This is a genomic window from Clostridium celatum, assembly GCF_021412605.1.
GTDB classification, from domain to species: domain Bacteria; phylum Bacillota; class Clostridia; order Clostridiales; family Clostridiaceae; genus Clostridium; species Clostridium celatum.
In genome coordinates this window covers 57672-115342 of sequence record NZ_JAJKGM010000006.1, presented here as the reverse complement: position 1 = coordinate 115342, position 57671 = coordinate 57672, and the positions used below count along the sequence as shown (strand labels likewise).

At 28.2% G+C, this 57671-nt stretch carries 57 protein-coding genes (2 of these 57 cut by a window edge); 7 read left to right on the top strand and 50 right to left on the bottom strand.

Annotated elements, in window-relative coordinates; genetic code table 11:
• The 6 genes from LPC13_RS04620 to LPC13_RS04595 all read right to left on the bottom strand — a co-directional run.
• On the bottom strand, nucleotides 1-787 hold the 5' portion of the coding sequence (locus LPC13_RS04620; RefSeq protein WP_005216448.1) for a glycosyltransferase. Its footprint begins 368 nt before the window's first position; 787 of the gene's 1155 nt are visible here — the first part of the coding sequence; it begins with the start codon at nucleotides 785-787; its stop codon lies beyond the left edge, outside the window.
• Between the two features lie 5 nt (nucleotides 788-792).
• Complete coding sequence (locus LPC13_RS04615) at nucleotides 793-2067, bottom strand: glycosyltransferase (RefSeq protein WP_005216447.1); 1275 nt, start codon at nucleotides 2065-2067, stop codon at nucleotides 793-795.
• Nucleotides 2068-2082: 15 nt separating this feature from the next.
• Nucleotides 2083-2832: a WecB/TagA/CpsF family glycosyltransferase gene (locus LPC13_RS04610; protein ID WP_005216446.1), complete on the bottom strand. Its 750-nt coding sequence runs from the start codon at nucleotides 2830-2832 to the stop codon at nucleotides 2083-2085.
• A 21-nt stretch (nucleotides 2833-2853) separates the two neighbouring features.
• A complete protein-coding gene (locus LPC13_RS04605; protein ID WP_005216445.1) occupies nucleotides 2854-3942 on the bottom strand; it encodes a tetratricopeptide repeat protein in 1089 nt (362 codons plus the stop codon).
• A gap of 128 nt (nucleotides 3943-4070) precedes the next feature.
• On the bottom strand, nucleotides 4071-5798 hold the full coding sequence (locus tag LPC13_RS04600) for a phospho-sugar mutase (protein ID WP_234088632.1): 1728 nt from the start codon (nucleotides 5796-5798) through the stop codon (nucleotides 4071-4073).
• A gap of 147 nt (nucleotides 5799-5945) precedes the next feature.
• A complete protein-coding gene (locus LPC13_RS04595) occupies nucleotides 5946-6542 on the bottom strand; it encodes a 50S ribosomal protein L25 (protein WP_005216442.1) in 597 nt (198 codons plus the stop codon).
• Nucleotides 6543-7284: 742 nt separating this feature from the next.
• On the opposite strand from LPC13_RS04595, the gene glmS reads away from it, so the two are divergent.
• Nucleotides 7285-9108 carry a glutamine--fructose-6-phosphate transaminase (isomerizing) gene (gene glmS / locus LPC13_RS04590; protein ID WP_005216440.1) on the top strand — a complete coding sequence of 608 codons (1824 nt, stop codon included), beginning with the start codon at nucleotides 7285-7287 and terminating at the stop codon, nucleotides 9106-9108.
• 26 nt (nucleotides 9109-9134) lie between these two features.
• Here the strand turns inward: glmS and LPC13_RS04585 are convergent, their stop codons facing one another.
• The 3 genes from LPC13_RS04585 to LPC13_RS04575 form a co-directional block, all read right to left on the bottom strand.
• The gene (locus tag LPC13_RS04585; RefSeq protein ID WP_234088631.1) at nucleotides 9135-9356 is read right to left on the bottom strand and encodes a hypothetical protein; all 222 of its coding nucleotides are present in this window, start codon (nucleotides 9354-9356) and stop codon (nucleotides 9135-9137) included.
• Nucleotides 9357-9486: 130 nt separating this feature from the next.
• Nucleotides 9487-12738: a DEAD/DEAH box helicase gene (locus LPC13_RS04580; protein WP_005216436.1), complete on the bottom strand. Its 3252-nt coding sequence runs from the start codon at nucleotides 12736-12738 to the stop codon at nucleotides 9487-9489.
• Nucleotides 12739-13014: 276 nt separating this feature from the next.
• Nucleotides 13015-13368, bottom strand: a complete 354-nt coding sequence (locus tag LPC13_RS04575; protein WP_005216434.1) for a Spx/MgsR family RNA polymerase-binding regulatory protein — start codon at nucleotides 13366-13368, stop codon at nucleotides 13015-13017.
• Between the two features lie 167 nt (nucleotides 13369-13535).
• Between LPC13_RS04575 and LPC13_RS04570 the strand changes: the two genes are divergently transcribed.
• From LPC13_RS04570 to LPC13_RS04560, 3 genes are all read left to right on the top strand, one after another.
• Nucleotides 13536-13964, top strand: coding sequence for a hypothetical protein (locus LPC13_RS04570; protein WP_005216421.1), 429 nt, complete (start codon nucleotides 13536-13538; stop codon nucleotides 13962-13964).
• A 184-nt stretch (nucleotides 13965-14148) separates the two neighbouring features.
• The gene (locus LPC13_RS04565) at nucleotides 14149-14970 is read left to right on the top strand and encodes a J domain-containing protein (protein ID WP_005216419.1); all 822 of its coding nucleotides are present in this window, start codon (nucleotides 14149-14151) and stop codon (nucleotides 14968-14970) included.
• Nucleotides 14971-14994: 24 nt separating this feature from the next.
• Nucleotides 14995-15891, top strand: a complete 897-nt coding sequence (locus tag LPC13_RS04560; protein ID WP_234088630.1) for a DUF5685 family protein — start codon at nucleotides 14995-14997, stop codon at nucleotides 15889-15891.
• Nucleotides 15892-15954: 63 nt separating this feature from the next.
• On the opposite strand, the gene LPC13_RS04555 is transcribed toward LPC13_RS04560, so the two are convergent.
• The 28 genes from LPC13_RS04555 to LPC13_RS04420 form a co-directional block, all read right to left on the bottom strand.
• Nucleotides 15955-16743: a hypothetical protein gene (locus LPC13_RS04555; RefSeq protein ID WP_005216415.1), complete on the bottom strand. Its 789-nt coding sequence runs from the start codon at nucleotides 16741-16743 to the stop codon at nucleotides 15955-15957.
• Nucleotides 16744-16764: 21 nt separating this feature from the next.
• Complete coding sequence (locus LPC13_RS04550) at nucleotides 16765-17214, bottom strand: DUF2383 domain-containing protein (protein WP_005216414.1); 450 nt, start codon at nucleotides 17212-17214, stop codon at nucleotides 16765-16767.
• A gap of 182 nt (nucleotides 17215-17396) precedes the next feature.
• Nucleotides 17397-17672, bottom strand: a complete 276-nt coding sequence (locus LPC13_RS04545) for a hypothetical protein (RefSeq protein WP_005216413.1) — start codon at nucleotides 17670-17672, stop codon at nucleotides 17397-17399.
• A 224-nt stretch (nucleotides 17673-17896) separates the two neighbouring features.
• Nucleotides 17897-19105: an aspartate kinase gene (gene dapG / locus LPC13_RS04540; protein ID WP_040420242.1), complete on the bottom strand. Its 1209-nt coding sequence runs from the start codon at nucleotides 19103-19105 to the stop codon at nucleotides 17897-17899.
• Nucleotides 19106-19124: 19 nt separating this feature from the next.
• Nucleotides 19125-19433 carry a YlmC/YmxH family sporulation protein gene (locus LPC13_RS04535; RefSeq protein WP_005216400.1) on the bottom strand — a complete coding sequence of 103 codons (309 nt, stop codon included), beginning with the start codon at nucleotides 19431-19433 and terminating at the stop codon, nucleotides 19125-19127.
• 89 nt (nucleotides 19434-19522) lie between these two features.
• Nucleotides 19523-20827 carry a M16 family metallopeptidase gene (locus tag LPC13_RS04530; RefSeq protein ID WP_040420241.1) on the bottom strand — a complete coding sequence of 435 codons (1305 nt, stop codon included), beginning with the start codon at nucleotides 20825-20827 and terminating at the stop codon, nucleotides 19523-19525.
• 106 nt (nucleotides 20828-20933) lie between these two features.
• Nucleotides 20934-23033 (bottom strand): polyribonucleotide nucleotidyltransferase, encoded by a 2100-nt coding sequence (locus LPC13_RS04525; RefSeq protein WP_005216396.1) that lies wholly within the window; start codon nucleotides 23031-23033, stop codon nucleotides 20934-20936.
• 81 nt (nucleotides 23034-23114) lie between these two features.
• The gene (gene rpsO, locus LPC13_RS04520) at nucleotides 23115-23378 is read right to left on the bottom strand and encodes a 30S ribosomal protein S15 (RefSeq protein WP_005216394.1); all 264 of its coding nucleotides are present in this window, start codon (nucleotides 23376-23378) and stop codon (nucleotides 23115-23117) included.
• A gap of 154 nt (nucleotides 23379-23532) precedes the next feature.
• Nucleotides 23533-24471, bottom strand: a complete 939-nt coding sequence (locus tag LPC13_RS04515; RefSeq protein WP_195244441.1) for a bifunctional riboflavin kinase/FAD synthetase — start codon at nucleotides 24469-24471, stop codon at nucleotides 23533-23535.
• A gap of 10 nt (nucleotides 24472-24481) precedes the next feature.
• Nucleotides 24482-25360, bottom strand: a complete 879-nt coding sequence (gene truB / locus LPC13_RS04510; protein ID WP_005216390.1) for a tRNA pseudouridine(55) synthase TruB — start codon at nucleotides 25358-25360, stop codon at nucleotides 24482-24484.
• A gap of 3 nt (nucleotides 25361-25363) precedes the next feature.
• Nucleotides 25364-26335, bottom strand: coding sequence for a DHH family phosphoesterase (locus tag LPC13_RS04505; RefSeq protein WP_234088629.1), 972 nt, complete (start codon nucleotides 26333-26335; stop codon nucleotides 25364-25366).
• A gap of 1 nt (nucleotide 26336) precedes the next feature.
• The gene (gene rbfA, locus LPC13_RS04500; RefSeq protein ID WP_005216387.1) at nucleotides 26337-26687 is read right to left on the bottom strand and encodes a 30S ribosome-binding factor RbfA; all 351 of its coding nucleotides are present in this window, start codon (nucleotides 26685-26687) and stop codon (nucleotides 26337-26339) included.
• 12 nt (nucleotides 26688-26699) lie between these two features.
• Nucleotides 26700-28760, bottom strand: a complete 2061-nt coding sequence (gene infB, locus LPC13_RS04495; protein ID WP_234088628.1) for a translation initiation factor IF-2 — start codon at nucleotides 28758-28760, stop codon at nucleotides 26700-26702.
• Between the two features lie 15 nt (nucleotides 28761-28775).
• Nucleotides 28776-29090 (bottom strand): 50S ribosomal protein L7ae-like protein, encoded by a 315-nt coding sequence (locus tag LPC13_RS04490; RefSeq protein ID WP_005216383.1) that lies wholly within the window; start codon nucleotides 29088-29090, stop codon nucleotides 28776-28778.
• Nucleotides 29083-29349 carry an RNase P modulator RnpM gene (gene rnpM, locus LPC13_RS04485; protein ID WP_005216380.1) on the bottom strand — a complete coding sequence of 89 codons (267 nt, stop codon included), beginning with the start codon at nucleotides 29347-29349 and terminating at the stop codon, nucleotides 29083-29085. The genes LPC13_RS04490 and rnpM overlap by 8 nt, the downstream gene beginning before the upstream one ends.
• Nucleotides 29350-29362: 13 nt before the next feature.
• Nucleotides 29363-30421 carry a transcription termination factor NusA gene (gene nusA / locus LPC13_RS04480; protein ID WP_040420239.1) on the bottom strand — a complete coding sequence of 353 codons (1059 nt, stop codon included), beginning with the start codon at nucleotides 30419-30421 and terminating at the stop codon, nucleotides 29363-29365.
• A gap of 19 nt (nucleotides 30422-30440) precedes the next feature.
• A complete protein-coding gene (gene rimP, locus LPC13_RS04475; protein WP_005216376.1) occupies nucleotides 30441-30899 on the bottom strand; it encodes a ribosome maturation factor RimP in 459 nt (152 codons plus the stop codon).
• A gap of 304 nt (nucleotides 30900-31203) precedes the next feature.
• Complete coding sequence (locus tag LPC13_RS04470; RefSeq protein ID WP_005216374.1) at nucleotides 31204-32412, bottom strand: pyridoxal phosphate-dependent aminotransferase; 1209 nt, start codon at nucleotides 32410-32412, stop codon at nucleotides 31204-31206.
• Nucleotides 32413-32519: 107 nt separating this feature from the next.
• Nucleotides 32520-33968, bottom strand: a complete 1449-nt coding sequence (locus LPC13_RS04465) for a LexA family protein (protein WP_234088627.1) — start codon at nucleotides 33966-33968, stop codon at nucleotides 32520-32522.
• Between the two features lie 118 nt (nucleotides 33969-34086).
• Entirely contained in the window at nucleotides 34087-35481 is a 1395-nt protein-coding gene (gene gltA, locus LPC13_RS04460; protein WP_005216370.1) for an NADPH-dependent glutamate synthase, read from the bottom strand.
• Nucleotides 35481-36371 carry a sulfide/dihydroorotate dehydrogenase-like FAD/NAD-binding protein gene (locus LPC13_RS04455; RefSeq protein WP_040420238.1) on the bottom strand — a complete coding sequence of 297 codons (891 nt, stop codon included), beginning with the start codon at nucleotides 36369-36371 and terminating at the stop codon, nucleotides 35481-35483. The genes gltA and LPC13_RS04455 overlap by 1 nt, the downstream gene beginning before the upstream one ends.
• A gap of 152 nt (nucleotides 36372-36523) precedes the next feature.
• Nucleotides 36524-37690, bottom strand: coding sequence for an iron-containing alcohol dehydrogenase (locus LPC13_RS04450; RefSeq protein WP_005216368.1), 1167 nt, complete (start codon nucleotides 37688-37690; stop codon nucleotides 36524-36526).
• A gap of 170 nt (nucleotides 37691-37860) precedes the next feature.
• Nucleotides 37861-38823 (bottom strand): DHH family phosphoesterase, encoded by a 963-nt coding sequence (locus LPC13_RS04445; RefSeq protein WP_195244434.1) that lies wholly within the window; start codon nucleotides 38821-38823, stop codon nucleotides 37861-37863.
• A 174-nt stretch (nucleotides 38824-38997) separates the two neighbouring features.
• Nucleotides 38998-40326, bottom strand: a complete 1329-nt coding sequence (locus LPC13_RS04440) for an extracellular solute-binding protein (protein ID WP_195244433.1) — start codon at nucleotides 40324-40326, stop codon at nucleotides 38998-39000.
• Nucleotides 40327-40532: 206 nt separating this feature from the next.
• Entirely contained in the window at nucleotides 40533-41360 is an 828-nt protein-coding gene (locus LPC13_RS04435) for a carbohydrate ABC transporter permease (protein ID WP_005216361.1), read from the bottom strand.
• Between the two features lie 11 nt (nucleotides 41361-41371).
• Nucleotides 41372-42238 (bottom strand): carbohydrate ABC transporter permease, encoded by an 867-nt coding sequence (locus tag LPC13_RS04430; protein ID WP_005216359.1) that lies wholly within the window; start codon nucleotides 42236-42238, stop codon nucleotides 41372-41374.
• A complete protein-coding gene (locus tag LPC13_RS04425) occupies nucleotides 42232-43275 on the bottom strand; it encodes an ABC transporter ATP-binding protein (RefSeq protein ID WP_005216358.1) in 1044 nt (347 codons plus the stop codon). Before LPC13_RS04425 ends, LPC13_RS04430 begins: the two co-directional genes overlap by 7 nt.
• Nucleotides 43276-43531: 256 nt before the next feature.
• Nucleotides 43532-43681 carry a hypothetical protein gene (locus tag LPC13_RS04420; RefSeq protein ID WP_005216357.1) on the bottom strand — a complete coding sequence of 50 codons (150 nt, stop codon included), beginning with the start codon at nucleotides 43679-43681 and terminating at the stop codon, nucleotides 43532-43534.
• A gap of 196 nt (nucleotides 43682-43877) precedes the next feature.
• Here LPC13_RS04420 and plsY point away from each other — a divergent pair, with 196 nt between their 5' ends.
• Nucleotides 43878-44468 carry a glycerol-3-phosphate 1-O-acyltransferase PlsY gene (gene plsY / locus LPC13_RS04415; RefSeq protein WP_051040734.1) on the top strand — a complete coding sequence of 197 codons (591 nt, stop codon included), beginning with the start codon at nucleotides 43878-43880 and terminating at the stop codon, nucleotides 44466-44468.
• Between the two features lie 125 nt (nucleotides 44469-44593).
• On the top strand, nucleotides 44594-44857 hold the full coding sequence (locus LPC13_RS04410) for a DUF1294 domain-containing protein (RefSeq protein WP_005216354.1): 264 nt from the start codon (nucleotides 44594-44596) through the stop codon (nucleotides 44855-44857).
• Here the strand turns inward: LPC13_RS04410 and LPC13_RS04405 are convergent.
• The 11 genes from LPC13_RS04405 to LPC13_RS04355 all read right to left on the bottom strand — a co-directional run bounded on the left by LPC13_RS04405 (nucleotide 44854) and on the right by LPC13_RS04355 (nucleotide 54080).
• The gene (locus LPC13_RS04405) at nucleotides 44854-45648 is read right to left on the bottom strand and encodes an acetyl-CoA carboxylase carboxyltransferase subunit alpha (RefSeq protein WP_267955926.1); all 795 of its coding nucleotides are present in this window, start codon (nucleotides 45646-45648) and stop codon (nucleotides 44854-44856) included. The genes LPC13_RS04410 and LPC13_RS04405 overlap by 4 nt on opposite strands.
• A gap of 98 nt (nucleotides 45649-45746) precedes the next feature.
• Nucleotides 45747-46592 (bottom strand): acetyl-CoA carboxylase, carboxyltransferase subunit beta, encoded by an 846-nt coding sequence (gene accD, locus LPC13_RS04400; protein ID WP_005216350.1) that lies wholly within the window; start codon nucleotides 46590-46592, stop codon nucleotides 45747-45749.
• Between the two features lie 12 nt (nucleotides 46593-46604).
• Nucleotides 46605-47948: an acetyl-CoA carboxylase biotin carboxylase subunit gene (locus LPC13_RS04395; protein ID WP_005216348.1), complete on the bottom strand. Its 1344-nt coding sequence runs from the start codon at nucleotides 47946-47948 to the stop codon at nucleotides 46605-46607.
• Nucleotides 47949-47964: 16 nt separating this feature from the next.
• Nucleotides 47965-48381 carry a 3-hydroxyacyl-ACP dehydratase FabZ gene (gene fabZ / locus LPC13_RS04390; RefSeq protein ID WP_005216346.1) on the bottom strand — a complete coding sequence of 139 codons (417 nt, stop codon included), beginning with the start codon at nucleotides 48379-48381 and terminating at the stop codon, nucleotides 47965-47967.
• A gap of 14 nt (nucleotides 48382-48395) precedes the next feature.
• Nucleotides 48396-48881 carry an acetyl-CoA carboxylase biotin carboxyl carrier protein gene (gene accB, locus LPC13_RS04385; RefSeq protein WP_040420236.1) on the bottom strand — a complete coding sequence of 162 codons (486 nt, stop codon included), beginning with the start codon at nucleotides 48879-48881 and terminating at the stop codon, nucleotides 48396-48398.
• Nucleotides 48882-48883: 2 nt separating this feature from the next.
• Complete coding sequence (fabF, locus tag LPC13_RS04380; protein ID WP_040420250.1) at nucleotides 48884-50128, bottom strand: beta-ketoacyl-ACP synthase II; 1245 nt, start codon at nucleotides 50126-50128, stop codon at nucleotides 48884-48886.
• 14 nt (nucleotides 50129-50142) lie between these two features.
• Nucleotides 50143-50886: a 3-oxoacyl-[acyl-carrier-protein] reductase gene (gene fabG / locus LPC13_RS04375; protein ID WP_005216341.1), complete on the bottom strand. Its 744-nt coding sequence runs from the start codon at nucleotides 50884-50886 to the stop codon at nucleotides 50143-50145.
• Nucleotides 50880-51827 carry an ACP S-malonyltransferase gene (fabD, locus tag LPC13_RS04370; RefSeq protein ID WP_005216340.1) on the bottom strand — a complete coding sequence of 316 codons (948 nt, stop codon included), beginning with the start codon at nucleotides 51825-51827 and terminating at the stop codon, nucleotides 50880-50882. Before fabD ends, fabG begins: the two co-directional genes overlap by 7 nt.
• Nucleotides 51828-51840: 13 nt before the next feature.
• Nucleotides 51841-52767, bottom strand: a complete 927-nt coding sequence (fabK, locus tag LPC13_RS04365; RefSeq protein ID WP_040420235.1) for an enoyl-[acyl-carrier-protein] reductase FabK — start codon at nucleotides 52765-52767, stop codon at nucleotides 51841-51843.
• A gap of 16 nt (nucleotides 52768-52783) precedes the next feature.
• A complete protein-coding gene (gene acpP / locus LPC13_RS04360; RefSeq protein ID WP_005216336.1) occupies nucleotides 52784-53011 on the bottom strand; it encodes an acyl carrier protein in 228 nt (75 codons plus the stop codon).
• Nucleotides 53012-53102: 91 nt separating this feature from the next.
• The gene (locus tag LPC13_RS04355; RefSeq protein WP_005216334.1) at nucleotides 53103-54080 is read right to left on the bottom strand and encodes a beta-ketoacyl-ACP synthase III; all 978 of its coding nucleotides are present in this window, start codon (nucleotides 54078-54080) and stop codon (nucleotides 53103-53105) included.
• 236 nt (nucleotides 54081-54316) lie between these two features.
• Between LPC13_RS04355 and LPC13_RS04350 the strand changes: the two genes are divergently transcribed.
• Nucleotides 54317-55378, top strand: a complete 1062-nt coding sequence (locus LPC13_RS04350) for an NAD(P)H-dependent flavin oxidoreductase (RefSeq protein ID WP_195244429.1) — start codon at nucleotides 54317-54319, stop codon at nucleotides 55376-55378.
• Between the two features lie 58 nt (nucleotides 55379-55436).
• Here the strand turns inward: LPC13_RS04350 and htpG are convergent, their stop codons facing one another.
• Nucleotides 55437-57317 (bottom strand): molecular chaperone HtpG, encoded by a 1881-nt coding sequence (htpG, locus tag LPC13_RS04345; protein WP_005216330.1) that lies wholly within the window; start codon nucleotides 57315-57317, stop codon nucleotides 55437-55439.
• A 227-nt stretch (nucleotides 57318-57544) separates the two neighbouring features.
• Nucleotides 57545-57671: the 3' portion of a S8 family peptidase gene (locus LPC13_RS04340; RefSeq protein WP_040420234.1), read on the bottom strand. It continues 863 nt past the right edge of the window; only the last 127 of its 990 coding nucleotides appear in the window; its start codon lies off the right edge, out of view; its stop codon occupies nucleotides 57545-57547.

Here is a 57671-nt window from a genome sequence, read left to right as displayed (position 1 = left end):
GCTTTTCAATATTTTCATCTCTTGCTATAGATTTAAGCCATTCTTTTTGACTACCTTCTCCACCAATTACAAGTTTCACACTTTGATTCTTGAATTTTTTAGCAAATGCCTTAATTAAAGTATCAAACCCCTTTTCACCCTCTAAAAAAGCAAGTGAAAAAAATATAAAATCATTATCATCTTTTTTTATATTACTAATATCAAATATCGATAGGTCAACTAAATTACCTATAACTTTTATATCATTTCTATTAGTCAATTCTTTTAATTCTTCTTTCAATCCATTTCCAACAGCAATTAGCTTATCTGCACTATTATAAGATTCTACTATCCTGTTATAATAGCTATCTCTAACATAAGCTCCTCTCTTTACTGAAGAATGCTCTGTAATTATTAAAGGAATATTATATTTTTTTGCTATATAAGAAGCACTTATTCCTCCCCACAAAGATGATTGTGCATGAATAATATCAACTTTTCCTTCTTTTTTAACTATTTCACTATAAAGTTTATCCATTCTTCTATCAAAAACTTTAAACATTAAAGGATTCTTTGGAATAAAATTATAATTCTTATATCTATAAGTTCTTAAGCCTTTTTCAACATTAAAATTAATTCCTATCTTTTCATTAACCTTTCCTAGTAATGTTAATGGCCAAATTTCATTATATGCAACCGTCACCTTAATTCCTGCATCTTGAAGCTTAGTAGCCTGTTCTCTAAAAAAACTACCATGAACTTTATTTCTATTATTATCATACCAAGAAGGTATAAACATTATATGCATAATCCTTACCCCTTTAAAATTTCATTAAGCTTTTTAGAAATATGTTTCCATCTATATTCTTCTATAGGTCCATATTGCTTTCCTGAAGTTACAATACCAACCATTTTTTTAATTCCTTTTTGTATTTCTTCTTTATTGTTACTAACTACTATACATTTTTCTTTATTTAAAACAACATCTTTTATAGGATCATTTTCATCACCTAATATAACAAAGATAAGTCCATCTGCTCCAAAGTAATCATAAATTTTAGCTGGAATTTGCTTTGAATTTTTATTACCAAATAAAAGTAAAACCTCACTATTAAGCATATATCCTAAAGCCTCGTTATACGGAATCCTTGGTGAAACATTTATATTTTCTACTGATATAAGCTTATTTTTTATATCTTCATCATCAATATTTCCAAAGAATAATATATTAAGTTTTTTGAATAACTCATTATCCTTTTCTTTTATTTCATCTAAGGCATCTATAAATGGTCTTACATCTCTAAGCTTTGAAAAAATTTCACCTGCATAAACAAAATTTATTTTTTCATCACTCAACATTTTAGGATTTGAACTTATTTTAATTTCATTATATTGTTCTTCATCATATCCTCTAGTTACTATAAAAGTTTTTTCAATTGGAATATTATATGTTTGTATATAATCGTCCCTATTTGCCTTAGTTACAAAAATAAACCTGTCACTAAGTTCTACTATTTTCTTTTCATAGCCTTCTTCAAATTTCCTTCTAAATTTACTTATATTTTCTCTTGTTGAGTCCTTAAGCCAAGGATCACTCCAATATGTAACCCAGGGAATATTCTTAAACTCTTCTTTTATTTTCAATGCACAAATATGACTTGAAGGTGGTTCATGCATTGAAAATATAACATCAAATTTTTCTTTTTTAGTTAATTCAATACCGTATCTAGCTGCATTCTTTGCCCAATTAAAATACATATCTGGAATTGCCACTAAAGACTTTCCTTTTCTTAAAGCTGTCTTTACAAAGCTTTTTTTATTGTTTCCAGCTTTTGCTATATTATTAGATTTTTTAGGCATTATCCTTTCAAAAATCTTTCCACCACTAATTATATGCATTTTAACTTTTTTATCTAACATGCTCAATATATATTCATCATAATATATTGAATTTTTAGGGAAATTTACTGTTAAAAGATGAACTTCATTTCCTTCTATTTTAGATAAGTTATTTAAATACTGTAATGTTTCTATAGATGCTGAGTTATTTATAAGAGGTGAATAGCAAGCTATAAATAATATCTTCATTATGCTTACCTCCTTTTATACCTTTCCATTATCTTTGCCTTTATTTTTAATTACAAGCCATATAAATTTAGGAATACTTCCAAGCCTCTTTATTCTCCACGGTTCTTTAGCTACTCTGTATGCCCATTCCATACCAATATTTATCATCCACTGAGGAGCTCTATTTACTTTTTCAGCAATAACATCAAAGCTCCCCCCAACTCCCATAAAAATTCTACAAGGTAACTCATCCATATACTTTACTATAAAGTTTTCTTGTCTTGGGCAACCCATCGCCACAAATAATGCCATTGGTTTTTTTTCTTTTATTTCATCTAAAATTTCTTTAGGATTATTTAAATCAAAAAATCCATTATGATATCCTACAATTTTCACTTTTGGATGATCGCGTAATATATTTGCTACACAGGTTTTCACACTTTCTTCATCTGCACCTAATAAATAAATACCATCTCCACTTTTTTCACAAGACATAATTATATTTTTCATAAGCTCAATTCCTGCAATTTTTTCACTTACAGGCGTATTTAATATCTTTGCACTTATTTGTACTCCAACACCATCAGGTATTATAATAGATGAATCAGATGTAAAATTATCAAAAAGTTCCTTATTATTTAATCCAGTATATAAAACCTCTGGATTCCCTGAGATAATATGAACTTTTTCATAAGATGATATTTCTTCCAAACATTTATCCATACTAGAAGAAAACACCTTATATCCCATAATATCTATATATTTGTTTTTCTCATCTTTTCTCATTTATTGTCTTCCTTTTTACTACTATTTATTTATCATAGTATCTAACTGTTTTACTATTTCATCTTCTGAATTTAATTTTTTAGCTATATCTAAATGAAGTTTAGCATTTTCTAAATCATTAAGATTTAAATAACACATAACAATATTAGTGCAAATTTCAACATCTCTTGATGCTTCAAATGCCTTTTTGAAATATTTAATTGCAGCTTCAAACTCACCAAGACAAGCATAACTAAGTCCTAGTTCTACAACAGCTTCAAGTATACCACTTTCCCTCTTTATACTTTCTTTTAAATAATAAATTGCTTCATCAAATTTTTCTAACTTTCTAAAAGCAATCCCTAAATAATAATAAATTAATGGATTTTCTTCAAACTCTTCAGCCAATCTTAATAAAATTTCTACTGACTTAGCTGGATCTTCACCTAATAATTCTATAGCATTTTCATAATCACTAATATTATTTATATCATTATTAATTATTTCTACTTCTGGTGTTTTTTTACCACCTTTATTAAAGTATTCATTTATAGCTACTTTAGCAGCTTTAAAGTCTGTATCATCTTTTAAAATAATAGCTTTATACAGATATGCCTCTGGAATTTTTAAATTATTTTCTATAACATACTCTATATCTTCTAAAATTAAATCTTTAAATCCGTTATCCTTTTCTCTAATAGTCTCACCTACAAGTAAAAGCTTTTTCATAGCTTCTAAATCTTTTGAATATGTATAATATCCCTTTAATAATATATATCCATCTAAAAACTTTTCCTCGTTAATCTTTTTTGCAATTAATGATTTAATTATATTTTCAGTATCTTTTATGTAATCTAATATCAATTCATAATCATCATTAAATCTAAAATTTTCATCACATCCCATTGCAATGAACATTCCTTCTACAAAGTAATATATAGGAAGATTTTTAAGTTTTATTTCATCATTTATATTTGAACTAATATATTCTGAATTTATTGGTAAATATAGATCTTTATTTTTAAAATTAACATATGATGGAATTGATATACTTTCTTTAAATCCATCAACATTCATTTCTAAAAATAATAATTTACCTAACTTTTCTTTAATTTGTGATTTGTAATCCATAAATTACACTCCTTTAGTAAATTATTTCATTATACATAATACAGTATTACCTTAAAACTTTCAAACAAATCCAATATAAATAATAAAAGTCACCAATAAAATTAGTGACTTTTACTTAAAAATTTATATTAAGCTAATTTTTCATTTATTATTTCCATAACTTTTTCATTGAATCTTTTTAGCTTTTCTTCAGCATTAACTAAGCTTTCACCTTTAACTGCTGAATAAACTTTCATTTTTGGTTCAGTACCTGAAGGTCTAACAACAAATGATGAACCATCTTCTAAGATATATTTTAACACATTTGATTTAGGTAAGTTTATTACACTTTCCATATTATTAATTAAGTTTTCCTCTTTACTTAACTTATAATCAAGTTTAGTTGCAATTTTAACTCCATCTACTTCTGTTAATGAAGTATTTCTTAAAGATTCTAAACACTTAGCAATCTTTTCTTGTCCCTCTTTACCTTGTAACTCAATTGATATTAAATCTTCTTTGAAGAATCCAATTCTATTATAAAGTTCAATTAAAGCTTCATATAAGCTCTTTCCTTGTTCTTTATAGTAAAGAGTCATTTCTGCAATTAACATAGAAGCAATAACTGCATCCTTATCTCTTACAAAATCTCCTGCTAAATATCCATAACTTTCTTCAAATCCAAATAAGTATTTCTTATGCCCATTTTCTTTGAATTCTCTTATTTTTTCTGCGATATATTTAAATCCAGTTAAAACGTCCATTATTTCAACACCATAATAATTAGCAATAGCTCTTGCGCCTTCTGTTGTAACGATAGTCTTAATTATAACACCATTTGAAGGTAATTTATTTTCTTCCTTTAAAGCTGATAATATATAATCAGTTAATAAAAGTCCTGTTTGATTTCCAGTTAATACTTTATATTCACCACTATTTTCTTTAACAACTACACCAATTCTATCACAATCTGGGTCTGTTCCAAATATTATATCTGGATTTACAGTCTTAGCCATATCTAAAGCTAATTCAAAAACTTGTGGATTTTCTGGATTTGGATAAGATGCTGTTGGGAAGTTTCCATCTGGTAACTCTTGTTCTTTAACAACTTCAATATTTTCATATCCAAGTTCTTTTAATACTCTTCTAACTGGCATATTTCCACTACCATGTATTGGTGTGTATATAACTTTTAAGTCTTTAGCTTTTTCTTCAACTAATTTAGTTCTTATAGTAAGACCTTTTACTTCTTCAATATAAGCCTTATCAACTTCTTCTCCAATATATTCTAAAAGATTATCTTTTAATGCATCTTCTAGTGCAATACTCTTTATATCTTCATAATTTACAATATTATTAACTTCACCAATTATAATATTAGCTTTTTCATCTGTAACTTGGCCACCAAACTCATCATAAACCTTATAACCATTGTATATTTTAGGGTTATGTGAAGCTGTTATAACTATTCCCCCTTGACACTTCAAATGTCTAGAAGTAAATGAAAGCATAGGTGTAGGTCTTAAGCTTTCAAAAAGATATACTTTTATATTATTAGCACAAAGTGTTAACGCTGCTGCTTCTGCAAACTCTTTTGACATGTTTCTTGAATCATATGCAATAGCAACCTTTGGTGCTTCAAAAGATTTATTTAAATAATTTGCAAAGCCTTGTGTAGCCTTTGAAACTGTATATACATTCATTCTATTAGTTCCTGCACCAATTATACCTCTTAGTCCACCTGTCCCAAAATCTAATTCCTTATAAAATCTATCTTCTATTTCTTTTTCATCTGTAATACTTCTTAGTTCTGCCTTTATTGTTTCTGATATTACTGTTGAGTTTAACCACTCATTATACTTCTCTTTGTAATCCATATTATCCCTCCTAAACATTTTCAGTAATATTATATACATAAGAATATAAAAATTCAAACAAAAAATAGAGTTATTATAAAAAAAATATATAACTCTATCTTTTTACTACAATATTCTATCTTTTATTACATTTTCAGACTCATTTTTTTACTCTGAAGCTGCTGATTCCTCTATTTCATCCATCTCATCAGAAACTGTTTTACGCTCATAACTTATTGATGCAATAACTGAATTTAAATCATCTAAAATAGATATTTCTGATGCAACTTCTAAATCACCAAACTTATATACTGAACCAACATTACCTGACCCAACATTAAAATCTATATGCTTTGGTAAATTTTCTACTGAGCATTCTACTTTAACAGAATCTTTTTCTTTTTGCAAAACTATTCCTCTTTGATTAATATAATCTTCTCCTACATAATGAATAGGTACTGAAGAAATAATTTTATTTTTACCTTTTAATTCTTCTAAATCTAAATGAATTATTTTATTAGTAACTGGATCTCTTTGAACCTCTTTAATTAATCCCTTATGTTCTTCTCCATCTAAATCAAAACTTATAACACCATGTTCACCATTAACTCCAATTTCATGAGCTAACTCTAATTCACCTACTTCAAATAATAGATTGTTTATTTTCTTTCCATATAATACTCCTGGAACTTTCCCATTTTTTCTTGCCTTTTTTGCACTATTTGGAATATCAGCATTTCTTTTATTCATTTCTAAATTTGACATTTTACTTTCCTCCTGTTAAAAAACTCTCTTAGGATATTCTGACCAAAATTTTAGAAATTATACATTTATGCTACTATAATACTTATTTATATTTTCTAATTTATTGCATTTTAAAATTTATTTCTTTTCTAATATTATATTTTACTTATGATTTAACCTATAACTAATAAAAATTTCTTCTTTAAAACATATCATATTTTCATCTTATTTATCATATATTGTTTATATATGTATTTTTTGCTTTTATCTTCTTATTTAGTGGACAAATATTTTTTTTATGGTAGAATTATTTCGTGGTATACTAGATAATTCATGAAAGGATGTGATTATTATAGTAACAAACCAGAAAATAATTTTATAAAAGCGCCAGAACTTAAGTGATTTTCTAAAGGAAAGTCCTACTAAGCGTAGGAGTAAGTTTGCCTAACTAAATTGAAATTTATAGGCTCACTTAAGTTGACGAGGATGGGGAGAATCGAATTCTTCGGCGGGTGCCCCACGGTATCGCACTACCGTTAACGACTAGTAAAACTATGAAGTGATTTATAGCACAACACTAGTCTGGTGTTAAAACCTTTTTAAGGTTTTTTGAAGTCCTAGTATTAGTATACCCTTTTTTAAATACTAACTTCAAAACTCCTAATATTTTCATAAACTTATACCTAAGTTCATAATCTTTTAGGTATAGGTTCAGTTATCCAAATTATAATTTGGAAGTTTATTATTGAAAGGAAGATTTATTATGTGCGGAATAGTTGGTTATGTTGGAAGTAGACAAGCATCTACTTTATTAGTTGAAGGTTTATCAAAATTAGAATATAGAGGGTATGACTCTGCTGGAGTTGCTATCCTTAATAATGGAATAAATGTTAGAAAATTTAAAGGTCGTTTAAACAATTTAGCTACTAGCTTAAATACAAATCCTATTGAAGGTCATATAGGAATTGGTCATACAAGATGGGCTACTCATGGTGAGCCATCTGATATTAATTCTCACCCTCATACTACTGAAAATGCTACAATAAGCGTTGTTCATAATGGTATTATAGAAAACTATATGAAATTAAGAGAATGGTTAACTTCTAAAGGATATACATTCTTCTCTGAAACAGATACTGAAGTTATACCGAATCTAATTGATTACTACTATGAAGGTGATTTATTTGAAGCTGTAGTTAAAGCAACTTCAAAACTTGAAGGAAGTTTTGCAATTGGTGTTATTGCAAAAAATGAACCTGATAAAATAGTTGCTGTTAGAAAAGATAGTCCTCTTATAGTTGGTATTGGGAAAAATGAAAGCTTTATAGCTTCTGATATTCCTGCTGTTTTAAACCATACTAGAGATGTTTATCTTTTAGAGGATAAAGAATTTGTTATTTTAACTAAAGATGGTGTTGAACTTCTAAATGAAGAAGGCGATAAAATAGAAAAAGAAATTTATCATGTTACTTGGAATGTTGATGCAGCTGAAAAAGGTGGATTTGAAGACTTTATGCTAAAAGAAATTCATGAACAACCAAGAGCTGTTAAGGATACTTTAGCTGGTAAAATTTCTTTAGGTAATCCAATAACTATGGATAATATTTCTTTCACAAAAGACGAACTTAAAAACTTTGATAAAATATATATCGTCGCTTGTGGTACTGCATATCATGCTGGTGTTGTTGGTAAAACAGTCATTGAAAAATTTGCAAGAATTCCAGTTGAAATAGATGTTGCTTCAGAATTTAGATATAGAGATCCTATTATTACTAATAAAACTTTAATTATAGTTGTTTCTCAATCTGGTGAAACTGCAGATACTTTAGCTGTTTTAAGAGATGGTAAAAGACAAGGTGCTAGAGTTTTAGCTATAACAAATGTTGTTGGTTCATCAGTTTCAAGAGAGGCTGATGATGTATTCTACACTTTAGCTGGTCCTGAAATAGCTGTTGCTTCTACAAAAGCTTATGTTACTCAACTTGTAGCATTCTATATCTTAGGATTATATTTTGCTTCATTAAATGAAACTATGTCAAGTGATCAAATAGAAGAAGTTAAAGCTGAACTTTTAAAAGTACCTGCCAAAATTGAAAAAGCATTAGAGATGAAAGATTCTCTTCAAAAATTTGCTTCATCTCATTACAATCATAAGGATATGTACTTCTTAGGAAGAGGACTTGATTATGCAGTTGCTATGGAAGGTTCTTTAAAACTTAAAGAAATTTCTTATATCCACTGTGATGCTTATGCTGGTGGAGAATTAAAGCACGGTCCAATAGCATTAATTGAGAAAAATACTTCTGTTATAACACTTTTAACTCAAGAAGCTTTAAAGGATAAAATGATTAGTAATGTAAGAGAAGTATCAACTAGAGGTGGAAATATATTTGCTGTTGTTAATGAAGATGACACTACTTCTAAAGAGGTTGTTGATGATTTAGTTTATATTCCAAAAACTATTGATATCTTAACTCCACTTATAAGTGTTGTTCCATTACAACTAATTGCTTACTATATTGCTAAACAAAAAGGCTGCGATGTTGATAAACCAAGAAATTTAGCAAAATCAGTAACAGTAGAATAATTTCTATAAAAAAACTGGCAATCAAACTATTGCCAGTTTTTTTTATTCCTTTTATCCTTATCTATTTTAATTTTTTTTATAATTGAAATCACAGCACATCCAATTATACCCAATACTCCTCCAAGTGAAAAAAATAAAATTATTTCACCTGTTATAGCCCCTAAAATAATTCCTATTCCAACACCAATAGCAATTCCTTTACTTAAATATTCATAATCTTTTTCATTTAATATTAACTTCTCCCACATTCATGTTTCCCCTCTTAATACATATAAAACTTAATTTTATATATATTAGACATTAAATGCTATAAAAAAGTTCCTTTAAAAAAATTTTTAGGATTTATTAAAATATTTTAATAAATCCTAAATTAATTTACTATATAAATAACTCTTTAATTTCTTCACTACTTAATGAGCTTAAGAATCCTCCATTTGTATAATTTCCATTCATAACTTCATTTATTATTTCTTTTTTACTTTCTTGAAGCTTAATTATTTTTTCTTCAATACTTCCTTTTGCAATAAGCTTAATAACTTCAACAACATTTTTTTGACCAAATCTATGTGCTCTATCTGTTGCTTGATCTTCTATAGCTGGATTCCACCATGGATCAAAATGTATTACTACATCTGCTGATGTTAAATTAAGACCTGTTCCTCCAGCTTTTAAAGATATTAAAAATACCTTTGTTTTATTTGAATTATTAAACTCATTAACTAATTCTACTCTTTGTGATGCCTTAGTTTGCCCATCTAAATAAAAATATTCTATTCCTTCTGTCTCCAATATCTTCTTTAAATTATCAAGAACTGATGTAAATTGAGAGAATAATAATATTTTATGATCATTTTTTATAAATTCTTGTATAAGCTCTACTGTTACATCTATCTTTCCGCTCCCACCTTTATATCCTTCAACTAATATTGATGGATCTAAAGTAAGCTGTCTAAGCTTAGTTAAATAAGAGAATATAGTTATTTTATCTTTAGTAAAATCTTTTTCTTTCATTTTTACTTTTATATCATCTATATAAGATTTATATACCTTCTTTTGTTCATCTGTCATTTCTATAAGGAATCTTTTTTCAATTTTATCTGGTAACTCACTCATAACTTCTGTTTTTAATCTTCTTAAAATAAAGGGCTTAATAAGTCTTTTTAAATCCTCTGTATTCTTATCCCTTTTCATAAATTTATCTTGAAATTTTCGTCTAGAATATAAATATCCAGGCATTATATAGTCAAATAAAGACCATAATTCTAGTAAATTATTTTCTATAGGAGTACCTGTTAAAGCAAATTTCACCTTAGCTTTAATTTCCTTAACAACCTCACTACTTTGAGATAACGGATTTTTAATATTTTGTCCTTCATCTATTATACAGTAGTCAAAAGTAATATTTTCATATAAATCATAATCATTTCTTAGTGTTCCGTAAGTTGTAAGCAATACATCATATTTTTTTGCCTCTTCAGGTGTAAATGCTCTTTCTTCTTTGTTACCATGAATTATTTTTATATCTAAATCTGGTGCAAATTTTTCAAATTCACTTTTCCAATTATATATAAGTGATGTTGGCGTTACTATAATACTTCTTTTCCCTTTTTCTGATAATAAAAATGCTATAGTTTGAATAGTTTTTCCTAGTCCCATTTCATCCGCTAAAATTCCACCAAACTCATAATAACTTAATGTCTTAAACCACTTAAATCCAGTCAATTGATAATCTCTAAGATTTGCATTTAAATCTTTCGGTATATCATAATCAATACTATCTAAATTTTCTATCTTATTTGCAATATGAGAAGCTATATCTTTTCCATTTATAAAGTTCATATTATCTTTAAGTATAGCTTCATTTAAAAATACAGCTTTACTCTTATGAAGTTTTAAATTATTAGATTTTATAGATGTATCTTCTGCTAAGTCATCTATTAATTTTAATAATTTAACAACCTCCTCATCTCTTAAATCTACAAAACTTTCATCTTTTAATTTAAAGAATTTTCTATTATCTTTAAAAGCATTAATAATTTTTCTATACTCATCTTCGCTTACATTTTCAATATTAAAAGTAAATTCTAAATAATTTCCGCTTCCTTCTGTAATAGATGCATTAAGCGAATTAGCACCATAAATTTTTCTTTCTTTAAATCTATCTGAATAAAAAACCGTAGCTTTTTCTTTTAATTCATTTAAATCACTTGATAACAACTCATAAAGCTTCTCATCATCACCATTAAAATTAAAAATCTCCTTTTCTCTATAAAAAGATAAATTATTTAAAGCTTTTTCTATTTCTCTTTCTTTATTTAAATCCCTAATTATATATTGATCTTCTTTAGGTCCTTTTAATATATTAAACTCAACATCACCATAAATTGCTTTAATTTCAGCCCATGTCTTATTTCTTTCCCTATCAAAATATATTTCCAAATTTAAATTTTCTCTTATAATATTATTTTTCAATTCTTCATCAATGTTAATTTTATTACTTATTGTTTCTAATAAAGGAATTACCTTGTTAAATACTGCTTGTTTTTTATCACCTTTAAATGTTATATTTTTTTCTTTTGTTAAAATATCATTAATCCCCTTATAATATTTAATCTGTTCCTCAAAAGGCAAATAAATTTTATCTTCCCAAAGATAGACATCACCTTTATAAGTTAAAGCCTTTGGAATATCCTCATTACTTGTAATATTTATATCACCATTTTTCTCATTTACATTAAATTCAATAGGCAAATTTTCTTTTTTTACTTCTACTGTTTTAATCTCCTTACCATCATTTAAAGTTAAAGTCCTATTTTTAAAATAGCTTAAAAATCTTTTTAAAGCACTTTGTGATATTAATATAGTTTTACCTTTTCCAAAAGTATTATTAGTTACTCTATGTACTTGATATTCATTTTGAAATGTTTCATTAAAAGCTACATATTCTTCAACAAAGTTTAATAATTCTTCATCTTCTTCAGAAAAATAATGTATATCTGGGTTGTATATAAATTCTTTCCCATACTCTAAAGATTTTTTATTTTTTCTAGCTTCTATAAAATCAAAAATACTTTTTACAACATATAATTTTTTTACTCCAATTTTAAAGTCAGCCTCATAGTAAAACTTTTCTCTTCTATATTCCTTTCTTTCTATATTTACTTGTATATTTACTTTTTCTTTTTCATTATTATTTTTATCATCTAATAATTTTAATAATACTTCAGAATAATCCACATTCTCTTCTATATTTTTTTTCTCTACTATATACTTTTCTTCTTTTTTTAATTTAATCTTATCTTCTACAGCTTCCATAAATCTATAAAAACTAGCACCAATATGCTTACAAATATATGTAGAGTTAAAATCACAATTTTTTTTAAAATCCTCACAACTACATTCAGTATAAATTAAAGTGCTATTTTTTAAATCAAAAGATATATTAGTGTTATAAACATCTATATCACTTTCAGACATTACTTTCCCGTATATATCTAATGATTCATATTCTTTATCTACTATAGACTTTATATCTAATACTAAATTCTCCTTATAGCATCTCATGCCCTTTTTTAACCTATTATTAGCATCATTTTTTATCATTATAGTATTTAATTGTGCAATATTCATTTTTTTCACCTCATTAAATAAAGCTATGTTAAAATAAATTATCTAATTGCCTATAAATTTTAAGCTTTATTATAAATACAATACTTTTTATTTTATCATAAACTTTAATAAGAAAAACATCCTTCTATAAAAAAATTGACAAGTAATTTTAATAACAAATTAAAAGGGCAAATTAGCGGAAGCTTGATATCATCCTTATCCCTAATTTGCCATCTGTTATTCTAAACTTTAATTATATATATTTATTATTGTAATAAAACTTGATATTAATATATCTTATAAAATTTCTCTATATTTTTCTTCCTTAAAGCCAACTAAAACTTTATCATCACATATTAAAAGTGGTCTTTTTACCAGTTTACCATTAGTTGCTAATAGCTCTATCTTTTCTTTATCAGACATATCCTTTAACTTATCCTTAAGATTCATTTCTTTATATAAAACACCTGAAGTATTAAAGAATTTCTTTATCTCAAGTCCACTTAATTTAATCCACTCTTCCAACTCATTAACTGTTGGATTATCTAAAGTTATATCTCTATCTTTAAACTCCACATTATTTTCTACTAAAAATTTTTTTGCTTTTTTACATGTTGTACATTTAGGATATTGTAAAAATAATTTACTCATAACTCTTTTCTCCTTACATAATTGTTTTATGATATTTTATCATAATTATTATATAATAGTAAATATTCTTTCCATCTATTCTATTATTTACTCATTCTTTTTATATCTTAATATGTTTTCATTAGTATTTTTTGTATATAATAATATTTATAAAGGAGCTGATTATTATGGATATAACTAATTCGATGAATAATAATATGTATACTAAAATTTTATCTTTAATAAATGAAAAAGATTTAATACCAGCTGAAAATCTATTAAAAGAAGCTAATATTAAAACTCATGAATATCACTATCTTAACAGTCTAATTTTAGAAAAAAAAGCTTGGTTTGATACTGCCTTAGAAGAATTAAAACTTGCAATAACACTTGCACCAGATAATTTATTTTATAAAGATTCTTTAATTTCATTAATGGGAAGACATAGGCATTATAGCGATGATTACTATGATGGCTATAGAAGACGAAATAGGGGATGTTCTTGCTGTTGTTGTGATGATTGTTGTTGTGATTGTGGTAATTTTAGCTGTTGTGATTTAATTTGCTTAGACCAATGCTGTGAATGTATGGGTGGAGATTTAATTGATTGTATTTAAGTAATGAAAAATATGGAAAGAACTATTAAACACATAAGATTTAATAGTTCTTTCTATTTACAACTCGTTCATCATATTATATTAATTTTTTTAATTCAAATACTATAGATTTATATGACGAACTTATTTAAAGTCGCTTGAATATATTATAATGATTTAATAATATTTCTATGGAGATTTAGAAATGAACCCTTATAAAGTACTAGGAGTAAGACCTTCAGCTTCACTTGAAGAAATAAAAAGTGCTTATGAAAATTTATCTAGCACTTATAGCGTTGATAACTTTGAAAGTTCCCCAGAACAACCTTTTTTTGAGGATAAACTTTCTGAATTAAATGAAGCTTACAATTCATTAATCAATGATATAAAATACAAAGATATTAGAAAGTTAATTGAAAATGAACAATTCCTTTCTGCTGAAACAGAATTAAATCTTATAGGAGATAAAACTTCTCCTGAATGGAATTACTTAAAAGGATTTGTTATGTTAAAAAAAGGTTGGGTTCAAGCTGGTGTTAATCATTTAAAAACAGCTGCTGAACTTAATCCTACAAATGAAGAATATAAAGAAACTCTACTATTATTAAACAAAAAAATTAATCAAATAAAAGCTAATTATGCTCGTATGGCAAGAGCTAGAGCTGCTGCCTCTTCAAATAATAACAATAGTATGTGCGGTGGCGGTGGTCAATCAAATAATATGTGTGGTGGTCCAAGCCAAGGAGGAGGCGGAGGCATAGATCCAAATCTATTAAGCATGCTTATGGGAAATAACGCAAACCCTATGGGTAATGCTAATGCAACTGCAAATCCTATGGGCAATACCACAAATCCAATGGGCAATGCTGGCAATACCGGAGCTAATCCTATGGGTAATATGAATCCATTAGGCGGCGGTGCTAATAATAATCCACTACAAAATATGCTTATGCAAAGCTTAATGTCAGGTGGTGGAAATGGTATGAATATGTGCGGTGGTGCCCCTGGCGGTAAAGGAATGTGTTAAAACTTTAAATTAAGGAGAAGTTTAATGTTTGGTTATATAACTCCACTTAAAAGTGAACTTAAAGTTCGAGAGTTCGAATATTTTAGAAGCTATTATTGCGGATTATGTCATGAGATAAAAAAGGAATATGGGAATATACCTCGTTTTTGCTTAAATTACGACTTAACCTTTATTGGATTTTTATTAGAGGGACTTTATAGTGCACCATTAACTTTAAAATACGTTAAGTGTTTAAGACATCCAACTACAAAAATAATTATTGTAGATAAAACAGATACTTTAAACTACTCCTGTAATTTAAGTATTTTACTTTTTAACTATAAACTAAAAGATAATATTGCTGATGATAAAAGTATAAAAAGTAATTTCTTCAAACTTTTATTATCTCCAGCTGTTAAAAAAGATTTATTATCAATGAATAGTTTAGCATCTTCTATAGATAAAAATATAACTAACCTATCTATTCTAGAAAAAAGCAAAAACTTTTCTACCCTTGATGAAATATGTGCACCTTTTGGTGATACAATGGGAATTATATTAAGGGATTTTCCTTACGATATAGAGAATTATTCTATAGATTTAAGAAATAATTTATATTGGCTTGGATATTATATTGGTAAATGGATATATCTTATAGATGCCTTAGACGATTTAAAGAATGATATGAATGAAAATAAATTTAATCCTTTTAACATTATTTATAATAATGTTAATTTAAATTATAGTGAGCTTTTAAAGACTAATATATCCGATATTGACTTTTATATTTCAAATTGCATTTCAAACTGTATTGATTATATGAATAAGATTCCATTTAAAAAACACTTTGATATTATTAATAATACTATAAGTCTAGGCTTATTAAGTAAATACTACGAGATTTTAAATAAATTGGATCTTTTAAATTATGTTGTTAAATAAATATATATCCAAAAAAAATAAATGCAAGTGAATTATAATTAATCACTTGCATTTATTTTTATTTTATTTAGAATATACTATTATATCTCTTTTAGTAGTGTCTATTGCATTGCCATCTTTATCAGCATCATAAATGTTAGTTACAGTAACTTTTTGTATTTCACCTTTTATACCGTCAATACTAGACATGAATGAACTTCTACTTCTTTTATTAACTGTTGCTGATTGCTCTAATGTATTTTTATATGTTCCTTCAGTAGTTTCTACTAATACTTCTGTTTTTGCATCATTAGTTCCAAAAATCACATCATTACTAGAATTATTTACTACATCAACTCTTATTATTCCCCCAGTGAAATTAATAATTTCTTTTACTAAATTCAAATTAAGCTCTTTTGATTTTGATACTGGAACATCAAAATTCATACATCCTATAATACCATCTGGTGATACTGCCCATCCATCTCCTTCTTTTAAAACAGCATACGTATAACTCTCTGTACTTTCTTCACCATTAACTATAGCTGTTATTGATACATTTGCTTTTTGCGTATTATCATCTACTGCTTCTAAACTTTCAATAGTTGCAGCATTAATTTCTACATCTTTTCTATTGTTTTTCATTATCTTTATTATTTGATTTGTACTATATCCTATAGCATCTACATAAACATCAGAATATAGTTTAACCATTTCTTCTATATTATTATCAACATTATATTTATTAAATAAACTTAATGCTTCCTCTGCTGTAGGTGCTTTTACTCTAACTATTTCTTTACTACAACCTACTAAAAATAATACCAACATTATACTAAATAAAGCGCTAATTTTTTTTCTATATTTTTTCATATAATTCCCCTAACAATAATTTTATAGTTCTTTTAATTTCTTTTGTATACTATTAAGCTTTTCTAATTGATTATCATAATCTTTTATTACACCTTTAATATCATTCATTATACTTTCATCCATATTCTCATTTTCTTCAAGAAATTTATTTGCATTTTTTATTCCCATATTCATTGCTTTAATTGCGTGCTCACAAACCTCTGAATCCTTATTAATAGGAATAAGCTTTAATTTTTCAAAAGCTTCTGATATATTTCCTATTATTCCTAGTGAATCTGATGCATTCCCTCCTAAAGCCTCTATTCTATGTGTTATCGCTTCTTCATGCCTTTTAAAAGATTCAACAATTTCTCTTAATTCTTCTTTTAATTTAAGATTTTCAGCCTTATTTAAATAATCTTTAAAAGTTGCACCACCCATATGAATACCAGTTAAAAATTTATTTAGATCTTTTATTGTATTTCCTTTCATTTTTATCACCCTTCCTTACCTTTCTATTTTTCCCCTATAATAAATAATTATTTATATTTAAGCTTAAATTAGTAAAAAAATGTATAAAAAATGAAATATCTTCTTCTTTCATGCAAGGTGTATACCTTTGTAATTTTAATTATTACAGGCTATTTTTATATTATACATAAGTTTTTAACATATTACCCTATATCTTTTATATAAAAGCCTTTATTATATACTTCTTTATCATATTTTATTTCGATTTTATTACAAGCTCTTTCGTCTTTCTTGTTTACAATAAACTTTATTCCATTAATTGTTTCTTCTATATCTTCATCACTTTTAAAATCTGGATAAATTTCGTATGCTGGTCTTCCACATCCATAAAATACTTTAATTCTTATATACTCCTCTGAACTATTATTTATTAGTTCAGTTAAAGCATTCTTTGCTTTTTCATTAAAAATTATTTCCATTTTTCTCTCCTTCTTTCTTATACTTAAGTAATTTCATATATATTATATATTAACTTCGTTAAAAATTGAACATTTAACTTAATATAAAAATTCTTTTCTTAAAAAAATAAATAGAGACTGCTTAGCAAAATATCATTCTATTTTACCAAGCACTCCCTATTTTAAAAAAGTAATCATTATTTTAACTAATATCTATTTTTAAATATTTTAATACTCTTATATTTTTAATGCACTAATGATAATTGAAATTTATCATGCAATAATTTAATTGCTTTGCATATATCTCTTGAATAAATTAAACACCAAATAGTCATATTAGAGTCTGTTGTTTGTAATACTTCAATATCATTATTTATTAGTGTATTTATGATATTTGCCATTATTCCAGGTACACCAGTCATTCCAGCTCCTACTATAGCTATGGTACTACAATTTTCTATCATAGAAAACTTTATATTAGCTTTATTCATTATTTCCGTTAACTTTTCTTTTTCTGATGCATCAATAGTAAACATTTGGTGCGCTGGGAAAATATTAATCAAATCTAAGCTTATACCATTTTTAGCTACTAACTCTAACAAGTTTCTATATGCCTTTACATCTTTATTTTCTGATAATCTTACTCTCACCTGTATTCTATTATTTAAATGGGTTATTCCTGAAATAAATCTCTTTTCATCTTTAGATATATTATTTGTTATTAATGTACCCTTACAATTATTCATTGTATTCTTTATAACCAATGGTACATTGCCTTTTTTAGCTAAACCAACTGCCTTAGGATGAATCACTTTGGCTCCTTGATCCGCTAATTGAAATACCTCATTATATGTGATTTCATTTATTAATGATGCATTTTTAACCATTCTAGGATCAGCAGTCATAATTCCATCTACATCTGTATATATTTGAATTTCTTTAGCTTTTAATGCTACGCCTAAAATACAAGCAGATGTATCACTTCCACCTCTTCCCAAAGTAGTAAAATAACCCTCTTTTGTTACTCCTTGAAATCCACATATAACTGGAACTCTTCCTTCCTTTATAATTGCTTCAATTTTATCAGTATTAACATCTGTATATTGTGCATCATTATAATCATCATTTGTTATTATTCCTGCTTGTCCACCAGTTAATGGAACTGCATTAATACCTACTCTATATAAATCATTACATAAAATAACAGAACTAATTATCTCTCCACAGCACATTAATAAATCTTTAGCACTTCTATTATCTTCCTTAAAATTACTATCTAAAAGAGATAATAAAGTATCAGTTGCATATGGTTCTCCCTTTCTTCCCATTGCTGACACTACAACTACTGGTTTATATCCTTGCTTTATTCCTTCTAATATTTTATTAACTACTTGTTTTCTTCTTTCTTCTGTCGAAACAGATGTTCCTCCAAATTTTTGCACTACTATATTCAAGGACTCCTCCCCCTTAAGTTTAAGCTCTTGCCCGTTTTATCTTTCCTTCATCGGCGGAGATTACTATGACATTAGCTCCAACTTTAGTTACACATTCCCATGGTATTTCAATATATTCTTTACTACCACCAAGAAAACTAAACTTATTTGTGCTAACACCAACAACCAAGAATTTTAGATATCCTTTTTCATCGATTATAAAATCTATATTTTGTGCACTTTCATATTTTTCTGCAGATTCTAAATTAAATATTTCAAATCTTTCTAAATCACTTAAAAGCTTAATTTCACTATCTGGTTTCTTTTCATAATATTCAAATTCCTTCATAAATAACTACCTCCTTATACATAATATTATGCAAAGAGGAGGTAATTTATTACTTTCTAAACTTTTAGTGCTTTACTTAACTTTTAAATCTACACTCTACTTTTCCCTGTAGAATCATTTTTATATGCAACTTTTACATTATCAAAAATAGCATTTAATTTATTTACTTCTACATCTTGACCAACATATGCCGTGCTTATTATTCCTGGTTTAAAACACTTCTCCAATACATAGTTTATGTCCTCTTTATCTATTTTGTTAATTCTATCTATAACATCTTGCTGAGTTTTTATTTTATTTTGTAATAATAAGCTCTTTGCATTAGCAAACATTCTTGATGATGTACTTTCTAATCCTAATATATAACTAGCCTTTATTTTTTCCTTATTTATTGCTAAAATTTCATCTGTAATACCTTCATTAGCAAATTTAATTAATTCTCTATTTATAACTTCTAAAGCATTATCAGAATATTTATTGCTTAATCCAGTATATATATTTAATGTACCAACACCTAAATAAGGTTGCATATATGAATAAATATTATAACAAAGCCCAAGTTCCTCTCTTACTTTTTGGAACATTAAAGATGAGGCCCCTCCACCTAATACATTATTTAAAAGTACAAGTGAATATGCTCTATCATCTGCATAAGGTAATCCTTTTAATCCTAAATTAATATGAACTTGCTCTATTTGTTTTTCGGCATATTTACTTCCATGATGTAGTTCTACTTTATCATATTCTGGATTATATATATCTTCTTTACTCCATTTTCCGAAATACTCTTCTATAAGCTTTCTTAATTCTACTTTATCAAATTTTCCACAAATACTAAGAACTGAGTTATAAGGTGTATAATGAGTCTTAATATAATTTTTTATTTTTTCTCTATTAAAAGATTTAATTCTATCAATTGTTCCTAAAATAGGATAAGCTAAAGAATCATCAGCGAAAATAGCATGTGAATGTATATCATCTAAAACATCCTCTGGATTATCTTGGCTCATATTTATTTCTTCAATAACTACACCTTTTTCTTTTTCTATTTCCTCACTATCAAATTTTGCATTCAACATCATATCAGAAATTACATCTAAACATAAATCTACATGAGTATCTAATGCCTTTACATAATAACAAGTAGTTTCTTTGCTTGTATAAGCATTTATTTGTCCACCTATATTTTCTATATCTTGAACTATTTCCTTTGCTGTTCTTTTATTTGTTCCTTTAAAGAACATATGCTCAATAAAATGAGATATCCCATTAACGTCTTGAGTTTCATTTCTTGATCCATTTTGAACCATAACTCCAACACTTATAGAATTAACATGCTCAATATATTCAGTTACCACTCTTAATCCATTATCTAATGTATATAAATCAAACATAACTACCTCCATTTTTTCTTAGTTTGCTTTTAGTTTATTTTAATCTTCTTATAATTATTCTATATAGTAAAAAAAAGAGAATACAATATTCTCTTTTGCCTATTTATTATTCAGTTACTTCTTCTTGTGGTAGAGCATCTTTTCTTGAAAGATTAATTCTTCCTTGTGAATCTATTTCAGTTACTTTAACTAAAATTTCATCTCCTACAGAAACAACATCCTCAACCTTTTCTATTCTCTTCTTATCTAACTTAGAAATGTGACAAAGTCCTTCTTTATTAGGTAATATTTCTATAAATGCTCCAAATGCAGCAATTTTAGTTACTTTACCTAAGTAAACTTCTCCAACTTCAACTTCTTTAGTTAAACCTTCAATAATTCTAATAGCTTCATTTACGCCATCATGATCTGGTGATGAAACAAACACTGTACCATCTTCCTTTATATCAATCTTAACTCCTGTATCTGCTATTATCTTATTAATAACTTTACCACCAGCTCCAATTACATCTCTAATTTTTTCTGGATCAATTGAGATTGTTGAAGTCTTAGGTGCAAACTTAGAAACTTCTTTTCTTGGTGCTTCAATACATTCATTAATCTTATCTAAGATGTGTAATCTTGCTTTTCTTGCATTTTTAATAGCTGTCTCAATTACATTAAAGCTTAATCCTTTAATCTTAGTATCAACTTGAATTGAAGTTATACCTTCTGTTGTACCTGCAACCTTAAAGTCCATATCTCCAAAGAAGTCTTCTATTCCTTGAATATCTGTTAATACTTCTTCATCAGTTAAATCTTCTGAAGTTATAAGTCCCATTGCTATACCTGCAGCTGGTCTCTTAATAGGAACACCTGCATCAAGTAATGCTAAAGTTGAACCACAAACAGATGCTTGAGAAGTTGAACCATTTGAACTTAATACTTCTGAAACTAATCTAATTGTATATGGGAATTCTTCCTCTGAAGGAATTAATGGTTCTAAAGCTCTTTCCGCTAAAGCTCCATGACCTATTTCTCTTCTTCCTGGTCCTCTTAATGGCTTTACTTCACCTACTGAATAAGCTGGGAAGTTATAGTGATGCATATATCTCTTTGATTCAGTTTCACCTATACCATCTATTATTTGTATATCTCCAACTGCTCCTAAAGTAGCAACTGTCATTACTTGGGTTAATCCTCTAGTAAATAAACCTGTTCCATGAGTTCTTGGAAGTAAATCAACTTCACAAGATATTTTTCTTATTTCATCAAAAGATCTTCCATCAGGTCTTCTCTTATGATTTAAAAGCATATCTCTTACTACTTCTTTTTGCATGTTATATACGATTTCTTTCATATCTGATAAGTTATCTGGATATTTTTCAGTGAACTCTTCTGCTATTTTATCATTTACTGCATCCATAGCTGCATTTCTTTCATCTTTATCAGTTATCCACATAGCTTCTTTAATCATTTCGCCTGCAAACGCTTCTATGTCACTTGCTAAATCTTCATTTGGTTTATAAAGAACTGGTACATCCTTTTCTTTACCAAACTTAGCCATAGCTTCTTCTTGGAATGCAACTATATCTTGACACTTTTCGAAACCATATTCAATTGCCTTAATCATTGTATCTTCAGGTATTTCATCTCCACCTGCTTCAATCATCATAACTCTGTCTTTTGTAGCACAAACAGTTAATTGAAGTATACTTTCTTCTCTTTCTTTAGATGTTGGATTTAAAACAAAGTTTCCATCGATTAGTCCTACTTGCACTGCTGCAACTGGAGTTGTAAAAGGAATACTTGATAGACATAATGCCATTGATGCAGCATTAATTGCTAGAATTTCTGGTAAGTTATCTTGTTCTACTGACACTACTGTACAAACCACTTGAACATCATTTCTATATCCTTTTGGGAATAATGGTCTTAATGGTCTATCTACAGCTCTTCCAAAAAGAATTGCATTTTCTGAAGGTCTACCTTCTCTTTTTATAAATCCACCTGGGATTTTACCTACTGCGTATAATCTTTCTTCATATTCAACACTTAATGGGAAAAAATCTATTCCATCTCTTGGTTTTTCTGAAGCGTTAACATTTGTTAATATTACTGTATCTCCATAGCTCATAAAAATAGCTGCATTTGATAACATTCCTACTCTACCAAATTCAACTTTCATTTCTCTACCAGCTATGCTTTTTTCTAGTATATTAGTCATTATTTAACCTCCCTTCAGGTTGTCTGTTTATAATTTTTCATCTTTAAAACAATAGAGCGGATAAAACCCGCTCTATAAAGACTATCTTCTTAAGCCTAATTGTGCTATTATAGCTCTATATCTTTCGATATCTTGTGCAGCTAAGTAGTTTAAAAGACCTCTTCTTTGTCCAACCATCATTAAAAGACCTCTTCTTGAGTGGTGGTCTTTCTTGTGAACTCTTAAATGTCCAGTTAATGAGTTGATTCTTTCAGTTAAAAGAGCGATTTGAACTTCTGGTGAACCAGTGTCCCCTTCATGTCTTCCGTATTGTTTGATTAATTCTTGCTTTCTTATTGCGTCCATAATGACACCTCCGTAAAATTATCCCCTATTTCCATGAAAAGAGCTATCAATCTCAGATCTTAGAAGTAGGTTCTTCATGATGTATTATAGCAAACTAAGTCTAACTTGTAAATATAATTTATATAATTATATTTTTTTGATAATCTTTATCGCATTAGATAAAATTATGATTTAATACCACCTTGCTATTAATAGCATAATTTTTATCTTTTTCAAGCTGTTCTTTTAGTTCATTAATACTATTAAATTTTATTTCATTTCGTATTTTGGAAATAAAATAAAGTGTTACTTCTTCACCATATATTTCATTATTGAAATTTAATACATAAGTTTCTATAGTTAAGTTTTCCCCATTTACTGTAGGATTATTCCCCACAGATGTAATTCCTTTGAAAATTTCTCCATTTATTATGATATTAGTATAATAAACACCTTTAGCAGGTATAATTTTACTAGGATTGATTTCCATATTTATAGTTGGAAAACCTATTGTCCTACCTAATTTTTTGCCATGGATCACCTTCCCAGATAATGAATATGGTCTAGATAGCATTTTATTTACCTTATCTATATTCCCCGCTACAAGTTCTCTTCTAATTCTTGTTGAACTTATAATATCACCATCCATTTTATATGGTTCCATAACAACTAATTCATAGTTATATTCTTGCTTATATTTTCTTAAAACTTCAATATCACCTAAATTTTTATATCCAAACTTAAAGTTAAATCCTACAACAATACCTTTTACATTATAATCTTTGCAAATCCATTTTATAAAATCTTCTGGTTGCATTTTCATTATATTTTCATTAAATGTTCTAAAAGCTAATATATCTATATTGGCTTTTTGTAAAATATTTATTTTTTCATTATTTGTCATTAACAATTCAACTTTTTCGTTAAGTCTTATCAAATCTCTTGGGTGATTTTTAAATGTAAAAACCATAGAATTTCCATGGTTTTTATTAGCTAACTCTTTAACTTTTTCTATTAAAGATAAATGTCCTAAATGTAATCCATCAAAACTACCTAGAGCAACATAGTTATTTGTTTTTTTATCTTTTAAAATAACATCATCATAAATTAACATGGTTTTTCTCCTATGTCATAAGTAACTTTTCTATCTTAAATCCATTATTATTTTTTTCACCTAGACCTATGAAATTACCCTCTTCATCGTATACTCTATATAATTTTTCACAAATTACCTTATCTTTTGTAAATCTTGTATCTGCAACTCTAACACCATTAACTAATAATTTCTTATACCTCATACCTACGGTAATTGTGTCATAACTATTTAATGCATCTTCTATAGATATTAAATACTCATTTACATTGTCACTATTTAAATCATTTATATTAATTGCCTGTTCTTGATTAAATACTGATGTTGCAGATCTATTTAATTCAGTCATCGTTGCAAAGACTCCAAGCTTTTCACCTATATCATAACAAAGGCTTCTTATATATGTACCTTTAGAACAAGTTACTTTCATTGAAACATACGGATTATTTACTTTTATATCTTCTATATTATAAATAGTAATTAATCTTCCTTCCCTTTCAACTTCAATACCCTTTCTTGCCAGTTCATATAATCTAACACCATTTTGCTTCAATGCAGAGTACATAGGCGGTATTTGTGAATACTGACCTTTAAAACTATTTACAACTTTTAGTATATCTTCATCTTTTAAAGATTCAGTATTTCTTTCTTCTAACACTTCCCCCTCTAAGTCATAAGTAGTTGTCCTAATTCCCAGTTTAAAAACTACTTCATATACCTTTTTAGAATCCATTATGTAATCTATAATTTTAGTTGCTCTTCCAACACAAACTGGTAGTACACCACTCGCCTCTGGGTCTAATGTTCCTGTATGACCTACTTTACCAGTATTACATACTTTTTTTACTATTCTAACAACATCAAAAGATGTCATTCCTGTTGGTTTAAAGATATTTAAAACACCATTCATATCTTACAACTCTTTCTGTATTTCATTTAATATTTCATATTTAGCTTCTTCCATTGATACATTCTTTATCTTTATTCCAGAAGCTCTAACATGGCCACCACCACCAAAAACTTCTGCAATCTTTCTTACATCAACATAACTTTTAGCTCTAAGACTTGCTTTAACACCATCTTCTACTTCTTTTAATAAAAGAGTAACCTCTACTCCTTTTATTTGAAGTCCATAAGAAATAATATCTGATGTATCTCCTATTTCTCCTCCAAACTCATCTGCAAAAGTTTTATTTAATTCAATTAAAGCAACTTTTCCACCTAAAATAAGTTCCATTTTACTTAGAGCTTTCCCAATAATCTTTATTCTATTAAACTCCTTATTATCAAATAAGCTTTGATAAATAAATGTATTATTTACATTTATTTTCTTTAATGTAGAACAAATATTATGAGTTCTATCTGTAACATTTGAGTGTCTAAATCCACCTGTATCTGTTACTATTGAAGTATATATACAAGTACCAATGTCCTTTGTAATATCATTTTCAATACTAAAATCAATTCCCATGATATTTACTAATTCAAATATTATTTCTGCTGTTGCAGCAGCCTTTGAATCTATATAATTAATATCACCATATTTATCATTTGAAAGATGATGATCTATATTTATTATTTTGCCAGTGAATTCTTCTAAATTTGCACTTACTCTATCTAGATTTCCACAATCTAGAACTACTATAATATCAGTTTCATCCTTAGCTTCAGTAATATCACCTATTATTTCATCTGAACCTTTTAAGTATTTTAAATTATCAGAAACAGAATCTTTAGATATTACATAACACTCTTTATTTAAACTTCTTAAAGCATTAAGAAGTGCAAGGACACTACCTACTGCATCACCATCAGGTGATACATGGTAGGTAATGCCTATTTTTTTGCCTTCTAATATTAAGTTTGCAATTTGACTTAATGTCATTTTACTTTCCCTTAACTTTATGAATTAACTCTTCAATATGCATTCCATAATTAATAGAATCATCAATTTCAAAAATTATTTGAGGATTATATCTTAAATTAATTCTTTGACCTATTTCTCTTCTTATATATCCACTAGCATTTTTTAGAGCAATAAATGTATTGTTCTTTTCTTCATCATCTTTCCCAAATATACTTACAAATACTTTGGCATATCTTAAATCTTTTGTTACTTTTACATCTGTAACTGATACCATTGCTGTAAGTCTTGGATCTTTAATTTCATTTCTAATTATATTACTAATTTCTCTTTTGACTTCTTCGTTTATTCTTCCGCCTCTATAGTTAGCCATTTAAAACACCTCTTAAAGCTCTTTTCTCTTTATAGCTTCCATTGTAAATGATTCTATAATATCGCCTTCTTTAAGGTCATTGAATTTTTCAACACTTAATCCACATTCATATCCTTTAGCAACTTCTTTGACATCATCTTTAAATCTCTTTAATGAAGCTAATGTTGATTCAAATATTACAATACCGTCTCTTATAACTCTTACTTCAGAACTTCTTACAATTTTACCATCAAGTACATAACATCCAGCTATTGTACCAACATTTGAAATCTTGTAAGTCATTCTTACTTCAGCTTTACCATTTACAACTTCTTTATATTCAGGGTCAAGCATACCAATCATAGCTGATTTAACATCTTCTATAGCATCATATATTATTCTATATGTCTTTAAGTCGATGTTTTCTTTTTCTGCAGCTATAGTTGCATTACTATCTGGTCTTACGTTAAATCCAATTATAAGTGCATTTGAAGCTGCTGCTAATGTAACATCAGTTTCAGTTATAGCACCAACTGCACCGTGAATAACTCTTACTTTAACATCATCAGTTGATAATTTTTCTAATGATTGTCTAATTGCCTCAACTGAACCTTGAACATCAGCTTTAACAACTATTGCAAGTTCCTTAACTTTACCTTCTTGAATTTGGCTATATAAATCTTCAAGTGATACTCTATGTGATGCTTGATGACTATCAGCTTTAATTTTTTGCTTTCTAAGTTCAGCCATATTTCTTGCAGTTTTTTCATCTTTACAAACTACAAATCTATCTCCAGCCGCTGGAACTTCTGAAAGACCTAATATTTCAACTGGAATAGATGGTCCAGCAGATTTAATTTTCTTTCCTCTATCATCAAACATAGCTCTTATTCTACCATAAGTAGAACCAACTAATATTGAATCTCCAACGTTTAAAGTACCATTTTGAATAAGTAATGATGCAACTGCACCTCTACCTTTGTCTAATTTAGCTTCAATTACAGTACCTTTAGCTTTTCTATTTGGATCTGCTACTAATTCTTGCATTTCAGCAGTTAATAGTACCATTTCAAGTAAGCTTTCTAAGTTTTCTCCAGTCTTAGCTGATACTGGTACACATATAGTGTCTCCACCCCAGTCTTCTGAAACTAAACCATGCTCAGTTAATTCTTGTTTAACTCTATCAATATTTGCTCCTGGTCTATCAATCTTATTGATTGCAACTATCATTGGAACATCAGCTGCTTTACAGTGATTTATAGCTTCTTTAGTTTGTGGCATTATTCCATCATCTGCAGCAACAACTAATATAACTATATCAGTAACTTGAGCTCCTCTAGCTCTCATTGCAGTGAAGGCTTCATGTCCTGGAGTATCTAAGAATGTTATCTTTTCTCCATTTAATGAAACTGTGTATGCACCTATGTGTTGAGTTATTCCACCAGCTTCACTTGCTGTAACCTTTGCATGTCTTATAGCATCTAAAAGAGAAGTCTTACCATGGTCAACGTGTCCCATAATAGTTACTATCGGTGGTCTCTTTTCTAAGTTTTCTTCAACTACATCATTTTCGTCTTCAAAAGCTTCTAATTCAGTTTCTGCTTCTTTCTTTTCAACTAAAACTTCATATTTTTCACAAAGCTTTTCTGCTGTAGCAAAATCTATTTCTTGATTAACTCCAGCCATAACGCCTAAGAATATTAAATTCTTAATAACATCATTTGTAGGTTTTCCAAGCTTCTCACATAACTCTTTAACAGTTATAGTTTCGCCTATTTCGATTACTCCACAAGCTGCTTCTGCATTTCTTTCTACTTCTTCACGCTCTAATTCTTTTTTAGTCTTTTTCTTTTTTCTTACACCTTTATTTAATGATTCAGCTAATTCTTCTTCATATTCATCAACTAAGCTCTTCTTTGACTCATCACTTGCTGAATCACCTAATAATTCTTTTATTAGTGCAGCATCTTCATCTTCAATAACACTCATGTGGTTTTTTACTTCTACACTAAATTCATCCATTAATAAATTTATTAAATCTTTTGAGCTTACATTTAGCTCTTTTGCCAATTCATATACTCTAATCTTTGACAATAAAATCACCCCCGGTTAATTTGTTACTTCTTCCATTTGGTATAAAGATATTAACTTTTCAGCCATATTTTTATCAACTATCGCTAAAACTTTTATTTCCTCTCTCCCAATTGGACTACCTAATTCTTCCTTCGAAAAATTTTCTATAAGAGGAATATTTTTTTCCTTGCAATGATTCTTAAATTTTTTCTTTGTACTATCTGATGCATCATTAGATAGTATCACAAGATAAAAATTACGTCTATTACGCTGTTCATCACACTTGCTATATCCTTCAATTAGATTCCCTGATCTTTTAGCTAGACCTAGGAAGTTAAAAAATTTATTCATTAATTATCTCTTCCCTTAATCTGTTGTATATTTCTTCATCTATTACAGCATCAAGGTTTCTACTTAATCTCTTAGTTTTAAATGCCTTTTCTAGGCATTCTATATCTTTACAGATGTAGGCTCCTCTGCCTGATTTTTTTCCTGTTAAGTCCATAGAAACTTCACCATCTTGACTTCTAACTACTCTTATAAGTTCTTTTTTAGGCTTCATCTCCATACAACCTGTGCACATTCTTAAAGGTATCTTCTTTACTTTCATAAAAAGCCCTCCTTTATTCCTCTAATGCTTCAGCTTGTGACTTACTCTTTATGTCAATCTTCCAATTTGTTAATTTAGCAGCTAATCTTACATTTTGGCCTTCTTTACCAATTGCAAGGGATAATTGATTATCATCAACTATAACCTTAGCTGATTTTGTATCCTCATCAACTGTAACACTTAGTACTTTTGCTGGGCTTAAAGAACTTGCAATAAACTCTTCTGGGTTTTTACTCCATTTAATTATGTCAATCTTTTCTCCCTTAAGTTCATTAACTATGTTTTGTACTCTAGTTCCCTTTGGACCAACACATGCTCCCATTGGGTCTACATTTTCATCATGAGATACTACTGCAATCTTACTTCTTGAACCAGCTTCTCTTGAAATACTCTTAATTTCTACTATACCTTCGTATATTTCTGGTACTTCAAGCTCAAATAATCTCTTAACTAATCCTGGATGAGTTCTAGAAACTATAATTTGAGCTCCCTTTGGTGTATTTTTAACTTCTACTAAATATAATTTAATTTTTTCATTAAATTTATACTTCTCTCTTGGAATTTGTTCTTTTGGTCCAATAGCTGTTTCTAATTTACCTATATTAACAAAAACATTTCCTTTATCTTCTCTTAAAACTGTACCTGTTATAATATCATATTCTTTTTCTTTGTATTCTCCATATATGATATTTCTTTCAGCTTCTCTAATTCTTTGAGTTACTACACCTTTTGCAAGTTGTGCTGCAACTCTACCAAAGTTCTTTGGTGTTACTTCAAAATCAACTACGTCATCTAAATCATAAGTTGGTTTTATTTCTCTTGCTTCTTCCAATCCAATTTCTGTAACATCATCAAATACTTCTTCTACAACTATCTTTTGAGAATATACATGTATTTCTCCAGTTTCTCTATCAATTGTTACTTTCACATTTTGAGCTGAAGATGTTGGGCCTGCATAATTTTTCTTATATGCTGCAACTAATGCATCCTCAATTGTTGCGAATAATAAATCTTCACTAATTCCTTTATCTTTTACTATTTCTTTAAGAGCACCTATAAACTCTTGGTTCATCTTAAATACACCCTCCTTACTATATTTCCCCTTCAATATTGGTTGATTTTATTTTATCTTTTGGAACAATTACTAAGCTATCTGCTTCAACTACAATGTTTTCTTCATTAACTTCTTTTAATATACCTTTAACGTTCTTTTTGCCATCTAGAGACTTTGTAAATCTAACCATTACTTCTCTACCAACAAATCTCTTATAATGTTCTTCTGTGAATAATGTTCTATTTAAACCTGGTGATGAAACTTCTAAGAAATAAGCTTCTGTTATAGGATCTTTTTCATCCATAACATCACTAACTCTTCTTGAAAGAGCTTCACAATCACTTAAAGCGATGCCACCATCCTTTTCTATATATATTCTTAAATAATATTCTCCATTTTCCTTAACATATTCAATGTGATATATGTCATAGTTAAGTTCATCTGCAATTGGTTTAACCAATTCATAGATTTGATTAATTAAGGCATCAATTTTCATATTAATCCTCCTTTGCTATATTCAGTTTTTAAGTAATTTAAAATGCAGATATGTAAAAACGCAACTATAAAAGTAGTTGCGTTCAAATATAAAGAGCGGGATTTACGCCCCACTCCACATTTTTTAGCTATTAGTAAATTACTTCTTTCTAGATAATATCATACTTTACTAATAAATACAAGGGGCTATAGCAACATTTAGGTTCCCCATTTTAAACTTGCCCCAAATTCAATGTTTTTATTCAACTCTAGCGTTTCTAGCAAATATTATTTATTATCTAAAGCAATTGTACTTAACATCTATATTAAGAACTTCTAGTATTATACTGATTTTCGATATAATTCATAAGTTTTGTAAATGCTTGTAGTGACTTTTCAATCTTCTCATATGAAATACAATATGATAATCTTATAAATCCTGGGCATCCAAAAGTTTTACCTGGTACAGCTAATATATTATATTTTTTTGCTTCTTCACAAAACTTAACATCATCTTCTATTGGTGATTTAGGAAATAAATAAAAGGCACCTTGTGGCTTAATACATTTAAACCCTATAGAAATTAAATGGTTATATAATAAATCTCTATTTTTCTTATATATCTCAACATCTACTTCTAAATCTAAACTTTCTTTAATTACTCTTTGAAAAAGTGATGGTGCATTTACAAATCCTAATATTCTATTTGCAATATTTAATCCATTAATGGTTTCTTCAAAATCACTAATATTAGGATTTATAACAATATACCCTATTCTTTCTCCAGGTAATGATAAAGATTTACTATATGAATATCCAATAAATGAATTATAATAGTATTTTAATATATAAGGAACTTTAACAGCATCATATACAATTTCCCTATACGGTTCATCAGATATTAAATAAATATCATTATTATATTCATTTTCTTTTTCTTTTAAAATATTTGCTAATTTAATAATACTTTCTTCACTATATATTACTCCACTTGGATTATTAGGCGAATTAATTATAACTGCTTTTGTTTTTTCTGTAATATTATTTTTAAAAGCATTTAAATTCATATCAAAAGTGCTAGTATCAGCTTCAATAACTTTAATAGTTCCACCATAATTTTTAACATAGTTTATATATTCTCCAAAAAAAGGTGCAAAAACTATTACTTCATCTCCTGGATTTAATATAGTCTTAAAAATTATATTTAATCCACCTGCTGCCCCACAAGTCATAACAATATTATTAAAATTCAATTTAATATTATGTTTATTCTCTAAATGCTTTGCAATTTCTTCTCTAACATCTAAATATCCTGAATTATTCATATATCCATGAACATAATTTGGTTTTTCCTCATTTAGTATTTTATTTATTTTATCTTTTATTTCTTCTGGCGGTTCTACACTTGGATTACCTATGCTAAAATCAAATACATTTTCTTCCCCATAAATTTCTGATAATCTTTTTCCCTCTTCAAACATCGCTCTAATAATTGAACTATTAGAAACCATATCCTTCATATTTTCAGATATCATTTTTAAGCCACCCCTTTTATTTAGTTATTACTTTATACTTTCTCATTTAGTATTCCATAGTAATTAACTTATATTTTCTAAACTTCTCTATAACTAATTTATTTACTTTACTTTTTTATTACCCCAATTGCTACACCTATTATGCTTACCTCTTTCCCCTCTAAAGGTATTGCTCCATACTTTGGATTTGCTGCTATAAGCATTGGTTTTTTTTCATTAAGCTTTAATGTTTTTAATGTTGCTTCGCCATCAATACTAGCTGCAACTATATCATTGTTATAGGCTGTATTTTGCTTCTTAATTACTACTAAATCTCCATCATTTATATTTTTATCTATCATACTATCACCTTTTACATGAAGTATAAACGTATCTTTTCCTCTCTCAAGCCATCCTTTAGGAAGATAAAATTTCTCTTTAATTTCATCATTCATTTCAATGGGATTACCTGCTGCTATATCATTAAAAACATTTATTTCTACTATTTCATCTTCATTAAAAATAGTATTATCATCTAAAAATATCTCTTTTTTTGAAGATGATGTATCTAAATTAAAATCTACTATATTCTTATACTTTAGATTAATATATCTAAACTTTTCCATATATTCATCCCTTGTTACTTTTTCTTCCTTGAAGTCTTTTTTAAAAGTAAAACTCTTTCCTTTAAAATCTGCACCAAGAGTATTTAATTTTCTCCCCTTTATTAACCATTTATTTTCATCTATTTGTTTTTCATTATTAAATATAAATATAAACGATGAATATGTTTTAGTTTCATAAAGACTTTTGACAAATTTAATTTCACTTCTAGTTAAATTTTCTACTTCATCTAAAACTATATGTGTATATTTACTACCTATTTTATTTGCATATTTAGCTGCAAATATTATCTCATCATAAATATCCATATATCCTTTGTCCCATATTAACGAAGTATATAGTTCCATTAAGCTGTATATAGCATCTCTACTATACGAATTTTTTATAACTCTATATTTTCTGCCTTTTCTATGAATATTGCTATATTCATCTCTAGTAAAATCACAAGCTTTAATCCACATTATTTCATTATATATTTCTTTAACTGTAAGCTTACTTAAAAGCTTAGATTTCTTTCTAAACATAGAAAGATTATCTATAAACGCTTCACTATTTAAAACTTCATTTACTATACTATCATTAGCGTTTTTTAGATTTAATTTATTTTCTTCTTTATATCTATTTGAATATATATTAATAAAATCTCTTATTAAAGCAAATTCCACACGATTTTTATCTATGCTAAACAACGAGTAAAATTCATTACTCTTATTATTTTCATCATATATTTTTTTACCTTCTTCTAATTTATTTAAATCAGAATTTAAGTATAAAATTTTATCATTTTCATATAGACAATAATTATTTTCTAAATTTATAACTCTATGTATGGAAGCCATCGTCTTTCCTGTTAATGATTTTCCTTTCATCAATGAAAAGCCCATGCTTTTATTTTTTATAAATCTATTTTGAGTTTTTGTTAATTTCATTTTTACACCTGCTTTACTTTTCATTAAAAGAAAAACCCCAAAGAAAGAAAATAACTTTGGAGTTATAAAATAATTTTATTCATTTATTATAAAAAAGTCAATTATTAGTTAAATTAAACCATAAATCTTTTATTTAATTATACTATTTATTACTTAAATAAGCATCTATAGCCTCAGCAGCCTTTTTACCAGCCCCCATTGCTAATATAACCGTTGCTGCACCAGTAACTGCATCACCACCTGCATAAACACCTTCTTTAGTTGTAAGCCCTGTTTCTTCATCAGCAACTAAACACTTCCACTTGTTAATTTCTAATCCCTTTGTAGTAGATGAAATAAGTGGATTTGGTGATGTTCCAAGGGACATAATTACAGTATCTACTTCCATAATATATTCTGAATCTTTAACAACAACTGGTCTTCTTCTTCCAGATGCATCTGGTTCTCCTAATTCCATTTTTACACACTTCATCCCTGTAACCCATCCATTTTCATCAGTTAATATTTCTGTTGGATTAGTTAAAATATCAAAGATAACTCCTTCTTCTTTTGCATGATGTATTTCTTCAACTCTCGATGGCAACTCCAACTCACTTCTTCTGTAAACTATATGAGTCTCTGCCCCTAATCTCAAAGCTGTTCTTGCTGCATCCATTGCAACATTTCCTCCACCAACTACAGCTACCTTATTTCCAACTTTAACTGGTGTATGATATTCCTCTTTAAATGCTTTCATTAAATTGACTCTTGTTAAAAATTCATTTGCAGAAAATACTCCATTTGCATTTTCCCCTGGTATTCCCATAAATTTAGGCAAACCAGCTCCTGATCCTATAAATACAGCATGAAATTTTTCTTCTTCAATTAATGAATCTATTGTAACTGTTTTTCCTACAACTACATTTGTTTCGATCTTCACGCCTAATTTTTTTATATTTTCAATTTCAGCTTTAACTACATCATCCTTCGGCAATCTAAATTCTGGTATACCATAAACCAAAACTCCACCTACTTCATGTAACGCTTCAAAAATAGTTACATCATAACCTTTTTTAGCTAAATCTCCTGAACAAGTAAGTCCTGCTGGTCCTGAACCTATAATTGCTACCTTTTTACCTTTAGACTCTTCTTTAAATGATAAATCAACATTATGTTTCCTAGACCAATCTGCCACATACTTTTCAAGCTTACCAATTGCAACTGGTTCGCCTTTTATTCCTAATACACATTTCCCTTCACATTGTGATTCTTGAGGACAAACTCTACCACAAACTGCTGGTAGTGCACTATATTTTGCAATCTCTTTAGCCGCTCCTTCTATATCTCCATCTTTAACATAAGATATAAAACCTGGAATATTGATAGAAACAGGGCATCCACTAACACACTTTGGATTTTTACATCCAAGGCATCTTTTTGCTTCAACTAATGCACTTTCATCATCATAACCCAAACATACTTCTTTAAAATTTTTAGCTCTTATGCTTGCTTCTTGCTCTCTAACTGCTGTCCTTTTCATTCTATCTATATTACTCATTATTTATGACCTCCACATTCGCAACCTTTTCTATGATGTGTATCGCCTTCTTCAAATTTTAAGATAGCTCTTCCTTCCTCGGTCTTATATAAAGCTTGTCTTCTCATGCTTTCATCAAAATTTACAAGATGTCCATCAAATTCTGGTCCATCAACACAAGCAAACTTAACTTCATTTCCAACTGTTACTCTACAAGCACCACACATTCCTGTACCATCTACCATTATAGGATTTAAACTTACCGTTGTCTTTATTCCTAGTTCTCTTGTAAGTTCTGACATAAACTTCATCATTATCATAGGCCCAATTACTATAGCATGGTCATATTTTTTACCTTTCTTATTTACTAAATCTAATAAACAATCTGTTACTCTACCATTAAATCCATAAGAACCATCATCTGTTGATATATAAAGATTTTTAGCAACTGCTTTCATTTCATCTTCTAATATTATTAACTCTTTATTTCTTGCTCCTATAATTACATCAACATCTATATTTTTTTCTTTAAACCATTTTACTTGCGGATAAACAGGTGCAGCCCCTACTCCCCCTGCTACAAATATTATTTTTTGATTTTTTAACATTTCTAAAGACTCATGTATAAATTCACTTGGTTGACCTAATGGTCCAACAAAATCCTGAACATATTGCCCTTCTTCAAATCTTGCTAATTCTTTAGTTGAATACCCTACCGTTTGAAAAACAATAGTTACAGTTCCTTTATTTTTATCATAATCAGCAATAGTTAATGGTATTCTTTCTCCCTTTTCATCATTTTTTATAATAATAAATTGACCTGGTTGTGCTGATTTAGCAACTCTCGGAGCCTCTATATCCATTAAATATATATTTTCTGTTAAAACTTTTTTCTTTACTATCTTAAACATTGTAAACGCCCCCTTAAAAGCTTCTTGCATAAAATTAATTCTTTTATCTTTAAAATTTAAGAATACATCTTTAAAATTGCTCTTAAAAAATGTATTCTTAAAATAATAAACACTATAACTTATCTTCTCTCTATTCTATTTACAACTTTCTTTTAAAAATCCACTTTATTTCCATAGAATGTACATGAAAGAAGTTTTTCCATTGTTTCATCATCTATAGTTCTTGGGTTTGAACCTGTACATGCATCTAAAACAGCATTATGTGCAACATTCTTTAGATTTGCTAAAAACTCTTCTTCATTTACTCCGTACTCTTGCATTGTTGCTGGAATATTTAATTCTTTATTAAATTCATTGATCTTCGTAATTAATGAATCTGTTAACTCTGCATTTGTATTTCCTTCTAATTTTAATACTTTGGCTATATCCGCATATCTTTCTTCACATTCACTTCTGTTATATTGAATAACATATGGTAAGAAAATTGCATTAGCACATCCATGTGGAATATGGAATACAGCTCCTGTTTTATGTGCCATTGAATGTACTATTCCAAGTAATGCATTACTAAATGCCATACCAGCTAAACATTGAGCTTCATGCATTAAATCTCTAGCATTTTTATCTCCATTAAAAGATTTAACTAAATTTTCATTAATCATTTCAATTGCTTTTAATGCTAATGGATCTGAAAAATTTGATTTTAAAGATGCCGTATATGCTTCAATCGCATGAGTTAATGCATCCATACCCGTATGAGCAACAAGCTTTGCTGGCATTGTTTGTGCAAGCTCTGGATCAACAATTGCAATATCTGGAGTTATATTAAAATCTGCTAAAGGATATTTAATTTTTGCTTTATAATCAGTAATTACTGAAAATGCAGTAACTTCAGTTGCTGTTCCTGACGTTGATGGAATTGCAACAAATTTAGCTTTTTGTCTTAGTTCTGGTAATCCAAAAGGAACTACCGCTTCTTCAAATGTAAAATCAGGATATTCATAGAAAATCCACATTGCTTTTGCAGCATCAATTGGAGAACCACCACCCATAGCCACTATCCAATCTGGCTCAAATTCTCTCATAACAGCTGCACCATTCATAACAGTTTCAACTGATGGATCTGGTTCAACACCTTCAATTAATCTAACTTCTAGTCCAGCTTCTTTTAAATAATTTTCAACTTTTTCTAAAAAACCAAACCTCTTCATTGATCCGCCGCCAACTACAACTACAGCTTTCTTTCCTTTTAAAGTTTTTAAAACTTCTAAAGAACCGTTTCCATGATAAATATCTCTTGGTAATGTAAATCTTGCCATTCTATCCCCTCCCAAAAATCAATACAATGTAAAAAGTCAATACCACATTTATATTTTTATAGCAGTCACAAATTAATTATACCATAATTTCACTTTAGATAAATATTTTTCAAAAAATATACTTAAAGACAAGAAAATACCTTTTCTAATCTCTAAGTATATAAAACCTTCTATTCTGCTTTCTTTAAAAAGTTTTTACAGTTTTCATCTAACACTTTTAATATTTCATCTACTCTTTCCCAATTTTCAAGCGAAGCTCCTGCTGCTAACATATGGCCACCCCCACCAAAGTTTGCTGCTATATCATTCACTCTAGGACCATTTGATCTAAATTCACAGAATATAGATCCATCTTCTTTTTCAGCGAAGAAATGCCAATTAATTATTCCTACTGTATCTTGCAGAGCATTTACCATTCTTGCCGCTTTAATTGCTTGTAAATTATACTTCTTTACTATTTCATTTGGAATTTTTAAATATGCCATTCCATTTTCAGTAGTTACATAATTACTATATATATATCCTAAGAATTTTAATTCCTCTTCTTCTCTTTTATACATATTAGCATAAATTTCTTTTGTTTCTAGATCAAATGTTATTTTTGATAACTTTTCAAATAATTCAGTTGGATTTTCTATATATAAAAATCTTCCTGTATCACCAATTATTCCTGTAAATAAAGCTTTTCTTCCTTGCTTATCTATTTTTAATTTATTACTATTTGCTAAATATAAATCTAAAATCATTTCACTACAAGAAGAATAATTAGTATCTACCCATGTTAAATCTTCAAAAGGTGCATCAAAAGCCTTATGATGATCTATTTTTAAAATATACCCACACTTATTAAAGGATTGATTATCAACTCTTTCTTTATTAGCTACATCTACAATAATAGCTAATGATTTTTCATCCAATTCAATTTCTTCATCCATTTTATTTATATACTCTAAATTTTTAGAATGTTCACCTAATAATACAACCTTTTTATTTGGATATGTATTGTTTATAATGCTTTTTAAAGCTGTTTGGGAACTATATGAATCCGGATCCGGAAATACATGTCTATAAATAGCTATAGTATCATATTCTTCAATTTTATTTATTATACTTTTCATTAATTCTTTATTCATCCTACTTACCTCCATTATTTTTTAATTAATTACTAAATTTAATTTTAGATAATTAATATATCAACATACATCAATTTCACTTAAATATCAAGTTATTTTTATTATTTTATGTATCTAGTAAAAAAATTCCCTACTTAGCTAAGCTAAGCAGGGTTTTTATTAATTTATAGTGTTTTATTGACGACTAATTGAAGTTTCAACTTGTGATTGCATTTCTTTTAACATAGAATCAATATCATTTGAATTTCCAGTAACGTATGCCGCATACTTTTCTTCTGCTACTGTTCTAGCTGATTGAGCATTATTTATAGCTGGAGTAAAGTAAGCAAAACCTAAAGATTCTTTAGCTACATTATAAATTTTTCCATATAATGAATCTGTATCAGCTAATACTTCTTGAACTACAGTAGAATCTTGAGCTGATTTTCTTACTGGTAAGTATCCAGTTCCAGTTGCAAACTTAGCTGTGTTTTCTGTGTTAGTTGCGAACTTAATAAATTCATAAGCTGCATATTGAGCTTCTGGAGAAACATCTTTAGTTACAAATAATGAAGCACCTTGTTGGATTACAGCTTTGTCTTTTCCTTCAAAGTGTGGAACTTCTACTACAGCTACTTCAAAAGCACCATTAGTGTTAATGTGAGCAAATCCAGCTGAAGAACCTTGGTAAGCTAAAAGATCACCATTAGAGAATGGTCCTGATAAGAACTTATCTTCACCAGGTACTCTAAATGCACCACTTTGAGTCTTTTCTCTAAAGAATTGCATAAACTCTTTTGACCAATCGTTTATGATATTTATTTTTCCATCTAATTGAACAAAGTCTTTTCCATCTTCTTTTAATGTAGAAATAAATGCATTAGAACTTGAGTCAAATCCAAATCCAGCTATTCCTAATTCATCTTTTGCTTTTTGTGATATTTCAGCTAATTTTTCAAAAGTTAAATCTTTTAAATCATCTACAGTATATCCTAGTTTTTCTAATGCGTTTTTGTTTACATATAAAACTTCTGTAGATTTAGTCATTGGAAGACCATATATTTTATTTTCTCCCCATTGTGATAATTCACTAATGAAGTCTGGAATAAAATCATTTTTAATATCATCTGCCATTCCTACAGTTTCACTATTAACATATGGTGTTAAATCTACAACCTTATCTTCGTTAATAAGTCCAGTAGCAGCATCTGGATAAATATTTACTATTGCTGGTAAAGTATTTGATTGTGATGCAGCTATAACTTTTTTATTTAAATCTACGATACTTCCTTGGCTTGAAGCAGTAACAGTTATACCTAAAGTATTAGTGTTGTTAAAGTCATCAACTATACTTTGTAAAACTTCTGCTTGCTTACCATTCATGTAATGCCACATTTCTATTGATATTGGTTGTTGTAACTCTGTTACAATATTTTCACTTGTTGTATCATTTTTTGAACAACCTGCCAATGATGTAACTGCAATTACTGCAGTCATTAAAGATGCTAATAATCTTCTTTTCATTCGTTTCACCTCTAAAACCTATTTTCATATATATTTATAAGAAAAGATGATTAAAAGATAAATTATTAAAATTTCATATATATTTATATATTTTTTATTAAAGCATTAAAAACTTTTATAATAAATAATTAAAGCATTTATAAATACTTAAAGTATTAATATTTTAACTTTTAATTCATACTCTCCCTATATGCTAATTATTTATATTATCCTTTAGTTCCCCCAATAGAGATACCATTCATAATTTTCTTATGTAAGAACATATAAACTATAACTATTGGCATTGTAATTATTGTTGATGCCGCCATTAATAATTCATATCTATTTCCTACATCTGATTGGAATGCTGTTAAACCATTTGCAAGCAATCTCATGTTATCGCTATTTGTAACAAGTAATGGCCAAAGGAATGCATTCCATGAATTTATACCAACTAATATACAAATTGTAATTATTGAAGGCTTAGCCATTGGTACGACTATTTTCCATAAGAATTTCCAATCACTTGCACCATCAACCTTTGCTGCATAATATAATTGCTTTGGAATCTTTAAGAAAAATTCTCTAAGCATATAAATATATAAAACATTTGCCATATAAGGTAAAAATAACGCTGTATAACTATCCATTAATTTCATTGCTGAAATTGTTTTGAAATTAGTTACTATTAAAACTTCTCCTGGAATCATCATTGATGCTAAGAAAATAGAGAATATTAAATCTCTACCCTTAAACTCAAGATGAGAGAAAGCAAATGCTGATAATATTGCAATTACTACTGTAGTAACTATACTTAAAGCAGTAACTATAATTGTGTTTATGAAATATCTTCCAAAAGGAGCCATTGCTAATGCAGTACTAAAGTTACTCCACATAAATTTATCTGGAACCATTGTTGGTGGCGTTTGAATAACTTCAAAACTTGATTTTAATGATGATGCTATCATCCAATAAAATGGAAATAGCGTTATAATAGCAAAGACAACTAATAAGAAGTATTTAATGAATGCTTTAAAATTATTTTTATTTTTCATTTTTACACCTCTTAGTAATGAATCTTATTACGAGCAACAGTTTTTTGTACTAAAGTTACACTTAATATTATAACCAATAGAACTACTGAAGCAGCAAAAGCTAATGGGAAATCTTGATCCCCGTAGAATCTATCTATTATATATCTTACAACTGTTGATACCGCACCATCTAGTGTACGTCCTCCAAATAAAACATAAACTTCTGTGTAAACTTTGAAGGCAGCAATTAAACTAATAACATATGTATAAGCAATCATAGGAGAAACTAATTTAACCGTTATTTTTCTAAATATAGTTCCACTTGTTGCTTGGTCTATCTTAGCAGCTTGGTAGTATTGTGGATTTATAGAAGCTATCCCTGTAGTTAATATTAATGTATTAAAGGCTAGACTTTTCCACACAGCAAATATTATCAATGCAACCATTGCATATTTAGGATCATTAAGCCAGTTTATTGGACTAATTCCTATTTTCCCTAATATGAAATTAATTATTCCATATTGTGAGTTAAATAACCAAGACCATACTATTCCTATTGCAACTAATGAAGTTACATATGGAAGGAAGTATATACTTTGGAATACACCTTTAACTTTTTCATTTTTAATATTTGCAAGAGCATTCGCTATCAATAAAGAAATTATTACTGATAAAGCTGGAACTATAGCTGCATAAATTACAGTATTAATTAAAGATTGAATAAATCTCTTGTCTTGGAATAGATATTTATAAGATCCAAATCCAAAAACAAATCCTTTTGCTTTAGTTTCATCAAAACTTAATATAATCGTATTTATTATAGGATAAAATACAAAAATACCTAATATAATCAATGCAGGTAATAAGTATAAATATCCTTTCTTATTTTTCTTTAACATTTTGTTATGAACTCCTCACTTTCAGCATCAAAAACATAACTCTTTCCTTGCTTTGGCCTAATAGTTAATTCTGCTCCTTCATCAATAAAGAATTCTTTATCAACTAACATCTTATATGTAGCACCTTTATGATTTAAAGTTAATAATCTTTCTCTACCTAATATTTCAACTGTAACTACTGTTGTTTTTAAGCCTTCTTCTGATACCTCAAAATCTTCAGCTCTAACACCTAATACAACCTTTGATTTATCTTTTGGTAAGTTTTCTAGTGTTAAAGTATCAATAATACCTTTCCCATCCTTAACATCTACATCTACAAAGTTCATTTCTGGACTTCCTATAAATGATGCAACAAATTTATTTACTGGGTTTAAGTATATATCACTTGGAGAAGATACTTGTTGGATTGCTCCATTCTTCATTAGTACTATTTCATCTGAAATACACATTGCTTCTTCTTGGTCATGAGTTACAAATATTGCTGTAACACCAGTTTCTTTTTGTATTCTTCTTATTTCTTGTCTTGTTTCAACTCTTAGCTTTGTATCTAAGTTTGATAATGGTTCATCTAAAAGAAGTATTTCTGGTTTTTTAGCTAATGCTCTAGCTATGGCAACTCTTTGTTGTTGTCCTCCTGAAAGTTGAGCTGGCTTCTTGTCTAATTGATCTGCAATTTTAACAATTTCAGCAACTTCTTTTACTCTTTTTTCAGCTTCTTCTTTATTCCACTTTAAATTTTTCAGTGGAAATAATATGTTTTCTCTTACAGTCATATGTGGGTATAGAGCATAGTTTTGGAATACTAATCCTATTCCTAATTCTTCTGGCTCAAGCCCTGTAACATCTCTATCTCCAAAGAATATCTTTCCACCAGATGGTTTATGAATTCCTGAAATAGTAAATAGTGTTGTTGATTTACCTGATCCTGAAGGTCCTAATAATGATACTAATTTGCCCTTTGGGATTTGTAATGTAACATCATTAATAGCCTTAAAATCTCCAAATCTTACAACTAGATTTTCTAGTCTTATTCCCATTTTTAATTCACCTCATGTTTTATACATATATTAATCATGCAACATTTTATAAAGTTCGCACATTTAACAGAATACGACAAACATTTTACCTTTGTCAATATTTTTCCTAACATACTATTTATTATTTCACTATTATTTATTATTTATTTAAAATTATCTCTGTATATGATGGATTATTTTCTTCATTTTTACATTTTTCTCAGTTGTTTATCACTTTTTAGCTACCGTATTTATTTTAAAATTCATTTGATTTTTTTTATTTAAATAATCTTGTTACTATATCTTTTGTTTCATACATTATACTTTTATAACAATATTGGTAAAAATATTTATATTTATTTGTACTTTCTAAAATTGCATCACATGTTATAAAAGCAATTAATGCTATCCCATCTATTTTATTCAAAACAAAAAATTTCTCCTTTATAATAAGTATTATTATTATACTATGAAGCTAATTTAAATATTGATATCTTAAAATATCAATAAACTCAAAAATTTAGAGCTTCACATTACTTATATATTAAAGTAAATATCTCTTGCATATTTTCCTATTCTTAAATATTATAATTATTGTAAAGTTATATTTTATGGAGGTATTTATGTTACCATTATTAATTATTTTTTCATATCTTATGGGATCTATTCCTTCAGGATACATATTAGTAAAAAAGAAATTAAATAAAGATGTAAGAGATTACGGTAGTGGCAATATTGGTGCAACTAATGTAAAAAGGGTAGCTGGAGAAAAATTATCTAAAATAACAGCTATATGTGATATGTTAAAAGCTATTATCCCTGTTCTTATTACTCGTATTTTATTATGGAGTAATGTTTTAACTACTGGCGAAAGTCTAAGCTTATCATTAGTAGCAATAGCTGCAATACTTGGACATAATTATACTATTTTTCTTAAATTTAAAGGTGGAAAAGGTGTTGCTACATCAGCAGCTGCTTTTATGTGTGTTGTTCCTATTCCATTTTTAATAACAGCAGTAGTATTTTTTGGATTAAAGTTATTTACTAAAATAGTTTCTATTCGTTCATTAGCTGCTGGAGTTACTTTATTTCTTTCAACTTACTTACTTGGCTACGATAAAAATTATGTACTAGCTTCATTATTCGCATGTTTACTTGTATTTTGGAGACATAGAAGTAATATTGTAAGATTAGCTAAAGGTGAGGAAAAATAGTAAATATAAAAAATATATTAATTTTATTCATTAACGAAATAAACCAGTAGACATGCTCTTACTACTGGTTATTTTTAAATTCATAAATATTTTTAAATTTATAAACAAAGAAAGGATTTTTTATTATGGGTATTTTTCTTTTTTCTTATTTTATAATAATAAATATTATTTCTTTCTCTTTATTTCTTATAGATAAAAAAAAAGCTATTAAGAAAAAATGGAGAATAAGTGAAAATACTCTTTTATTAACCTCTTTATTAGGTGGAAGTATTGGTTCTCTTATTTCAATGTATAAATTTCATCATAAAACTAAGCATTTTAAGTTTACATTTGGAATTCCATTTATAATAATATTACAATTGCTTTTATTTTATATTATCTTTTATTAAAATTTTCTATATCTTAAATATCTCTCTTCTAATAATTCTTCTACAGGTTTATTTTTTAAAATTTTTATCTCTTGAATAATATTTTGTTTTAAGCTTTCCGCTACGGCTTTAATATCATTTTGAGCTCCACCCTTAGGCTCTTTAATTATTTTTTCAATTATACCTCTTTCTAATAAATCATATGAAGTTATACCCATAACTTCAGAAACCTCTTTTGCTTTAGATGCATCTTTTAATAAAATTGAAGCAAATCCTTCTGGTGATAAAATAGAATATATTGAATTTTCAAGCATCCAAACTTTATCACCACAGGCTAAAGCTATTGCTCCACCACTTCCACCTTCTCCAACTATTATAGATATTATTGGAACTTTTATTTTAGCAATTTCCATAAGGTTTTTTGCAATAGCCTCACCTTGCCCTCTTTCTTCTGCTTCAACACCACAATAAGCCCCACTTGTATTTATAAAACAAATAATAGGTCTATTAAACTTTTCTGCTTGTTTCATTAATCTTATAGCTTTTCTATACCCTTCAGGATGGGCTGAACCAAAATTTCTTTCTATATTTTCTTTTAAATTTTTACCTTTTTGTATTCCAATTATAGTTACAGGAATATCTTCTAAAAAACCAATTCCACCTATTACTGCTTTATCATCCTTATAGTATCTATCACCATGTAACTCTATAAAATTATTAAATATTAATTTTATATATTCATCAGCATTAGGTCTTTCTACCATTCTTGCAATTTCTAATCTATCCCATGCTTTCATTTTTTTATTTAGCATTATATGGCCTCCCTTGTTTAATAAATTTTCTTTTACTCATATTAAAAGATGTACATATAGTGTATAACTTCAAATCCATCAAATATAAAGTTTTAATTTCACTTATGTAGTTTTAATAATAATCCAAGGGTCTTTCTAAGCTCTTCTCTATTCACTATTTTATCAACAAAACCTTTTTCTAATAGGAATTCAGCACTTTGAAAATCATCTGGTAACTTTTCTTTTATTGTGCCTTCAATTACTCTTCTTCCAGCAAAACCAATTAAAGCCTTTGGCTCCGCTAAAATTATATCACCTAATGATGCAAAACTTGCCGTAACCCCTCCTGTTGTAGGATCAGTTAAAACTGTTATATAAAGGCCTCCATTTTCATCATGCTTTGAAAGTGCAGAACTTACTTTTGCCATTTGCATAAGAGAAAGTATCCCTTCTTGCATCCTAGCTCCACCTGAAGCTGTAAATATTATTATAGGTAAATTTTTTTTTGTTGCTGTTTCAATTGCTAAAGTTAGTTTTTCACCAACTATAGTTCCCATACTCCCCATCATAAAATTTGAATCCATTACTGCTATTATTGCATCATTTCCCCTTATTTTACATTCTCCAGTAACAACAGCTTCCTCAAGCCCTGATCTTTCTTTGTTTTTTTTAATTGTCTCCTCATACCCTGGAAAATCCATTGGATTTTTACTTTCCATATTTTTATTAATCTCAATAAAGGTATCTTTATCGCAAATTTGACTTATTCTCTCATAAGCCCCTAATCTAAAGTGATAATTGCAATTTATACATTTTTTAAAGTTTTCTTCTAACTCTTTTTTATATAAAAGTTTTCCACAATTATTGCACTTTACCCAAGCTCCATCAGGAACTACAGGAAAATCATCACCTTGTTTTTGACTAACACTTAAAACACCATACTGTCTTTTCTTAAAAATATTCATAATTCTCACCAACTATATTCCGTATTCATTACTTATGAAACTTGTATCAAAAGTACCTAATCGGAATCTTTCATTATTCAATATATCTATTTGGAAATCAACATTACTATCAATTCCATCAATAACGAACTCATCTAAAGCTCTTATCATTTTATTTATTGCCTCTTCTCTATCTTTACCATAAGCTATTACTTTAGCTATCATAGAATCATAAGTAGGTGGAATTACATACCCTGGATAAGCTGCAGTATCAACTCTTATACCATTTCCTCCCGGTATATTTAAAAAATTTATTTTCCCTGGTGATGGTGCAAATGCTTTACTTGGATTTTCAGCATTTATTCTACATTCTATAGCATGACCTTCTATTCTTATATCATCTTGCTTTATAGAAAGTTCTTCTCCATTTGCAATTTTTATTTGTTCTTTAACTATATCAATAGAAGTTATCATCTCTGTTACAGGATGTTCTACTTGTATTCTGGTGTTCATCTCCATAAAGTAAAATTCTCCATACTTATCAACTAAAAATTCAATAGTACCAGCATTAATATAATTTACAGCCTTTGCTGCATTTACTGCTGCATCTCCCATCTTTTTTCTTAATTCTTCACTTAAAATAGATGATGGTGCTTCTTCAAGAACCTTTTGATTTCTTCTTTGAATTGAACAATCTCTTTCACCTAAATGAATTATATTACCAAAGCTATCACCTAAAATTTGAAACTCTATATGTCTTGGATTCTCTATAAATTTTTCCATATACATAGAATCATCACCAAAATTATTTTTAGCTTCTGATTTAGCAGTAAGAAAGGCATTTTCAAGTTCATCTTCACTTTTAACTATTCTTATTCCCTTTCCTCCACCGCCTAATGCTGCTTTAATCATTATAGGATATCCAATCCTCTTAGCTTCTAAGATAGCTTCATCTAAATTTTTAATAGTTCCATCACTACCTGGTATTACAGGAACTGATGCATTTTTCATAATTTCTCTGGCTTTAGACTTGTTACCCATTATGCTAATAGTTTCACTACTGGGACCAATAAATTTTATATTGCACTCTTCACACATATTAGCAAAACTTGCTTTTTCAGATAAAAACCCAAATCCTGGGTGAATTGCATTGCATCCAGTTATTACAGCTGCACTTATAATATTACTTTCATTTAAATAAGAATCTTTAGATTTAGAAGTTCCAACACAAATAGCTTCATCTGCAAGCTGTGTATGCATAGCCTCTTTATCAGCTTCTGAATATATTGCAACAGTTTTTATTCCAAGCTCCTTACAAGCCCTTATTATTCTTACTGCTATTTCACCTCTATTAGCTATTAAAACCTTTCTAATCATAAATCACCTCAATATTTTAACCTACCATAAAGGTTAATTCTCCTTCACATACCTTTTTATCATCTACGTATGCTATTCCATATCCTACTCCAGCTCTTCCTCTAATTTTAGTAAGTTCAACCTCTAATCTTAAAGTATCTCCTGGAACTACTTTTCTTCTAAATTTTGCATTATTTATCCCTGCAAAATATGCAATTTTCCCTTTAAACTCTTCTTTACTTAATAATGCTACAGCTCCAGCTTGTGCTAAGGCTTCAATTATTAACACACCTGGCATTACAGGTTCCACTGGAAAATGACCTTGAAAAAAGTATTCATTCATACTAACATTTTTTATTGCAACTATTTTATTATCCTCAATGTTTTCAACCTTATCTATTAAAAGAAAAGGATATCTATGAGGAATTATTTTCATAATCTCTTTAATATCCATATTATCTCCTTATTCTATTTAATCTTAAATAGCTCCATACCAAACTCAACTATATCTTCATCTTTTCTAAGTACTTCTACTATTTCACCATCAAATTCAGATGTTATTTCATTCATAACTTTCATAGCTTCTATGATACATAGCGTATCACCTTTTTTAACTTTACTTCCAACTTCCACATAAGGAGTTCCCCCTGGTGTTGAAGCAGAATAATAAGCACCTACTAAAGGTGATTTAACTATATTATAGTTTTCTTCATTGAAATCTTCTTTAACTTCATCAGTCACTTCTTTAGCTACTTCTTTTTCTAAAGAAATTTCTTTATTTAAGTATGATGATATTTTTTCTTCTTTACTATAATCTTTGTTATCCTTATATATACTATTTTCTTTATTCTTGCTAAGCTTTAGCTTTATATCTTGACACTCTAATTCAAAAACTCTTAAAGATGATGAATCAATTTCTTTAATTATCTCTTTAATTTGATTATAATCAAGCATTTTTATTCTCCCTTCCACTTCTTAAATATAAGGGTTCCATTATGGCCACCAAATCCTAAAGAATTAGACATAGTATAATTTACATCTATATCAGTCTTTCCAGTATTATTAACTAAATTTAAATCACACTCTTCATCAGAATTTATATAATTAATATTTGCCGGAACAAAATTATCATTTAGTGCTTTTATAGACACTATAGCCTCTACGGCTCCAGCTGCCCCTAATAAATGTCCTGTCATAGACTTAGTTGAACTTAAATATGGTTTATATGAATTTTCTTTAAAAGCTAACTTTATAGCTGCTGTTTCACACTTATCATTTATCGGAGTTGAAGTTCCATGCGCATTTATATAATTTACTTGTGATGAATCAATTTTAGCTTCATTCATAGCACTTATCATTGCCTTAGCAGCCCCACTTCCATCTAAACTTGGTGAAGTTATATGATATGCATCACATGTGCTTCCATATCCAACTATTTCTCCATAAATTTTAGCACCTCTTTTAATAGCACTTTCCAAAGTTTCAAGTATAAGTGCTGCTGCACCTTCTCCCATTACAAATCCATTTCTATCTTTATCAAAAGGTATAGATGCTCTATTTCTATCTTCACTTTTACTTAATGCAGTAAGTGATTGGAACCCTGCTATACCGAAAGGACAAATTGAAGCTTCTGCTCCACCAGCTATAATATAATCGCTATATCCATCTTTAATGTTTCTATAAGCTTCTCCTATACAATGAGTAGATGTCGCACAGGCTGATACTAAACCTAAACAAGATCCTAAAAGTCCATATTCTATTGCAATAGTACCTGCTGCAATATTCGAAATTGCCATAGGTATCATAAGTGGTGAAACTCTATTTGGTCCTTTATTAGCTAAAATCTTAACTTGATTTTCTATAGTTATTAATCCACCAATACCTGAACCAAAGTATACCCCAAATCTTTCCTTATCTATTTTTTCTAAATCTAAATTACTATCATTCATAGCCTCTTTAGCTGCAATCATAGCAAATTGAGTATATCTATCCATTCTCTTAGCGTCTTTTTTATTTAAAAAATCTTCTACATTATAATTTTTAACTTCTGCAGCTAGTTTAACCTTAAATTCTTCTGTATCAAATAAAGTTATATTATCTATTCCATTAACTCCATTTTTTATAGATTCCCAAAACTCTTCTACACTATTTCCAATTGGAGTTATAGCCCCAAGTCCTGTGATTACTACTCTTCTTCCCATTACTTCCATCCTTTCTAGCTCATCACCATTCCACCATCAACATTTATAACTTGCCCTGTTACATAGTTTGATAAATCTGATGATAAAAATACTACTAAATTTGCTACATCCTTTGCACTTCCTATCTTTTTCATAGGAATAGTATTTATAACTTCTTCTTTTACCTTATCGCTTAACACCTTTGTCATATCAGTTTCAATATAACCTGGTGCAATTACATTTACATTTATATTTCTACTTGCAAGTTCTCTAGCCATAGATTTTGAAAAACCTATAACTCCAGCTTTTGAAGCAGCGTAATTGCATTGTCCTGCATTTCCTATAATACCCACAATTGAAGAAATATTGACTATTTTTCCTGATCTTTGTTTTATCATTATCGGTGCTGTAATTTTAGTTGTATTGAATGTACCTTTCAAATTAACATCTATAACATCATTAAAGTCTTCTTCTTTCATTCTAAGAATAAGACCATCCTTAGTTATACCTGCATTATTTACTAAAATATCAATTGATCCAAATTCATCTTTAGTTCCCTTAATAAAATTCTCTACTTCTTCTACATTTCTAACATCACACTTAAATGCAAATACTTTAACATCTAAAGCTTTTATTTCTTCTATAAGATTTTCTACTTCTTTATTTAATGTTCTATAATTAATAGCAACATTAGCACCATTTTTTGCTAGAGTAAGTGCAATTTCTCTTCCTATTCCTCTAGTAGCACCTGTTACTACAGCATTTTTATTTTTTAACATACTTGTAATACCTCCAGAGTTTTGTTTAAAGACTTAAGATCTTCAATATTAAAAATCTTAACATCGGCTCCTCTTTCTTTGCTTATCTCTTTTACAAAACTACTTAAAGTTTTAAGTGGCCCAATTTCGATAAATACATCAATACCACTATCCAACATCTTTTCAATGGTTTCACTCCATTTAACTGATGACTTAACTTGTTTTGTTAAAAGCTCTTTTATATAACTTTTATCTTCTATAAACTCAGCATTCACATTACTAATAACTCTAACTTTAGGATTATTAAAACTTATATTATTAAGTTCCTTCTCTAATTTTACTGATGCTTCTTCTAATAAAGATGTATGGAATGGTCCGCTAACCTTAAGAGGTATAGTTCTTCTTGCACCAGCTTCCTTTAAAAGCTCTGCGGCATAATTTACAGCCTCTACTTCACCACCAATAACAATTTGTTTATTAGTATTATAGTTAGCAATTTCAACCACACCTTTTTCTCTAGCTAAAACTAAAACTTCCTCTATTTTTTCTTTAGATAATCCTAAAACTGCTACCATAGCACCAACACCAAGAGGAACAGCTTCCTGCATAAACTTTCCCCTTTTTCTTACTAAAGCAACGCCGTCTTCAAAACTTAAAGCTGAGCTTGCAACAAGAGCACTATACTCACCTAGACTTAAACCTGCAACTATCTCTGGAGTTATTCCTTTCTCCTTTAATATAGACAATGTAGCTATTGAAGTTGTTAAAATTGCTGGTTGAGTATTTTCAGTTATATCTAACTCCGATTTTTCTCCATTAAATATAAGCTCTGTCAAGTTAAAACCTAAAACTTCATTTGCTTTATTAAAAACTTCTCTGCAAGATTCTATATTTTCATATAATTCTTTTCCCATTCCTATATATTGAGAACCTTGACCTGAGAAAATAAATCCTATATTCATACTTCCTCCTAACTTAAAAAGCTCTCTTTAATTCTTCATATTCTTCAAACATTTCTTCAATAATTTCTCTTGCACTTTGTACCTTAGATATCATACCTGATATTTGCCCTGCCATAAGAGAGCCATTTTCTACATCTCCAAGTTCTACAGCATTTCTTAAAGCACCTTTTCCCAACGCTTCAAGCTTTTCTATTGGCGCATTTTCTTTTTCAAGACTTAAATATTCTTTTGCAAGTTTATTTTTTAATACTTGTACTGGATGCCCTGTTGTTCTACCAGTTACAACAGTATCTATATCCTTAGCTTTAACTACTGCATTTTTATAATTTTCATGTATTTTACACTCTGTAGATGCTAAAAATCTAGTTCCAACTTGAACTCCGCTTGCACCAAGGAAAAATGCTGCTCCAATACCTCTACCATCTGCAATACCACCTGCTGCTATAACTGGAATATTTACAGCATCAATCACTTGAGGTAAAAGTACCATAGTTGTTAACTTTCCTACATGTCCCCCTGATTCGCATCCTTCTGCTATAATGGCATCTGCACCTGCTCTTTCCATTCTTTTAGCTAGAGCTACTGATGCAACTACAGGTATAACTACAATACCAGCTTCTTTCCATTCATTCATGTACTTACCTGGATTTCCTGCACCTGTAGTTATTACCTTAACACCTTCTTCTATTGCCATTCTTGCAAGTTCATCAGCATTTTTAGAAAGTAACATTATATTTAAACCAAAGGGCTTATCAGTAAGCTCTTTAGTTTTTCTAATTTCTTCTCTTATAACATTTGCAGGAGCATTTGCCCCTGCAATTATTCCAAGTCCTCCTGCATTTGATACAGCAGCTGCTAAAGTGCTATCCGATATCCAAGCCATTCCTCCTTGAAATATAGGATATTTAATATCTAAAATACTTCTTATATCCTTTTTCATAAAAATACCTCCAATATTATTTTTCAGTTGCACTTTTTATAAATTCAACTGCATCTTTAACAGTTTTAATATTTTCAGTATCCTCTACCTTTACATCAAATTCTTCTTCAATTTCCATTATTACTTGGAATAAATCTAGTGAATCTGCTTCTAAATCCTCAATAAAGTTTGTTTCTAATTTAACATCTTCTTCATTTACACCTAATTGTTCTACTACTATTTCTCTAATTTTTTCAAATATCATTTTATAATCCTCCTAAAATTCACTTTAATTATTTTCTTTTTTATCTATTATTAAGTTAAAATTAAACTTACTTTAATTTCTTTATTTCAAATTAAAACTGAACTAAAACTCCAGCCCAAGTTAATCCTCCACCAAAAGCAACTAATATAACTTTATCACCTTTATTAATTGCTTTTTCTTCAATTGCTTCACTTAAAGCTATTGGTATACTTGCAGCTGATGTATTTCCATAATTCTCTAAATTTAAATAAAATTTTTCTTTTTCTATTTTTAATCTTTTAGCTGCTTCATCTATTATTCTTGAATTAGCTTGATGTGGAATTATATATTTTATGTTAGATAAATCTTCTCCTGATTTTTCTAACAGTTTATTTACTACTTCTGGAATTATCGATACAGCAAACCTAAAAACTTCCTTACCATCCATTTCAATAAATTCCTTTTTTGATAATTCATTTTTTGAAAATGGATTATTAAGTGTAAATTCATTTGCGATTAAAGCCTTATGTCCACGTTCACCATCTGAACCAAAATAAGTACTTAATATTCCTTGTTTTTCATCAGAAATTTCTAATACTGCAGCTCCTGCTCCATCTCCAAATAATACACAAGTATTTCTATCTTCCCAATCAACAATTCTTGATAAAACTTCACTTCCTATTACTAAAGCCTTTTTACCTTCTCCATTTTTCAAGAGAGAATTTGCAATTATAGATGCGTATATAAATCCTGAGCAAGCTGCTGAAACATCAAAAGCTACTGCATTAGTACACCCTAAAATATTTTGAACACTACATGCTGTAGAAGGCATAATTCTATCTGGAGAAGTAGTTGAAACTATAATTAAATCAATATCTGTTTCTTTACAATTAGCCATATTTAAAGCCATCTTTGCTGCCTTTATAGCTAAATCTACAGTACCTTCACCATTTGAAATTCGTCTTTCTTTTATGCCAGTTCTTTTAAATATCCATTCATGTGATGTATCAACTATTAATGCTAATTCATCATTGCTTACAATATTATCTGGACAATAATGTCCAACTCCTATTACTTTTACTAATCCCATCTTCACACCTTTGTTTTTATCATCTAATTATTTGACAGTCAAATTAATCTGTAAAAATTTTTTGTATAGTTCAATATTGTTCCTCCTTTAAATATTTTGAGCATCAAACAATTAGATTTTAACTATTATTTGAATTATTGTCAATATTTATTTTTTTGTTGCTATTTTTCTGCACCTGTATTATACTACAAATATATTTTGATTGTCAAAATATTTGATTTGAAAGGAGATAGATCATGAAATTTAATCCATTAATAATAGGGAATTTAAAAGCTTCTATACCAATTATTCAAGGAGGAATGGGAGTTGGTGTATCCTTATCTAAACTAGCAGGAACTGTGTCAAAATTCGGAGGAATAGGTGTTATTTCTGCTGCTCAACCTGGTTATTTAGAAGAAGATTTTGAAAGTAATACTCTTCAAGCTAATCTTAGATCTTTAAAAAAACATATAAAAAAAGCTAAAGAAATTAGTAATAATGGAATTATTGGGGTAAATATTATGGTTGCTATGAATAATTATAGTGATATTGTAAAAGCAACTATCGAAGCTGGTGCTGACATTATTATATCAGGCGCTGGTTTACCTCTAAAATTACCAGAATATACAAAAGGTAGCTCTATAAAAATATTTCCTATAGTATCATCATTAAAAGCTACAAAACTTATTTTTTCTTATTGGAAAAAACATTATGATAAAGTTGCAGATGGTTTTATTATAGAAGGTCCTGAGGCAGGCGGTCATTTAGGGTTTAAAGCAGATAAGCTTAATGATGACATTATAAATTTTGATGATAATGTTTCTTCTATTTTAGAAGAAATTGCTAATTACGAAAAAACTTACAACTGCAAAATTCCAGTTATAGTTGGTGGTGGCGTATTTAATTCATCTGACATAAAAAAATATCTTTCATTAGGGGCTAGTGGTGTCCAGATTGGAACTAGGTTTGTTGCTACAGATGAATGTGATGCTCATATAAACTTTAAAAATGCTTATGTAAATTCTACAAAAGATGACATTAAAATAGTTAAAAGTCCTGTAGGAATGCCTGGTAGAGCTATTAATAACAAATTTTTAGAATCATTAAATTCAGAACATAAAAAAATAAGCAAATGTTATAATTGCTTAGTTCCATGTAATCCTCTGACTACACCATATTGTATAAGCAAAGCTTTAATTAATGCAGTTTCTGGAGATATTGATAATGGTTTAATATTCTGTGGTTCTAATGCCTATAAAATTAATAAAATTGTTTCTGTACAAGAACTTTTATCAGAACTTACTTCAGAATTAAATTAATAAATAAGAATAGTAGTAGCAAAATTACTATTTTGCTACTACTATTTTTTTATCATATCTACTTCATTAATTTACAAATATTATTTGTAAATTCAACTGGATCTTCAATTGATAAACCTTCTATTAATAAGGCTTGATTATACAATAAATTTGTGTATAATCCTAATTTTTCTTTGTCATTTTCATAGGCATCTTTCAAAGCATTATAAACTTCATGATTAACATTAATTTCTAATACTTTATCGGCTTTTACTCCTTGATTATTAGGCATAGAATTTAAAACTTTTTCCATCTCAATTGAAATTTCACCTTCATTTGATAAGCAAACTGGATGTTTCTTTAATCTCTTTGAAGCCTTAACAGCCTTAACTTTATTATTTAAAACTTCTCTCATTGTTTCAAATAAAGCTTTGCTTTCTTCTTCATTTTCATTATTTGAATCTTTTTCATCATTATTTTCTATTCCTAAATCATCGCTATATACTGACTTAAACTCTTTATCTTTATATTTCATTAACATCTTAATTGCAAATTCATCAATATCATCAGTACAATATAAGATTTCATATCCTTTATCTAGTAAAAGATCGATTTGTGGCATTTTTTCTATTCTTGCTATAGATTCACCTGTTGCATAATAAATATATTTTTGTTCTTCAGACATTCTAGTAACATACTCATCTAAAGTTACCATCTTCTTTTCCTTTGAAGAATAGAACATTAATAAATCTTGAAGAACTTCTTTTTCTGCTCCAAAATTATCATAAACACCAAATTTTAATGTTCTTCCAAAAGCAGAATAGAATTTTTCATAGCTTTCTCTTTCATTTTTAAGCATTTTTTCTAATTCGCTCTTTATTTTATTCTTTATATTTTTAGCAATAAATCTTAATTGTCTATCATGTTGAAGAATTTCCCTAGAAATATTTAAAGATAAATCTTCTGAATCAACAATTCCTTTTACAAATCCAAAGTAATCTGGAAGTAAATCAGAACATTTATTCATAATCATTACACCATTTGAATAAAGTTCTAATCCTTTCTCATAATCTTTTGTATAGAAATCATATGGCATATTTTCTGGAATATATAAAATTGCATTGTAACTTACAGTTCCATCTACACTTAAATGAATATGTTTTAATGGCTTATCAAATCCAAAATGCTTTTCATTATAGAAATTATCATAATCTTCCTTACTTAATTCACTTTTATTTTTTCTCCAAATAGGAACCATACTATTAATTACTTTTTCTTCAACGTAATCTTCATATTCATTTTCTGTTCCTTCTTTAAGTTTTCTTTCAGTTATATCCATTTTTATTGGATATCTTATAAAATCTGAATATTTTTTAATTAATGATTTAATTTTATATTCATTTAAATATTCATCAAAATTTTCATCTTCAGTATTTTCTTTTAAATGTAATATTATATCTGTACCTATAGTTTCCTTTGTAGCTGGCTCTATAGTATAACCTTCAACACCTTTAGACTCCCACTTGTAAGCTTCATCACTTCCAAAAGCTTTAGTAATAACAGTTACTTTATCTGCTATTAAAAATGACGAATAGAAACCAACACCAAATTGACCTATTATATCATAACCTTCTTTAGCTTCATTTTCTTTCTTAAATTGAAGAGAACCACTTTTAGCAATAACACCTAAGTTATCATCTAACTCTTCTTTTGTCATACCAATACCAGTATCAGATATTTTTATTATTCTGTTATCTTTATCTATTGATACCTTTATAAAATAATCTTCCTTATTAAAACTTATATTATCTGATGATAATGCTTTATAATAAATTTTATCAATTGCATCACTTGCATTAGATATAAGCTCTCTTAAGAAGATTTCTCTATGCGTATAAATTGAATTAATCATTAAGTCTAAAAGTCTTTTAGACTCTGCTTTAAATTGTTTTGTTTCCATAAAACTCTCTCCTTACATACTTGATTGTTAGCACTCACCAAACTCGAGTGCTAATACATATTTTTATTATATACCTTGTTTTTTTTTAGTCAATACCTTAAAAATTATTAATTGTATTTTTTACATTTTTGAAACATTTTTCATTTATATGTAAACCGAAGTATTGATATACATCTTAATATTTACTAATACTTCAGTTTTATATTTTTAATAATAATTCTATTTTATTAGAAGCTATTTTTTAATATTTCACTTATTAATTTATCATCTTTTATAATTTTCCCCATCAAATCATCTATAGTTAAATATAACATTCCGTTTCCTTCAATATTTTTATCATATCCTAATGATACA

Coding starts and splice junctions, on each gene's coding strand:
- LPC13_RS04615 (WP_005216447.1), bottom strand. CDS start 2,067: ATGAAGATATTATTTATAGCTTGCTATTCACCTCTTATAAATAACTCA.
- LPC13_RS04610 (WP_005216446.1), bottom strand. CDS start 2,832: ATGAGAAAAGATGAGAAAAACAAATATATAGATATTATGGGATATAAG.
- LPC13_RS04605 (WP_005216445.1), bottom strand. CDS start 3,942: ATGGATTACAAATCACAAATTAAAGAAAAGTTAGGTAAATTATTATTT.
- LPC13_RS04600 (WP_234088632.1), bottom strand. CDS start 5,798: ATGGATTACAAAGAGAAGTATAATGAGTGGTTAAACTCAACAGTAATA.
- LPC13_RS04595 (WP_005216442.1), bottom strand. CDS start 6,542: ATGTCAAATTTAGAAATGAATAAAAGAAATGCTGATATTCCAAATAGT.
- glmS (WP_005216440.1), top strand. CDS start 7,285: ATGTGCGGAATAGTTGGTTATGTTGGAAGTAGACAAGCATCTACTTTA.
- LPC13_RS04585 (WP_234088631.1), bottom strand. CDS start 9,356: ATGTGGGAGAAGTTAATATTAAATGAAAAAGATTATGAATATTTAAGT.
- LPC13_RS04580 (WP_005216436.1), bottom strand. CDS start 12,738: ATGAATATTGCACAATTAAATACTATAATGATAAAAAATGATGCTAAT.
- LPC13_RS04575 (WP_005216434.1), bottom strand. CDS start 13,368: ATGAGTAAATTATTTTTACAATATCCTAAATGTACAACATGTAAAAAA.
- LPC13_RS04570 (WP_005216421.1), top strand. CDS start 13,536: ATGGATATAACTAATTCGATGAATAATAATATGTATACTAAAATTTTA.
- LPC13_RS04565 (WP_005216419.1), top strand. CDS start 14,149: ATGAACCCTTATAAAGTACTAGGAGTAAGACCTTCAGCTTCACTTGAA.
- LPC13_RS04560 (WP_234088630.1), top strand. CDS start 14,995: ATGTTTGGTTATATAACTCCACTTAAAAGTGAACTTAAAGTTCGAGAG.
- LPC13_RS04555 (WP_005216415.1), bottom strand. CDS start 16,743: ATGAAAAAATATAGAAAAAAAATTAGCGCTTTATTTAGTATAATGTTG.
- LPC13_RS04550 (WP_005216414.1), bottom strand. CDS start 17,214: ATGAAAGGAAATACAATAAAAGATCTAAATAAATTTTTAACTGGTATT.
- LPC13_RS04545 (WP_005216413.1), bottom strand. CDS start 17,672: ATGGAAATAATTTTTAATGAAAAAGCAAAGAATGCTTTAACTGAACTA.
- LPC13_RS04535 (WP_005216400.1), bottom strand. CDS start 19,433: ATGAAGGAATTTGAATATTATGAAAAGAAACCAGATAGTGAAATTAAG.
- LPC13_RS04530 (WP_040420241.1), bottom strand. CDS start 20,827: ATGTTTGATTTATATACATTAGATAATGGATTAAGAGTGGTAACTGAA.
- LPC13_RS04525 (WP_005216396.1), bottom strand. CDS start 23,033: ATGACTAATATACTAGAAAAAAGCATAGCTGGTAGAGAAATGAAAGTT.
- rpsO (WP_005216394.1), bottom strand. CDS start 23,378: ATGGACGCAATAAGAAAGCAAGAATTAATCAAACAATACGGAAGACAT.
- LPC13_RS04515 (WP_195244441.1), bottom strand. CDS start 24,471: ATGTTAATTTATGATGATGTTATTTTAAAAGATAAAAAAACAAATAAC.
- truB (WP_005216390.1), bottom strand. CDS start 25,360: ATGAATGGTGTTTTAAATATCTTTAAACCAACAGGAATGACATCTTTT.
- LPC13_RS04505 (WP_234088629.1), bottom strand. CDS start 26,335: ATGACATTAAGTCAAATTGCAAACTTAATATTAGAAGGCAAAAAAATA.
- rbfA (WP_005216387.1), bottom strand. CDS start 26,687: ATGGCTAACTATAGAGGCGGAAGAATAAACGAAGAAGTCAAAAGAGAA.
- LPC13_RS04490 (WP_005216383.1), bottom strand. CDS start 29,090: ATGAATAAATTTTTTAACTTCCTAGGTCTAGCTAAAAGATCAGGGAAT.
- rnpM (WP_005216380.1), bottom strand. CDS start 29,349: ATGAAAGTAAAGAAGATACCTTTAAGAATGTGCACAGGTTGTATGGAG.
- nusA (WP_040420239.1), bottom strand. CDS start 30,421: ATGAACCAAGAGTTTATAGGTGCTCTTAAAGAAATAGTAAAAGATAAA.
- rimP (WP_005216376.1), bottom strand. CDS start 30,899: ATGAAAATTGATGCCTTAATTAATCAAATCTATGAATTGGTTAAACCA.
- LPC13_RS04470 (WP_005216374.1), bottom strand. CDS start 32,412: ATGATATCTGAAAATATGAAGGATATGGTTTCTAATAGTTCAATTATT.
- LPC13_RS04465 (WP_234088627.1), bottom strand. CDS start 33,968: ATGAAAAGTAAAGCAGGTGTAAAAATGAAATTAACAAAAACTCAAAAT.
- gltA (WP_005216370.1), bottom strand. CDS start 35,481: ATGAGTAATATAGATAGAATGAAAAGGACAGCAGTTAGAGAGCAAGAA.
- LPC13_RS04455 (WP_040420238.1), bottom strand. CDS start 36,371: ATGTTTAAGATAGTAAAGAAAAAAGTTTTAACAGAAAATATATATTTA.
- LPC13_RS04450 (WP_005216368.1), bottom strand. CDS start 37,690: ATGGCAAGATTTACATTACCAAGAGATATTTATCATGGAAACGGTTCT.
- LPC13_RS04445 (WP_195244434.1), bottom strand. CDS start 38,823: ATGAATAAAGAATTAATGAAAAGTATAATAAATAAAATTGAAGAATAT.
- LPC13_RS04440 (WP_195244433.1), bottom strand. CDS start 40,326: ATGAAAAGAAGATTATTAGCATCTTTAATGACTGCAGTAATTGCAGTT.
- LPC13_RS04435 (WP_005216361.1), bottom strand. CDS start 41,360: ATGAAAAATAAAAATAATTTTAAAGCATTCATTAAATACTTCTTATTA.
- LPC13_RS04430 (WP_005216359.1), bottom strand. CDS start 42,238: ATGTTAAAGAAAAATAAGAAAGGATATTTATACTTATTACCTGCATTG.
- LPC13_RS04425 (WP_005216358.1), bottom strand. CDS start 43,275: ATGGGAATAAGACTAGAAAATCTAGTTGTAAGATTTGGAGATTTTAAG.
- plsY (WP_051040734.1), top strand. CDS start 43,878: ATGTTACCATTATTAATTATTTTTTCATATCTTATGGGATCTATTCCT.
- LPC13_RS04410 (WP_005216354.1), top strand. CDS start 44,594: ATGGGTATTTTTCTTTTTTCTTATTTTATAATAATAAATATTATTTCT.
- LPC13_RS04405 (WP_267955926.1), bottom strand. CDS start 45,648: ATGCTAAATAAAAAAATGAAAGCATGGGATAGATTAGAAATTGCAAGA.
- accD (WP_005216350.1), bottom strand. CDS start 46,592: ATGAATATTTTTAAGAAAAGACAGTATGGTGTTTTAAGTGTTAGTCAA.
- LPC13_RS04395 (WP_005216348.1), bottom strand. CDS start 47,948: ATGATTAGAAAGGTTTTAATAGCTAATAGAGGTGAAATAGCAGTAAGA.
- fabZ (WP_005216346.1), bottom strand. CDS start 48,381: ATGGATATTAAAGAGATTATGAAAATAATTCCTCATAGATATCCTTTT.
- accB (WP_040420236.1), bottom strand. CDS start 48,881: ATGCTTGATTATAATCAAATTAAAGAGATAATTAAAGAAATTGATTCA.
- fabF (WP_040420250.1), bottom strand. CDS start 50,128: ATGGGAAGAAGAGTAGTAATCACAGGACTTGGGGCTATAACTCCAATT.
- fabG (WP_005216341.1), bottom strand. CDS start 50,886: ATGTTAAAAAATAAAAATGCTGTAGTAACAGGTGCTACTAGAGGAATA.
- fabD (WP_005216340.1), bottom strand. CDS start 51,827: ATGAATATAGGATTTATTTTCTCAGGTCAAGGTTCTCAATATATAGGA.
- fabK (WP_040420235.1), bottom strand. CDS start 52,767: ATGAAAAAGGATATAAGAAGTATTTTAGATATTAAATATCCTATATTT.
- acpP (WP_005216336.1), bottom strand. CDS start 53,011: ATGATATTTGAAAAAATTAGAGAAATAGTAGTAGAACAATTAGGTGTA.
- LPC13_RS04355 (WP_005216334.1), bottom strand. CDS start 54,080: ATGGGATTAGTAAAAGTAATAGGAGTTGGACATTATTGTCCAGATAAT.
- LPC13_RS04350 (WP_195244429.1), top strand. CDS start 54,317: ATGAAATTTAATCCATTAATAATAGGGAATTTAAAAGCTTCTATACCA.
- htpG (WP_005216330.1), bottom strand. CDS start 57,317: ATGGAAACAAAACAATTTAAAGCAGAGTCTAAAAGACTTTTAGACTTA.